The following is a 55,701-nucleotide window of genomic DNA, read 5'->3' as shown; positions in this document are numbered from 1 at the left end:
GTTGCAGTTGGCATGGCGGTTGCCGCCTCGGGCGCGGTATCCGAAATAGAAACCGTAAGAGCCTGGAAAGCGAAGGACTTCGTGGCGGTTCAGAAGAAGGCTGCAAAACTGGTCGGGGCCTACACGCCACCCGGAAACTGACAATTGAATACGCGCGGAGGGCCTGTAAGCCGGATCTTGTTCCGGGGTTGCCCCCTTCGATGACCATTCCTCTAGGCCGTGCATTGCTGCGCGGCTCAAGCTGCCAACCCGGTCCCTCTCGGCCAAGACGCGCTTAGCGGTGGTATCGGCAGACGCCGACCATCCCGCGCGGGGACCCTATTTGGCATTGCTCCCGGTGGGGCTTGCCGTGCCGCCGCTGTTGCCAGCGGCGCGGTGGGCTCTTACCCCACCGTTTCACCCTTACCTTTGACCGAAGCCGCAGGCGGTCTGATTTCTGTGGCGCTTTCCGTCGGGTTGCCCCGCCCGGGCGTTACCCGGCACCGTTGTCTTGTGGAGTCCGGACTTTCCTCTCGGGTCTTGCGACCCCAGCGGCCATCCGGCCCTCCGCGCAGAGGGGTGGGTATGCTGTGTTCCCGGTCGCGTCAAGGGTGGATGGGACGGAGGAAGGGGCCAGCCCCTTCTTGGCCTGCGGCCAATTCATCCCCGGGATATTTTGGCCAGATGAAGAGCGGATCAGGTTGTGTGTGGGGCAGGGCTGAGGGCCTTGAAGTCGGCAGAGGCGAGTAGACCAGTGCCCCAGGGGCGGTATCGAAGGCGGATGGCGGCCAGGAGCGTCTCGTTCGGGACATCTGTAGTGAAACCTGCGGCGCGGGCCAGTGTGCGGAAGCTGTCGTATGATGTGTCTGCCTGGGGAGTTTGGGTTCCGCGTTTGGCGGCCAAGCCCTGACGTTCGAGCCGCTGCCAGTCGAACTTTGCTCCGGGGTCGCTTTTTCGGCCGGGGGCCATGTCGGAATGGCCGATCACGCCCTCGGGTCTGACTGCCCAGCGCGACATGATCTGAGGCAGGAGGGTTTCCAGTACTGCCATTTGAAGATCCGAGAAAGGGTGCGTGCCTCTATTGTCCAGTTCGATCCCGATGGAGCGCGAGTTGATGTCGGTTTGACCATTCCACTCGCCCGCACCGGCGTGCCATGCACGGTCCTCTTCACGCACCATCTGCCAGAGCTTGCCATCAGAGCCGATCAGATAGTGCGCTGAGACCTCGGCCTGTGGGTCGCAAAGACGCCCCAGCGCCGCCTGCGCGCTGTCCATCGCCGTGTAATGCAAGACAATCAGCGTCGGTGTCAGGCCGTCGCGGCGGGGGCCGAAATTCGGCGAAGGGTGCCAGATCGGCGCAGGCTTAGTTGTTGATGGCACTGCGGAACGGGCTCGGGTCCCAGCTGCAGGCATAGCCGTCGCCATCCGGGTCCAGTCCTTTGCGGTCGCGCTGTGGCCCTCCGTTCGATAGGAAAGCGATCTGGGCCTGATCTGGCGAGGGAAATTGCGCGCAGTTGCGCTGTGCTTTGGCCTGCAGATTGAACCCCGCGCGGCTGTAAAGCTGGGTGCCCACCGGGTTGGATGTACTTAGTGCGTATTGCACGATGTTGGGCTGGCCGTCGCTGCCACGTTCAGGCACGGCCGTGGGGGCAACCACTTCGTACGTCTGGCGGTTCTGTTCGATGCGAGCAGCGTCGGATTCGATGCTGCGGCGCTCGGACACGGCTCCGAAATCCTGTTCGTCGGAGATGCCTGTATTGTTGGGCACCGAAGTGACCGTTGGCTGCGCCGATGTGCTCGCCAAAGCCGCCGCAGTCTGATTGGCAATATCGGCATTGGCACCCGTCGCTACCTGCACGTTCGACGCCGAACCCGGGGCGCCCAGAGCCTGTTCCGAAACATCCACCGGGGCAAGCAGCGGGTTTACGACACTCCCCTGCCCGGACAGTTGAGCCTCACGCTGGGCCTGATACTCGGGCGTGTTGAAGTCGGTTCCGCCAATCGGTGTGACCGTATCACAGGCGGCGATCAGCGAGATCGCCGCGATGAGAGGCAAAGAGCGCATGCTGCGCCTCCGTGTCTGGTGTCTTTCAGGCCCGAGGCTTACCACCATTTCGACGGTTTTGCCACAAAACCAGCGGCGTTTTCCAACGCATAGGCGGTATTGAGCAAGTCGCCCTCGTCCCAGGGCCGACCGATCAGTTGCAGACCCAGTGGCAGCCCTTGTTTATCGAGCCCTGCAGGCACCGAGATCCCCGGCAGACCGGCAAGGTTCACCGTCACGGTAAAGACGTCGTTCAAGTACATTTGAACGGGATCGGCCTCGGTCATCTCGCCCAGACCGAAGGATGCGGACGGAGTAGCCGGGGTTAGGATTGCGTCGACACCCGCGGCGAAGACGTCCTCGAAGTCTTTCTTGATCAGGGTGCGGACGCGTCGTGCGCGGTTGTAGTAGGCGTCGTAGAATCCGGCCGACAATACGTAGGTACCAATCATAACGCGGCGCTGGACCTCGTGGCCGAAGCCTTCGGCACGGGTCTTTTCGTACATCTCGGTGATACCATCCCCCTGCGCCAGCTGCGCACGGCGACCGTAGCGGACACCGTCATAGCGGGCGAGGTTCGAGGATGCCTCGGCCGGTGCGATTACGTAGTAGGCAGGCAGAGCGTATTTGGTGTGCGGCAGCGAGATATCGACAATCTCGGCCCCTGCGTCTTTCAGCATGGCGGCGCCGTCGGCCCAGAGCTTTTCGATCTCGGCAGGCATTCCATCCATACGGTATTCTTTCGGGATACCGATCTTTTTGCCTTTGATGTCGCCGGTCAGCATGGCCTCGAAATTCGGGACGGCCAGCTCGGCGCTGGTGGAGTCCTTGGCGTCATGGCCACACATGGTTTCCAGCATGATCGCCGCGTCGCGGACATTCTTGGTCATCGGGCCGGCCTGATCAAGCGAGGAGGCAAAGGCCACGATGCCCCAGCGCGAGCAGCGGCCATAGGTCGGTTTGATGCCAGTGATGCCGACAAACGCGGCAGGCTGACGGATCGAGCCACCTGTGTCGGTGCCGGTTGCCGCCAGACACAGATCGGCGGCCACCGCAGACGCCGATCCACCGGACGAGCCACCCGGTGTCAGCTGCGCATCGTCATTGCCGCGCCGCCACGGGCTGACCGCGTTGCCGTAGACCGAGGTTTCGTTGGACGAACCCATCGCGAATTCGTCCATGTTCAGCTTGCCCAGCATGACAACGCCAGCGTCAGCCAGTTGCTGAGACACAGTGGATTCGTATTCAGGCTTGAAGCCCTCCAGAATTTTTGATGCTGCCTGCGAGGGCACGCCCTTGGTGCAGAACAGGTCCTTGATGCCGATCGGCAGACCGCACATGGACGGAGCATCGCCTGCTTTGATCCGCTCATCCGCCGCCTTAGCGCGCTCCAGCGCGATCTCGGGCGTCTTGTGGACAAACGCGTTCAGCGCGTCGGCGTCATCAATGGCCTTGAGACAGGATTCGGTCAGCTCGACCGAGGTCACGTCACCCTTGCGCAGCGCATCGCGGGCCTCGGCCAGGCCCAGTTTGTTCAGATCGCTCATGTCTTACTCCACCACTTTGGGGACTGCGAAAAAGCCTTCGCGAGCATCGGGGGCATTGGCCAGAACCTTGTCCTGCTGGTTTCCGTCGGTGACCACATCCTCACGACGTTTCAGGCGCATCGGCTCGACCGATACCATCGGCTCGACCCCTTCGACATCCACTTCGTTCAGTTGCTCGATGAACCCAAGGATGGTGTTGAATTCGGATGCCAGCGCGGGCAGCGCGTCATCCTCGACCTTGATCCGGGCCAGTTTGGCCACCTTCGCGGCGGTGCTTTGGTCAATCGACATCGGAAAACCTCATATGCGTTAGGGGGCATTTACCCGTCCAGGGTCCGGGTCGCAAGAGCGCGATAGGGTCTGCCCTGGCATCATCTGACATGGCCCCTTTTTCATTTTGCATACCTCCCATGCAAAAAAGTAAACTGTTTAGTTCATTTTTATCCTTGAAAAACTAAACTGAACTGTTCATTTTATTTTACGGCACAGCCAAAACCCGGAGTAGAGACATGAAAACCTTCCTGATTGCATTTGTAGTGGCCACCACTGTTGTAGCGTCGCAAGCACAGGCTTTTGGCCCGACAATGAATACCCTGACACCTGATCTGACCTTCCCCACACCTGCCCCCGAGGTTGTCAGCCAGGATCAGGTCAAGACGAACAAGTGATAGACCCCCTGCCCCGGGTCGGGTGATAACTGCCCGGCCCGGACGGCAACAATTGACTACTGCTCTTTTCGACGCGACCCGCTACGGTAGGCCGAGTGATGCGCCGAACCGTAAGGTTGGTTCGGCAAGAACCAACGGAGCAGAAGATGAGCGCGCGCAAGCAAGCCGTTCTGGACGCGATTGATGCGGCCAACAGGCAAGACCCCAACATCGAAGACGGCCAACCGGTCGAGCTGATCTATGGTCAGCGCATGAGCGCCGAGATGGACAGGTTGTTCCCTGACGCCTCGGACATGTTGCAGATTGCCGCGCGCGGGCAGCATGTCGAACGCTGGAAGCTGGCGCGCAGTGAATATCCCGAAGGTCGTGCCGGATATCTGGCCTGGCGCAAAGCGCAGGGTGTCCATCACGCTGGGGTTGTCATGGGCCTGATGCAGCAGGCCGGGTACGACGCGGACGACGTCGACGCGACCGGGCGCATGCTACGTAAACAAGGCATCAAGCGCGACGATGAGGTTCAGGCGCTGGAGGATGTCATCTGCTTTGTGTTCCTGAAATGGTATTTCGCGCCCTTCGCCGCAAAACACTCGGCCGAAAAGATCCAGAGCATCGTCGAAAAGACCGCCCGGAAGATGTCAGCCGAAGGCCGCGCGCGGGTTTTGAAGGAGTTCGATCTGCCCGACAACCTCGCTGCTGCGTTTCAGGACTGAGATGCGCGGATCATGTGCCTGCGATAGACCTCGATCATCCAGCCCAGCATGGTCGCGTTCAGGATGTGCCACATGAAATGCGTGCCCAGTGGCAACTGCATGCACAGTGGCTCATCCAAAGCGCGGAAGGTGATCGAGGCGATCAGGATAAATGCGCCAATCGCTAGCCCTCGGGCCGTTTCCGGTGTGCGATTGCGCAGCAGAAACGCATAGATCAGGATCAGCAGCGGCACCGGCGCGTATGCGGCGGACACTCCCAACCCCGGCACAAGTTGAAACAAAGGCAGGGTCGCGGCGGCATAGGGAATGAAAAGCGCGGTCACCATCGCGGCGGGCAGCGGACGCATCTGCCAGACGTCCCGATTGATCGCAAAGATATAGACCAGAATATACAGAAGGATCGGCGCGACATCGGCCAACGCTGCCCAGACCTGCGCGTGGGTGTGAAACAGATAGCTGCCGATCCCTATCGCGGCGAGAATCACAACCAGCAGCATGGCCAGAGGCATCCCCTGCCCGCGCACCCTGCGCCACATGATGAAAGCCGCGATCAGAAACGCAGCGTTGGTCACCGCGTTGATCGGCTCGGCCCAATAGGCGGGGGTAAGGCGTTCACAATACCCATCAATTTCCTGAAACCAATCCATGAACTTTTACATAACGGATGCTAGTGTGATGCCAATAGGCATCGCAGGAGGATTTCTCATGAACATCATTTGGTTGGGCCATGGCAGCTTTCGCATTGAAACCGAAGGTCAGGTGCTGCTGGTCGACCCATGGCTGACCGGCAACCCGTCTCTGCCCGAGGATCAGCATGATGCAGCCGTTGAAGGTGCCACGCATATCCTTCTGACCCACACGCATTTCGACCATGTCGTCGACATCCTGCCTTTGGCCAAACACCTGAAGGTACCGGTGGTCGGTCAGTATGACCTCATGGGCTATTGGGCCGAGGCTGAAGGGATCGAGACCATCGGCTTCAACAAAGGCGGAACGGTCAATCTGAACGGCATCAAGGTAACCATGGTGCCCGCCTCGCACAGCTCGACCTTCTCGACCCCGGACGGGCTGCGCACCGGCGGCAGTGAGGTCGGGTTCATGATCGCAGCCGAGGGGCGCATGCTCTATGTCTCGGGCGATACCGATGTCATGGCGGATATGGATTGGATGGCGGATTACTACAAACCCGATATCGGCATTTTGTCGGCAGGCGGACATTTCACCATGGATATGAAAGCCACCGCCTATGCCGCCAAACGGTATTTCAATTTCAAAACGGTGATTCCCTGCCACTACAAAACCTTCCCCATACTTGAGCAATCCGCGCAGACACTGATCGACGGTCTGCCCGGTGTGGACGTGATCGAGCCTGAAGTCATGAAAGCGATCTCTCTCTAATGCCCGCGTCAGATTTTAGCGCGCAGGAATACGCAGACCGCCTGAGCAAAACCCGCGCGGCGATGAACGCGCGCGGGATTGAGACCCTACTGGTCACCGACCCGTCCAACATGGCCTGGCTTACTGGGTATGACGGCTGGAGCTTCTACGTCCCGCAGATGGTGATCTTGCCTGCACAAGGTGCGCCTCTGTGGTGGGGGCGTACGCAGGACAAGGCCGGTGCCGCGCAGACCACGTGGCTGGACGCGGCGGATTTGTTGGATTGGCCGGAAGAACACGTTCAGCATCCGGACCACCATCCGGTCGACGCTCTGGTTCTTGCGCTGCGCGACCGGGATTGGACCCGAGGGCTGGGCGTCGAGATGGACAATTACTACTACTCCGCCGCCAGCCACCGCATTCTTGAGCGCGCCTTCGGTGAAATGATTGACGCCACGGGTCTTGTGAACTGGCAGCGTGCGGTCAAAAGCGACGCCGAGATCGACATGATGCGCAAGGCGGGCCAGTTGACCGCGCATATGCATGGGGTGCTGCGCGAGGCATTTCGCGAAGGCCTGCCCAAGAACCAACTGGTCGCCCAAGTGCAGGCCGCAGGCATCGCAGGCCTGCCCGGTTTGGCGGGCGACTACCCCGCGATTGTACCGATTGCACCTTCGGGGCGTGAGGCCTCGGCTTCGCATATCACCTGGAATGACAGGCCTTTGGCGCGCGGAGAGGCCACCTATTTCGAGATCTCCGGCTGCTACCGGCGCTATCACTGCCCCGCCAGTCGCAGCCTGTTTCTGGGCGATCCACCGGATGACATCCGCCGGGCCGAAGCGGCGGTTCTGACGGCGATTGAGGCCACTCTGGCAGCCGCCCGCCCCGGCATAACATGCGAGGAAATCGCCACTTGTGTCTACGACAGTTTCGCCCGCGCCGGATATGAAAAGGCCAACCGTACCGGCTATCCTATCGGCCTCAGCTACCCGCCCGATTGGGGTGAGCGCACGATGAGTCTACGCCCCGGCGACACCACGGCATTGCAGGAAAACATGACGTTTCACCTGATGCCGGGACTGTGGACTCCGGACTGGGGGCTGGCGATAACCGAAAGCTTTGTCGTGACGCCGGAGGGCGGCCAACCGCTGGCCGATATCCCGCGTGAGATGGTGGTTAAACCCTAGTAGTCACGTTGGCTCGCGAAAAAGCGCCTGAGCAGGTCGGCCGCCTCGTCGGCTGCGATGCCATCATAGACCTCTGGCTTGTGATGGGCCTGCGGGTGCGCGAAAACCCGTGCGCCATGGGCGACTCCACCTGATTTCGGGTCGGACGCCCCGTAGTAGATGCGGCGGATGCGTGCTGCGGCCAAAGCCGCGGCGCACATCGCGCAAGGCTCCAACGTCACATAGAGGTCATGACCGGGCAGCCTTTCTGAGCCTGCCTCGGCGCAGGCGGCGCGTAGAGCCAGTATCTCGGCATGGGCGGTCGGGTCGTTCAGCTCTCGCGTGCGATTCCCGGCAGAGGCAACAACCCGGCCGTCGGACGCGACGATCACCGCGCCGACGGGAACCTCCCCCCGTTCGGCGGCCGCGCGGGCCTCGGCCAGTGCCTCGTCCATATGCGATTTGAACACCATGCCCCTGACTGCCTCAGAAACCTGCCTTTCGCAAGCGGGCGGGATGGGGTATGGCCCTGCCATGAGCAACACCCCTCCTCCCGGCGACCGGATCGCCAAAGTCCTGGCCCGTGCTGGCGTAGCCTCGCGGCGCGAGGCGGAACGCATGATCGAAGCTGGCCGCGTCAGTGTGAACGGCAAGGCTATCAAAAGCCCTGCCTTGAACGTGACCGGCAAAGACAGGATCACCGTCGACGGCAAACCGGTGTCGGAACCCGAACCCTCACGGCTTTGGCTGTATCACAAGCCGACAGGGCTGGTGACCACGACCAAGGACGAAAAAGGTCGCGCGACGATCTTTGACGAACTGCCCGAAGGCATGCCTCGGGTGATGTCCGTTGGCCGGTTGGACCTGAATTCCGAAGGGCTTTTGCTGCTGACCAATGATGGCGGCATCAAACGCAAGCTGGAGCTTCCCTCAACCGGTTGGCTGCGCAAATACCGCGTGCGGGTCAACGGACGCCCCAAGGACGAAGATTTCGCCCCCCTGCGCAAAGGTCTTGTGATCGAGGGCGAAAGGTTTCAGCCCATGACCGTCTCGCTGGATCGTCAGCAGGGCGCGAATGCCTGGCTGACCATCGGCCTGCGCGAAGGCAAGAACCGTGAGATCCGCCGCGCGATGGAGGATATCGGCTTTGCCGTGAACCGCCTGCTGCGTGTGTCTTACGGGCCGTTCCAACTGGGCGACCTGAAACCGGGTGAGGTTGAAGAGGTCCGCCGCCGCGTAATGCGCGATCAGCTGGGTCTGGATGGGGGTGAAACACCCGAAGGAACGGCAAAACGCGCAACCCGACCGCAGCGAAAACGCCCTCTGATCGGCAAGAAACCCCGCAAGTGATGCGGGTTTGGCAACCTTCCCCCTAGCGCCAAGCCCTCGTATCCCCTAAATTTTCTGTGAGTGCTGCTATTTGGGGGGCTGAATGTCCGGGAGCGGAGTGCAAAAACTGGCCTATGCGGCCCTTCTGGTGCTGCTATTTGGCGTCTGCACCGGCCTGCTTGGGGGTCTGTAGCCATGGCCAAACGGTTTGGCGGCAAATACAGCCCTCAGGGTCAGGAATCGTCGGATAGCCCGCTGCCGCGCGGCCAGTTTGACAATGCCCGAGTCGAACCTGCAGGCGCGCGGGCAAACATCCTTTTCATCCCCGCGATCCCTCTGGTCTTTTTATCGCTGAATGATGGCGCGATTGGCATGACCATGGGCCTTGTTGCCGCCGGCCTGCTGACAGCCGCCGCGTTTTTGCTGCGCGAAGGGTTGCGGGCCGAGGCCGCCTATAACGCCCGCAAAACCGCGCGTCGCCCAGCCTTCCCTCGTAAGATCTTCGCAAGCGTTCTGACCGGGCTTGGGGCAGCGCTCGCGTCCTACCGGACCGAGTTTCTGGACGCTGAGACCGCGGCGCAAGCAAGCCTTGTAGCCCCGACCCTGTTTGGCGCCGCCGCCGCGACCCTGCATTCCGTGTCCTTCGGCTTGGATCCCATGAAAAACAAGGGGATGGAGGGTGTCGACACGTTCCAGCAAGACCGTGTCGCCCGCGTCGTCGATGACGCTGAAAAGCATCTGGCCGAAATGACCGATGCGATCAAACGCGCCGGAGATCGCCGGATTGAGGCGCGTGTCGAGCGGTTTCAGGACACCGCCCGCGATCTGTTCCGCACGGTCGAAGAAGATCCGCGCGATCTGGCGGGCGCACGGAAGTATCTGACCGTCTATCTACAGGGCGCGCGTGATGCGACGGTCAAGTTCGCGGATGTCTACGCCCGCACCCGCGACGGGCAGGCCTTGGCAGACTACTCCGCCCTATTGGATGATCTGGAACAGAATTTCGCCGCGCGTACGCGCAAAATGCTATTGGATGACCGTAGTGATTTGACGGTCGAAATCGACGTGCTGCGTGAAAGACTGCAGCGCGAAGGCGTCCGGCTGGACTGACCGGCCCTTTATATTTGAGCGAGGAACTCCCCTATGTCCGACGAGATCAAGAACAAAGCGGTTGAGGCCGAAACACTGGTACAAGAGGTCACCGCGGTGGCGCTACCCGAACCGCAGGCCGAGGTCGTCTCGCTTGAAGAGGCCGATGAACCCGTCAGCGCCGAGATCCGCAAGCGCATGGATGAGATCGACATGGGCAACACCAATTCGATCGTCGCCTTCGGCTCGTCCGCGCAGGCCGAATTGCAAGAGATCAGCCAAGCCATGCTGGCAGATGTGCGCAACAAAGATGTTGGCCCCGCAGGCGACAGTCTGCGCAACATCGTCACCACGATCCGGGGATTCTCGGTCAGTGAGCTGGACGTGCGGCGCGAACGCAGCTGGTGGGAGAAACTGCTGGGCCGCGCCGCGCCTTTTGCCAAGTTCACGGCCCAGTACGAAGAGGTTCAGGGTCAGATCGACCGCATAACCGACGATTTGCTGTCTCATGAACATACGCTGCTGAAAGACATCAAATCGCTGGACCTGCTCTATGAAAAAACGCTGGGGTTCTATGATGAACTGGCGCTTTATATCGCTGCGGGCGAGGAAAAGCTGACCGAGCTGGATAGCCACGACATCCCCGAGAAAGAATCCGAGGTTCAGGCAGCGCCCGAAGATCAGCAGGTCATGAAAGCGCAGGAGCTTCGCGACATGCGCGCCGCGCGCGACGATCTGGAACGCCGGGTGCATGACCTGAAATTGACCCGGCAGGTGACGATGCAATCGCTGCCCTCGATCCGGTTGGTGCAAGAGAACGACAAATCTCTGGTGACGAAGATCAACTCGACCTTGGTCAACACGGTTCCGCTGTGGGAAACCCAGCTGGCTCAGGCCGTCACCATCCAGCGCAGCGCCGAAGCCGCCGCTGCCGTGCGCGACGCCAATGATCTGACCAACGAACTGCTGACCTCAAACGCGGCCAACCTGCGGCAATCGAACAAGATGATCCGCGAAGAGATGGAGCGTGGCGTGTTCGACATCGAAGCCGTCAAACAGGCCAACGCTGATCTGATCGGCACGATCAATGAAAGCCTGGCGATCGCAGACGAAGGCAAAGCCAAACGTGCAGCCGCTGAGCAGGAACTGCAGAAAATGGAAGCCGAACTGCGTGACACGCTGGCCGCCGCCAAAGCACGGCGTGACGGGACCGGCGACAATGCCGGAACGGCTGTTCCGGGATAAGGTGGGCTGGGCGTGCGGCCTTTGACCTGTCTCAAAACGGGCCTTGGTGTTCTGGGGCTTCTAGCGCTTGGGGGGTGCGAAGAGGCGCTGACCTCTTCGGTCGTTCCTCAGGTGCGGCCTTCGGCCCCACCAACTGCGGCGAACGCCTATGTGCCACCTTCGGCCGCCAGTCAGGACCTCGCGCGGTTCTATCAACGGATCGAACGGGACCTGCTGACCCGCGGCCTGTTGCGCACCGATGGAGGAGGGCCGGACACCCCCTATGACGCCGACGACCTCAGCCGGAACTTTGAGGCCATCGCCTTCTATAGCGAATATCCTGATCACACTGTCTCGCTCGGGTCGCGGCAGACGGATGGGCAACTCAGCCGCTGGTCGGGGCCTGTTCGTATCCAGACCGAGTTCGGACCCTCGGTCCTGCCCGCAACCCGTACCAGTGACGCGGATCAGGTCCAGTCCTATGCCGCGCGGCTGGCCAAACTGACCGGCCATCCGATCTCGACTGTTAGTCGCAAGGCCAATTTCCACGTGTTTTTCGCCGGCAAGGATGACAGCGCTTATGTTGTCACTCGGCTCAAGGAACTGGTACCCAACATCAGTCAGGCCTCACTAGATCTGGTCGCCAACCCGCGCGCGAGTTTCGACTGTTTTGTGTTCGCCTCGGCCACCCGCAACGATCCGAACAAATACGTACGTGCAGTGACGCTGATCCGGTCGGAACTGCCTGACCTGGTGCGGCGCAGCTGTATTCACGAAGAGATTGCGCAAGGGCTGGGCCTGTCCAATGACAGCCCCGCCGCGCGGCCCTCAATCTTCAACGATGATGATGAGTTTGCCCTGCTGACGAGTCATGATGAGAAACTACTGACAATGCTCTATGATCCGCGTCTTTCGCCCGGAGTGACGGTCGATCAGGCCCGACCTGTGGTGCGGATCATTGCGCGCGAATTGATGGGGCAGCCGCTCTGACCCCAAGGACAGGAGAACCCAAATGGGAATTTTCGATTTTCTGACCGGAGAGTTTATCGACGTTATTCACTGGGTCGATGACACCCGAGACACCATGGTCTGGCGGTTCGAACGCGAAGGGCACGAGATCAAGTATGGTGCCAAGCTTACCGTCCGCGAGGGTCAGGCGGCGGTGTTTGTCCATGAAGGGCAGTTGGCGGATGTGTTCACGCCGGGTCTTTATATGCTTGAGACCAACAATATGCCGATCCTGACGACCCTCCAGCATTGGGATCACGGCTTTCAGTCCCCGTTCAAGTCCGAGATCTACTTCGTCAACACAACGCGCTTTAATGACCTGAAGTGGGGTACCAAGAACCCGATCATGCTGCGCGACCCGGAATTCGGACCGACCCGCATTCGGGCCTATGGCACCTACACGGTGCGGGTGAAAGACCCTGCGAAATTCCTGGTCGAGATCGTCGGAACCGATGGTGAATTCACCATGGATGAGATCAGTTTTCAGGTCCGCAACATCATCGTGCAAGAGTTCAGCCGCGTAATCGCTGGATCCGGTATTCCGGTTCTCGACATGGCTGCGAACACCGCCGATCTGGGCAAACTGATCGCAGCCGAAGTCTCGCCCGTGTTGGATGGCTATGGGCTGGAGATGCCCGAGTTCTACATCGAAAACATCTCGCTTCCGCCTGCGGTAGAGGCCGCGTTGGACAAGCGCACCTCGATGGGGCTGGCGGGTGATCTGGGCAAGTTCACCCAGTATTCCGCCGCCGAGGCGATGACCGCTGCGGCCAACAACCCCGGTCAAGGCGGCGGCATGGGTGCCGGTCTTGGCATGGGAATGGGCATGGCGATGGCCAATCAGATGGCGAACATGGCAGCGGGCCAACCGAGCGGCCCGTGGGGATCGCCCGCCCCCGCTGCCCCGCAAACATCCGCGCATGCGGCCCCGCCGCCTCCTCCGCCCGTTGAGCATGTATGGCATATCGCGGTGGACGGACAGACCAGCGGGCCGTTCTCAAAGGCCAAGATGGGGCGTATGGCGTCGGACGGAGAGCTGACGCGAGACACCCATGTCTGGACCGCCGGTCAGGACGGCTGGAAAAAAGCAGGTGAGGTGCAGGAGTTGGCGCAGCTATTCACGATCCTGCCTCCGCCTCCGCCGGGTGCGTAAGCGATAGAAGGCGGGCAGATGACCGAAGAACACCGCTTTCCCTGCGACCAATGTGGCGCGGACTACCGGTTCAATCCCGGCGATGGCACATTGACTTGCGACCATTGCGGCCACTCGGAGCCCATTGGCTCAGGCCCATGGGGCGGTGCAAGCCTGCGCGAGCTGGATTTTGACGCCGCCATCGCCGACCGTCTGCCGGAAAGCGAGATTGAGGAAACGCGGGTTCTGTCCTGTCCGAATTGTGCCGCTCAGGTCGAATTCGACCCGAATACACACGCAGCGGAATGTCCGTTCTGTGCCACTCCGGTGGTGACGGATACAGGCGTCAACCGGCATATCAAACCCAAGGGCGTGTTACCCTTTGCGCTGGATGAACGGTCCGCCCACAAGGCGATGGGGGATTGGCTGGGTCGGCTTTGGTTCGCGCCGAACGGGCTGAAGGACTATGCTCGCAAGGGGCGAAAAATGCAGGGCATTTATGTGCCCTATTGGACCTTCGACGCGGATACCAAATCCAGCTATCGCGGGGAGCGCGGCACCGTTTACTATGAAACGCGTACCGTCATGCGTGACGGGAAGCGTGTGCAACAACAGGTGCCCAAGGTGCGCTGGAGCCCGAAATCCGGTCGCGTCGCGCGGTTCTTTGATGACGTTCTGGTATTGGCCTCACGTTCGCTGCCCAAGCAATACACAGACGCGCTGGAGCCCTGGGATTTGCCGGCGCTTGAACCCTACCAACCGCAGTATCTGGCAGGGTTCCGGGCCGAGGCTTACTCGGTCGAGTTACCCGAGGGGTACTCCGAGGCGCGGGCGCATATGGCGCGGGTGATCGAGCGTGACGTGCGCTTTGACATTGGCGGCGATCGACAGCGTATTCACGCGGTGGACACGGACGTGCGCGATGTGACGTTCAAGCATATCCTGCTGCCCATCTGGATGGCCGCGTATAAGTATCGCGGGCAAACCTATCGGTTTGTGGTCAACGGGCGCACTGGCCGGGTGCAGGGGGAACGACCGTGGTCTGCGATCAAGATAACCATTGCGGTGGTCCTCGGCCTGCTGGTGGCGGCAGGCGTGGGGTACGTGATGGCGACGTCGCAGGGGTGAGCCCAGCAAAATCACACAGGCAGACGTTTTCCCGACTACGCGCAAGACGCTGGATGACAAGTGGGCCTCCGGCGGCTAAACCGGCTGCTGAACGCATGCGATTTGGGGAGAGCGATGCGCGCAGTCTTACAACGGATCTCTAGAGCGTCAGTCTCGGTCGATGGCGCTGTCGTTGGTCAATCGGGACCAGGGCTGATGATTCTCGTTTGCGCAATGCAGGGCGACAGCGAAGAGAACGCCTCAAAACTGGCGGCGAAGATCTCCAAGCTGCGGATCTTCAAGGATGAGGCCGGTAAAATGAACCGGTCTGTTGTGGACATTGGCGGCTCGGCTCTGGTTGTCAGTCAGTTCACTCTCGCTGCCGATACGGCCAGCGGTAACCGCCCCGGATTCTCACAGGCCGCTGCGCCGGATATCGGAAAACACCTTTATGAAACCTTTGCCAAAGACCTCAACGCGTGCGGAATCGCGGTTGAGACAGGGCAATTTGGGGCCGACATGGCCGTTGAGCTGGTCAATGATGGGCCAGTGACAATCTGGATGGAGAATTGATGACCCGCGCTGAACAGGCAATCGCACTCTGGCAAGCAGGGGTCGCTGCGGTAGACGGATACACGGCGACCCGAAAAGCACTATCCGATGTTGCAAAACCGGATCGGATTTTGGCCGTGGGCAAACCTGCGGCGGCGATGGCCCGAGCGGCATTGGATCATTTCGGAGACATCCCAACGCTGGTGGTCACCAAGGACGATCACGGGCGGGACTTACCGGAAGGTGTTGAGGTAATCGAGGCTTCTCATCCCGTCCCGGACAGCCGCAGCTTGGCAGGCGGCAGGGCACTGCGCCTCGCGGTTGAGGCCATGCCACCCGAGGCGCATCTGCTGCTGTTGGTGTCAGGCGGCGCGTCCTCGCTGGCCGAGGATCTGATCGACGGCAAAACGCTTGAGGATCTGGAGGCGCTAAACAAAAAGCTGCTCTCCGAGGGACTTGATATCGGGGCGATGAATGCGGAACGACGCAAGATTTCGCAGGTCAAAGGCGGAGGATTGCTGTCCCGGCTCAAAGGCCGAAAGGTCACTATTCTGGCGATCTCGGACGTGCCGGGGGATGATCTCAACGTTATCGGCTCGGGCATCGGCGCTCTGCCTGAACAGGTCTCCTACGAGGCCGAAGCGCAGATCATTGCCTCGAACGCCCATGCCCGTGCGGCAGCCGCCGAAGCGGCCGCGGATGCGGGTCTGTCGGTCTTGGCCAATGAAGAGGCCTTGCATGATGACTATCAGGCCGTCGCCACCGCAATCGGTGAGAAGCTGCGACAGATGGGATCAGGCGTCATGGTTTTCGGCGGCGAGCCGACTGTTGTGCTGCCCCCAAACCCCGGACAGGGTGGGCGCAATCAGGCTTTGGCACTGGCACTGGCGCGCGAGATTTCCGGCCTTAAAGATATCACGGTTGTGGTCGGAGGAACCGACGGAACAGATGGCCCAACCAACGCAGCGGGCGGGGTCGTTACTGGCGCCACTTGGGCCAAAGGCGCGGACGAGGCGCTGGCTGCCGCCGATAGTGGGGCCTTCCTGGAAAACGCAGGCGCTTTGCTGGTGACCGGGCCGACTGGAACCAATGTCATGGACCTGATTGTCGCAATTCGGGATTAGAATGACGTATTCTCCCGATACCGACCAAGGCAACCAATAGATCATTTTCGTCATAGCGGAGGACGCGAAGACACGGCGCTATGACGGCTTTGATAAACACGGTATTGTCAGGCAAGGCACATTTGCGACACGGAATTCCACTTGCCCGACCCGCTGAAATGCGTCAACGTTGACTCACGCGTCAATAAAAAGCCCGAAAACGGGCGAACACAATCAACTGGGAGCTTCTGAATGAACGAACAACTCACTCACATGTCCAAACAGGTGACGGCAGGCAAACTGACCCGTCGCGAGTTCATGGGCAAAGCCGCCGCTCTTGGCGTTTCGGCAGCCATGGCAAGCACGATGTTCGCCGACGCGGCCAGTGCAGCCGGCCCGAAAAAGGGTGGCGATCTGAAATTCGGCCTGCAGGGCGGCGAATCGACCAACTCGCTGGACCCGGCAACCTATGCAAGCTCGGTCCCGTTCCAGAACGGCAAACAATTTGGCGACCAACTGGTCGAAGTTGCACCCGACGGCACGATCGAACCACGCCTTGCCGAAAGCGTCGAAGGCAGTGCGGATGCCAAGGTCTGGACTTTCAAGCTTCGTCAGGGGGTCGAGTTCCACAACGGCAAGACCATGACCAGCGAAGACGTGCTGAAAACCATGCAGCGCCACTCGAACGAAGACTCCAAGTCCGGTGCTTTGGGCATCATGAAGGGCATCGAGTCGATGAAGGCCGATGGCGACAACTTCCAGGTCACCCTGTCCGAGCCCAACGCCGACCTTCCCTATCTGATGGCCGACTATCACCTTATCATTCAGCCGGATGGTGGTATGGAGAACCCTGCAGCCGGTATCGGTACAGGTCCTTACAAGCTGGAAGTTGATGAACCCGGCGTCCGCCACCTGTTCACCAAGAACGAAAACCACTGGAACAGTGATTTCGGTAACTTCGACAGCGTCGAAGTGGTAGTCATCAACGACGCAACCGCCCGAACAGCCGCGCTGCAATCGGGTCAGGTTCACGCAGTGAACCGCGTCGAGCCCAAAGTTGCGGACCTGCTGGGCCGCGCACCAAACCTGACTGTTCATTCGACCGCCGGTCGTGGCCACTATGTGTTCATCATGCATTGTGACACGGCTCCGTTCGACAACAACGAACTGCGCACGGCTCTGAAATACGCCATCAACCGCGCGGATCTGGTGGACAAAGTTCTGCGTGGCTATGGCTCGATCGGGAACGACATGCCGATCAACGCGGCCTACCCCCTGTTTGATGAGACAATCGAACAGCGTGAGTTCAGCGTTGAAAAAGCAGCCGAGCACTACAAGAAATCTGGCCACGATGGATCGCCGATCATTCTGCGTGTGGCAGATGGCGCCTTCCCAGGCGCTGTGGATGCGGCGGCGCTGTTCCAGCAAACCGCTGCGCAGGCAGGTATCCCGCTGGAAATCAAACGCGAACCCAATGATGGCTACTGGTCGGAAGTGTGGAACGTTCAGCCGTTCTGCGCCTCGTACTGGGGTGGTCGTCCGGTCCAGGACCAGATGTACTCGACCGCGTATCTGTCGAGCGCAGACTGGAACGACACGCGCTTCAAGGTTCAGGCCTTCGACGACTTGCTGTTCGCAGCGCGCGCCGAACTGGACGCCGAGAAACGCAAGGGCATCTACAGCCAGATGGGCCAAATGGTTCGCGACGAAGGCGGCCTGATTTGCCCGATGTTCAACGACTTTGTTGAAGGCATCAGCAACCAGCTGGACGGTTGGGAATCAGATCCGACGCAAGAGATGATGAACGGCAACATGTCGCGCAAGATGTGGTTCGTGTAACTCGGGCAACGGATAATGCATCCTATCATCAAACTGGTTTCCCAGCGCCTTGCGCTGGGACTCCTATTGCTGCTCGGCGCTTCGGCTCTGATTTTTGGCCTGACCGAAGCCCTTCCCGGAGACGCCGCGCAAGCCGTCCTGGGGCAGTCCGCAACCCCTGAGGCCCTTGCCAACCTACGAGAAGAGATGGGCCTTAACCGCCCTGCACTAACCCGCTATTTCGAGTGGTTGGGTGGCATCGCGCAAGGCGACCTGGGGCAATCCCTCACCAATAAACTTGATATCTCCGAGAGCATCGGAAAACGCCTGGGCAATACGCTGTTCCTTGCTTGCGTCGCTGCGATCGTTTCCGTTCCGCTGGCGATTTTCCTGGGCCTTCTGGCCGTTCGGTTCCGCAATCGCTGGCCCGACAAGCTGATTTCGGCGATCACACTGACGACAGTTTCAATCCCCGAGTTTCTGATCGGCTATGTGGTGATCTACTTTATCTCGGTCAAACTGGGTTGGTTCTCATCCTTGGCGATGATCAACGATTCAATGACCTTCGGACAGAAGCTAAATGCAATTGCCCTGCCGGCTTTCGTTCTGACGCTGGTGGTTCTGGCGCAAATGATGCGCATGACCCGCGCGGCTATTCTGAACCTCATGCAATCGGCCTATATCGAAACCGCCGAACTTAAGGGCTTGAGCACGTTTCAGGTCATTGCACGCCATGCCTTCCCCAACGCGATTTCTCCGATCGTGAACGTTGTGATGCTGAACCTGGCCTATCTGGTTGTCGGCGTTGTCGTGGTCGAGGTTGTATTCGTCTATCCCGGCATGGGGCAGTATCTGGTGGATGCGGTGACCAAACGTGACGTGCCCGTCGTGTTGGCCTGTGGCGTCGTATTCGCAGCCGTCTATATCGGTTTGAACATGGTTGCCGATATCGTGTCGATCCTTGCCAACCCAAGACTGAGGCATCCGAAATGATAAAGAACATTCCTCTTTCGGCACTGATTGGCCTCTTGTTCACTGGCGCATATTTCTTTGTGGCCATCGCGGCCCCATTGATTGCGCCTTACGGAATGGCAGAAGTTGTCGGCGATGTGTGGGAGCCTGCCAGCGCCGAGCATCTGCTGGGCACGGACAATATCGGGCGAGATCTTCTGACCCGCATGATCTATGGCGGGCGTACGACGATCTTCATCGCTGCCGCCGCAACCTTGCTCAGCTTTCTGACCGGTACATCTCTGGGTTTGCTGGCCGCCGTTCTGGGCGGATGGGCGGATCAGGCACTCAGCCGGACTGTTGACCTGATCATGTCGATCCCGACCCTCATCCTGGCGCTGGTTATTCTGGCCATCGTTCCGGTGACCGTTCCGATCCTGATCCTTGTGATGGGCCTGCTGGACGCAACCCGCCCCTATCGACTGTCGCGCTCGGTCGCGGTCGACATCAACGTGATGGACTACGTTGAAGCCGCGAAACTGCGCGGTGAAGGGCGCGCATGGGTTATCTTCCGGGAAATCCTGCCCAACGCTCTGTCACCGCTGGTGGCCGAGTTTGGTCTACGGTTCATCTTCATGGTTCTGTTCATCTCTACCCTGTCCTTCCTGGGCCTGGGCGTGCAACCGCCGCTGGCGGACTGGGGCGGCATTGTGAAGGAAAACAAGGACGGTATCGTCTATGGCATCGGTGCTGCGCTGTGGCCCGCCGTCGCCATCGCGACGCTGGCCATCTCGGTCAACCTTGTGGCTGACTGGGTTCTGAACCGCACCACATCGCTGAAAGGAGGCCGGGGATGAGCGACGATATCCTTCTCAAGGTCCGCGACCTCAAGATCGGCGCGACCGTCTATCCGCCGGGCGAAAAGCCCCATGACATCGAAATCGTGCATGGGGTCAGCTTTGACCTTGAACGCGGCAAGGTGCTGGGGCTAATCGGCGAATCCGGTGCCGGTAAATCCACCATCGGCCTGGCCTCAATGGCCTATGGCCGGGGTGGCGTGAAGATCACCGGCGGCGAGGTCTGGGTCAACGGACGCGATATCCTCAAGACATCTCATGGGGATATCCGCAAGCTGCGTGGGGGTGAGGTCACCTATGTGTCCCAATCCGCTGCCGCGTCGTTCAACCCTGCCAAAAGGATCATGGATCAGGTCGTCGAAGCGGCGGTCGAGCAGAAGAAATTCACCCGCAAACAGGCTGAGGCCCGTGCGCGTGAACTCTTCGCCAAGCTGGGCCTGCCCGATCCGGACAATATCGGCAGTCGTTACCCGCACCAGGTTTCCGGTGGTCAGCTGCAACGCTGCATGACCGCGCTGGCCTTGTGCCCTGAGCCTGATCTGGTGGTATTCGACGAACCCACCACGGCCTTGGACGTGACCACCCAAATCGACGTTCTGATGGCGATCAAAGAAGCCATTGCAGATACCGGCGTCGCCGCGCTCTACATCACCCACGACCTTGCGGTTGTGGCGCAGGTCAGCGATGACATCATGGTTCTGCGGATGGGCGACACGGTCGAGTACGGCAATACCGATCAGATCATCAACAACCCTCAGGAAGACTACACCAAAGCCCTGGTCTCGGTCCGGTCTATCGAACACGAAGAGAAAAAGCCGACCGCAGAGCCGGTTCTTCAGGTCGACGGAATTACCGCGCGCTATAAGGGTCTGAACTTTGATGTTCTGCACAACGTCAATGTTGAGCTCTATCCGGGGCAAACATTGGCGGTTGTGGGCGAATCCGGGTCGGGCAAGTCCACGTTGGCGCGTGTGATTACCGGCCTGCTGCCCGCACGTGAGGGTGAGATCACCTTCAACGGGCGCAAGCTGAGCTCGGATCTGAAGGGGCGCACACGCGAAGACCTGCGAGAACTGCAGATGATCTATCAGATGGCGGACACTGCGATGAACCCGCGTCAGACCGTCGGTACGATCATCGGCCGCCCGTTGGAGTTCTACTTCAACATGCGCGGGGCCGAGAAACGCAAACGCGTCGTCGAGCTGCTGGATGAGATCGAACTGGGCGAAAAGTTCATCGATCGCTATCCGGCAGAACTGTCTGGTGGTCAGAAACAACGTGTCTGCATCGCGCGGTCACTGGCGGCCAAGCCAAAGATGATCATCTGTGATGAAGTCACCTCGGCCCTTGATCCCCTTGTGGCTGACGGCATCCTGAAGCTGCTGCTGGATCTGCAGAAGATCGAGGATGTGGCATACCTGTTCATCACCCATGATCTGGCGACGGTCCGCGCAATCAGCGACAGCATCGCGGTTATGTATCAGGGTCGCGTCGCGCGCTATGGCTCGAAGTCTCAGGTGCTTAGTCCGCCATTCGACGACTATACTGACCTGCTGCTCAGCTCGGTCCCCGAGATGGAACTTGGCTGGCTGGAAAAAGTCGTTGCCAACCGCAAGATGGAGGCGGCAGGGAACTGACCCTTGCCCCAACCAACGCTATGAAATCCCGGCACGTGTCACAAACAGGTGTCGGGATTTTGCTATTCGGGGCGGGAATAGGCAGCCCAAGTGCAACGAATCTTTTAGGGTCGTCGGAAACACTCTCGAAAAGGGTCAAAATATGGACCGCAAACTCCTCCTCATCATTTTGGACGGCGTCCCGTGGCGCAACTTCCGCCGGTTGTTCGGCAATCTCGAAGGCTGGGTCGATAGTGGCGAGGCCCGCGTGTGGAAACTCCGCTCGGTACTGCCGTCGACCTCGGCCAGTTGCTATGCTTCGATCCACACGGGCGTAACCCCGCAGGAACATGGCTGCACCGGCAACGGCAATGTCTTCCGCCTAGGCCAAAAGGACGTGTTCAGCCAGGTCCGCGAGGCCGGAGGCGTGACCGGAGCCGTCACCCACAGCTATTGGTCGCAGTTCTTCAACCGCCATCCGTTCGACTATGTGCGCGACGTGGAATACGACGAGCCGGAGAGCCAAACCATCAACCATGGCCGGTTCCACAGCATGACCGGCTATGGCAAGGCCAACCAGATGACGCCCTGCGATGTCGATCTGTTTGCCACGCTGACGAACCTGTGCCTGCGCCATGGGCTGGACTATGGCATCCTGCACACCTGCACCTTGGACAGCATGGGCCATCGCTTCGTCCACGATTGTGAGGAAATGGATCATGCGTGCTTCGTGATGGATGAGATGCTGGCACCCTTCATTCCGAACTGGCGCAAGCTGGGCTATGAGGTCATCGTCACCGCAGATCACGGGCAGGACGAACGCGGCCACCACGGCGGGCGCAGCCCGTTGCAACAGGAAACCGCACTGTATTATTTCGGTGACGCAGAAGGCCCCGAGGCCGATACGGTGATCGATCAGCTGCAGCTTGCCCCTACCATCCTGACCCGTATGGGCGCGCCGTTGGCAGACACGATGAAGGCCAAGCCGTTCTTGAGCTGATCAGAACGCTACGCTGTTTCATCCGGCGACAGGAATGCCCTGAACTTGGGCAGGCATTCCTGTTCTAGTCTGGAACCCAGATCGGTTAGTCGTAGGACCAGATTCCCTGCCCCAGCGCCTCAATGGCGACGGAAATCCGTTCAAAACTATCAGCAGCGCGCTTGACCGAGGTTCGGGCGCGCAGATAGCCGTGGACGAGGCCGGGTTCGTTGATCCATTCTGCCCGTCCTCCGGCGGATCGGATCGCAGCGCAATAATCTGATCCATCATCCCTGAGAGGGTCGCAATCGGCGGTGATGACAACGGTCGGTGGCAAGCTCGAGAAGTCGGTATCCTGAAGCGGGGCAAAGGTTGGATCGCCGCTCGGGACTGGCCTTCCGCTTCTGACAGTTTCGTAGAACTTGATATCCTCAAGCGTCAGCAACGGCGCATGCGCGTGTTCGATATACGAGCCTTTGGACGTATCACCGCCCAGCCCGGGGTAGATCAGGACCTGCCCCAAGATGTTCTCTAGCCGTCCCCGCGCGTAGTGAGCGACCGATGCGGCCAGATTGCCTCCTGCACTGTCACCCGCCAGGATCATCGGGTCGCCAAACTCTTCCGACACCCAGTTTACGGCAGTCCAACAGTCCTGAAACTGGTCCGGATGCACGTGTTCGGGGCACAGCCGGTAGTCGACGGCGACAATCCGATATCCGGTCTGTGCGCAAATCTCGGCGCAGACATCATCGTGGCTATCCAGCCCCCCAACGACGAAACCGCCGCCATGGAAATAGACGACGGTTCGTGTCGGTTGCCCAGCGGTATAAAGGCGGACCGGCACGCCATTGGCAGACAGGTCCTGCACCTTCACACCTTCGGGTCGCGGCTGGCGAAAGTCCTGACACATCGCGTCATAGACCTTGCGCTGGTCTTCGATTGACAGATCCACCGCATCGTCAGGATAGCTTTCCGCCGTGCGTCTTATGAACGCCCAAGTTTCCTCATCAATCAGACGTTCATAATCCATGTTCCCTCCCGGTTAGGCTGCCCACTCCCACGGCCGGGTGTACGCGCCCAGCACTTTGCTGACATCGTCCTCGGATGCGCCGTTCGCGTCAAGCTGTGCGACAAGGCCACGCTTCTTGTCGTCGATGACCGAGACGACACGGGCATCAACGCCAGCTTGCTCAAGGGCGCCATTGTAGATCCGGGTGATCGCGTGCTTGCGCAGATCAGGTTTGAACACCTTACCAACCGCGGTCTTGGGCAATTCGGTCAGGATTGTCATGTGCTTGGGCTGAGCCGCGCGCTCATGAACATGGACCTTACAGAACTCCATCAACGCCTCTTCGGTGACCGAGGCCCCATCGACCAGTTCAACAAAGGCACAGGGCACCTCACCGGAATGGGCGTCGGGCTGACCAATCGCACCTGCGAAGGCCACGGCCTCATGCCCCAGCAGGGCCTCTTCGATCTCGGCAGGGTCAATATTGTGGCCGCCACGAATGATCAGGTCCTTGGCACGGCCAGTGATCCAGAGGTACCCGTCCTCATCAAAGCGCCCCAGATCGCCTGTGCGCAGATACTTGTCGTAGTGGTACAGGTTCTCGTTCTTTTCCGTTTCGGTGTAGGTATTGCCTGCAAAGACACCGGGGTTTGAAACGCAGATTTCGCCGATCTCATCCACCGCGCATTCCTTTGGACCGTCCGGGCCGTCCTGCAGGATTTTGACATCGGTGTAGGGGAAGGGAATCCCGATCGAGCCGATCTTTTTCTCACCATCCACCGGGTTGCACGAGACAAGGCAGGTGGCCTCGGTCAGGCCATAACCTTCGACGATGGTCACGCCCGTTGCCTCTTCGAACCGCCGGAACAATTCCACCGGCAGCGGGGCCGAGCCGGAGAACGCCGTTTTCACCGAGGAAATATCAGCATCCACGGGTCGCTGCATCTTGGCCGAGATCGCGGTGGGCACGGTGATGACGAAACTGACCTTCCAACGTTCGATCAGCTTCCAGAAATTGTCGAACACGCCATCGCCGCGATAACCCTGAGGTGTCGGGAAAATCACATGCGCGCCCGAGGACACGGCCGCCATCCAGATCACATGCACGGCAAAGACGTGGAACATCGGCAGCGGGCACATGATGACGTCGTTTTCGTCGAACAACAGCGTATTGCCCAGCCAGCCATTGTAGATCAGGCCCGAATATTTGTGCTGCGCCACCTTCGGCATGCCGGTCGTGCCGCCGGTGTGGAAGTAGCAGGCCACCCGGTCCTCGGTGCTGTCTGCGAAGGTCAGTGTCGTGGGCTGTTTGGCCAATTCCTGATTGAAGTTCTTATAGTCCGCATGCGCGAGCTTTGCCTTGTCGCCCATTTTTGGGCGCAGGAACGGGACGATCCAGGATTTCGGCGGTGTCAGATAGCGGTTAAGGTCAATCTCGAGAATGGTGTTGACCTTGGGCGCATGGCGCACGGCCTCTTCCACCTTCTGCGCCACATCCGTTTTCGGGAAGGACTTGAGCGTGACGACAACCTTAGCGCCAGTCTCGCGCAGAATGGCGGCGATCTGTTCCGGCTCGAGCAGCGGGTTGATCGGGTTTACGATACCGGCCACGGCACCGCCCATCAGGGTCACCAGCGTCTCGTTACAATTTGGCAGGATATAGGCCACCACGTCGTTTTCGCCGATCCCGAGCGAGCGAAACAGGTTGGCCGCCTGATTGACCTGCCCTAGAAGGTTGGACCATGTCAGCGTCTCGGCCTTGTCATTCGGACCTGAAAACAGCTGAAAACTGACCGCGTTGTGGTTTGGAAATTTCTCTGCGGTGCGCGATAGCAGCTGGTGGAACGTCACCGGCAGGTCGCGGTCCTCCCATGCCATTTCCTGTTCAATACGCGCTTTGTCTTCCTTGCCAACAAAGGCCATGTGGCTCCTCCCCGTGTTTTATTCTCCCGCGCGCCACACGCGGAGTGATCTTACCTCAGATGGGATCACAACCTTGGCGGCGCAAGCAAGGGCTTAGCGAGGGAAAAGTTGAAAATGTAGAATGACGCTACGGCGAAACAGAGATTGCCGGAGCGTCACTTTATTCCGCAGCGACGCCGTCAGTGAACTGAAGACGGGCCAAGCGGGCGTAAAGACCCCCTTGCGCCACCAGATCATCATGCGTGCCTTGGGCGACTATGCGACCGGCCTCCAGCACCACGATGCGATCTGCCTTTTTCACGGTAGCCAGCCGGTGCGCTACGATCAGGGTCGTGCGTCCGGCGCGCATCTGATCCACCGCGCCCTGCACGGCCCGCTCGCTTTCCGCATCCAGCGCCGAGGTCGCCTCGTCCAGCAACAGAACAGGCGCATCCCGCAAAATGGCGCGTGCAATTGCGATCCGCTGTTTCTGCCCGCCGGACAGCATTACACCCCGTTCGCCAACGAAACTGTCATAGCCTTCGGGCAGTGCCGCGATGAAGTCATGCGCGGCAGCAGCACGCGCGGCGGCCTCGACCTCAGCGTCCGAAGCATCCAGGCGGCCAAAGCGGATATTGTCACGGGCCGAGGCGGCAAAGATCACCGGATCCTGCGGGACCAGTGCCATATGCTGCCGGAAATCTGCCCGGTTCAGGTTTTGCAGGTCCATCCCATCCAGCATCACGCGCCCCGAGTTCGGGTCGTAGAACCGCTGGAGCAACTGAACCACAGTTGTTTTGCCCGCGCCCGAGGGACCAACAAAGGCAACCGTCTCGCCGGGATTGACCTGCAGGCTGAGCTTGTCCAGCGCCACCACATCGGGCCGCGCAGGATAACGGAAAGTGACCTCTTCGAACTTGATCTCGCCGCGTACTGGTTGCAGTAGCGGATTTGCCTGAGACGGGTCGATCACTGTGTCTTCAGCATTTAACAGCTCAACCAACCGTTCAGTAGCCCCTGCAGCGCGCTGAAGCTCGCTCCAAATCTCGGACAGGGCAGCGACAGAGCCTGCCATGATGACCGAGTAAATGACGAATTGGATCAGAACCCCTTCGGTCATGACACCATTGCGCACGTCATTGGCCCCCATCCACAGCACTCCAACGATGCCCGAGAAGACCAGAAAGATCACGATGACCGTTAGAATGGCCCGCGTCTGGATGCGGCGTAGCGAAACGACATACGAGGTCTCGGTCATATCGCCGAATTGCTGGCGGCTTGCGCGTTCGTGGGTAAAGGCCTGCACGGTCTGTACCGCCCCCAGCGCCTCGCCCGCGTTGCCCGATGAGGCCGCGATCCAGTCCTGATTCTCGCGACTGATGGCGCGCAGTCTGCGCCCCAGCACCAGAATTGGCACCACAACGACCGGGATCAGCAGCAGAACCAGCGCTGTCAGCTTGGCCGAGGTTAACAGCATCAGCACCAACCCTCCGACAAACATCAGCAGGTTGCGCAGGGCAATCGAGACAGATGACCCGATCACCGATTGAATCAGCGTCGTGTCGGTGGTGATCCGGCTCAGGACCTCTCCGGTCATGATGCGTTCGTAGAACTCGGGGCTCATACCGATGACGCGGTCAAAGACGGCCTTTCGAATATCGGCGACCACGCGTTCCCCCAGACGGGTGACAAGCGCGTAGCGGATGCCGGTGCCCACGGCGAGAATACCGGCGATACCCAGCGCGGCCAGGAAATACCAGTCCAGCAGCTCTCCGTCCTGAATGCGGAAGTTGTCCACCACGCGACGCACGGCCAAGGGCAAGGTCAGCGTCATACCAGCCGTCAGGACCAGCGCCAGTGTCGCTCCTAGCATCAACAGGCGATACGGCTTCATGAACGGCCAAAGCGATGTCAAGACGCCCAGCTTTTTCGAGCCTGCTCTTTCTTCGCTGGCGCCCGGCGCGGATGCGGTGGTCGTGCTGGCTATCTGTCTCGCCATGTGCGGCCCTTGTGTCTTCACTGTGTCTTCGATGCTGAGTTGCTGTTTCTTGGCGGTACTGGCCCGCAGGGTCAAGGCCGCGCGCAAAATGCCCTGAGGACCGGGCCATTTGACGCAGAGATGTAGGGCTGAGTTGGAGCGGGTAGACGGAATCGAACCGACATAGCCTGCTTGGAAGGCAGGGGCTTTACCATTAAGCTATACCCGCTCAATGTTTCGCCTTCCTATGTGATGGCTAAGTGGGCGTCAAGAGCGAACCATCACTTGGGCAAATTGACCCGAAAGAAAGAGTTTTTCGTAGTTTGTGAGGAAGGTGTGAGCAAAGGCGTTCTCTTTGATATCGCAGGTGTTCTGTATCAGGGCGACAAGCCATTGGCGGGTGCTGCGGAGGCGGTTTCAACCATTCGCGACACAGGACTTCCGGTTCGCTTTCTAACGAATTCAACCCGACGACCGAAGCGCGTTATTCTGGAAAAGCTGCAAGGCTTCGGAATAGACGCAGATGCCACCGAAATCCTCACACCAGCTTCGGCCGCTTGTACCTGGCTAGAGGAAAACGGTTTTGCGCCACATCTTCTGATCCATCCGGATCTTGAAGAGGATTTTGCAAAGTGCTCGAAATCCGGCCCCGGAACGGTCGTCCTTGGAGATGCCGGTCGCTTCTTCACCTATGAACGATTGAACGTGGCCTTTCGCCTGATTAAAGACGGGGCTCCCTTTCTTGCATTGGCCTCAAACAGGGTATTTCGCGATACAGACGGCGAATTGAGTCTGGATGCTGGCGCTTTCGTCCGGGCGCTTGAGTATTCGAGTGGAACGAATGCTCTTCTGTTTGGAAAGCCATCGCCAGCGTTTTTCCACTCTGCCGCGCAAAGCATAGGGCTGGAGCCTGCTGACGTAACAATGATTGGCGATGATGCCGAAAGCGATATCGCGGGTGCTTTGAAGGCGGGCTTGCGCGCGGCCATACTGGTCCGAACTGGAAAATACCAAACTGGCGACGAGGCGCGCTATGAACCGCGACCCACTGCAACTGCAGACGGTGTCCGGGCCGCTGTGGAACTTTTCACCGAAGGGCGCGATTGAAAGCGCCCGAAGGAGCATTGCACCGATGGGAACCGGTACACACAAACAGACAAGGTAAGTGCGGCAAACTTCGGCCCGAACAAGCTTTGCTTTCAAACTTGTGTTGGCACACGACCCGAGGCGGGCCAGAACAGTCGAGCACAATGAGGGCTTCTGCAAGTTCCGCCAAGGGTAAAAGAGGACACTGAAGTTTTTCGCGGACGGCACTTGGCAGACCTTCGAAACGAGACTTTGCAAACCCAGAGGTTCGCGGCCCTACTTTCATCAAACTCTAATTTGCAACTCCACTAGATTTCTGTAAGCGCCTCAGCGATTTTGTCTGCGAGTACTTCAGGCTGGTCAACGCTCGGCCAATGTGTGGCGTTTTCTAAGATGATATGGTTCATCTTGTTTTCTTCTAGCCAACGGACGGTGTCGTCGGGACAATTATCGGGATTGTACAAATATGTAACGTTAGCTGCGTGTTGCAAAACCTCACCTGGTACGTGATCTGATGAAAACATCCGGGCGTCAATGCCGAGCTGCCAAAGCGCTAAAGGATCGGCCTTTGAGACTTCGTCGCGATATCTCCTTATGATCGGTTCAGACTTCGCCATTTCATCTAGCCGCCCTAGAAACGCTTTGCGAAACTCTGCCGGACTAGCGTAGTCGGCCGCTGTCCCGGAAAAATAGGCATCCGCGGCTGTAATATTTCCTTCCAAAGAAACGATTTTAGTCAAAGGGCAGTCTGCCCGGCGGGCGGCCAAGGAAGCTATGATCGAAGCAACTGAATGGGCGACGATAGTTTCGGCCTCATACTTTGTCGCTTCATTTGACACGTATTGCGCGAGGGCTTCGAGTGTTGTTCCCTCAGCAAGAGGCGCAGCGCCAAATCCTGGAAGATTGATGGGCAACAAACGATGGCTGAAAGCAAGATGTGTCTCAGTCAATCCGTCAAACATGCTTCCATTGTCGCCGAAGCCGGCAACGAACAAAATGATCGGCCGATTGTCACGCACCCCTTTGAGTTTTCTTGAGTGTTCGGCACACATATCAATCTCCTAAACTCTGCGGGACGCGCAAAACAGCGCTCCAACGTGCAAGCTACTTTGTGCAAAGAAGGCTGTTGCGGTGTATCGGGAGCTTTCTAAAATTCCTATGGGAAGGACCTCAGCCGCAGTATTTTCGGACCTCGGTATCCCGAAGCCCCGTGGCTACAAGCATGCATCTGTTACGGGCTTCGTAGTAGTAGCCGCGGGCATACCACATGACCGCTTCGGGCTCATTTCCATCCGAAACCATCCAGGCACCGCGCAGGTATTTCACGGCGTATGTCAGATTGGTCTGAGCGTCCAAGAGGTCGGAAGGCTGTCCACGAAATCCCATCTGGCGCGCTGTGGCAGGTAGAATCTGCATCAGCCCGTAGTAGGGGCCATTTCGGACACTGGGGCGGTAATCACTTTCTCGTTGGATCACTCGGTGTACAAGGCTCCGCGGCACACCGTTTGCGTCCGCAGTTTCATTGATCATCACTCGCAGCTCAGGGGTTTCACCGGGATAAAGCCGGGTTAGTGGCTCTGCGGGTTGATTGCTACAAGCGGCAAGAAATAACGCAGCAACAATGAACGTGTTTCGCATCAGAATTCTCTTCCCATCAACTGTACGATTCATCAGCGCTCAACTGCGATTGAATTTCAATATCCCAGAAAATTGTTGAGCGACTTTTGGCCCGAATTGATTTGGCATCTAATATCGACGATGCACTCTCTTTTCAGTAACAATGTGCCTCTTTTTCTGACGCTCACGCAAAAATACAAACAGTCCTGACCCCAAGATCAGTGCGATACCAATGGCGACAGGCAGGTTTGGGAGCTCTCCCCAGATGACCCATCCCCAGAAAACGGCGATAGGAAGACCGACGTATTCAAATGGCGCCACCGTCGCCGCGTCTGCCATGCGGTAAGCCTGGCCGAGGCAATACCCGATGATTGCAGAATTGAATCCGAGCCCAATAAACAACCAGCGGTCAGTCCCTTCGGGCCAGACCCAGGCACGCAGCAAGAAGATCAAGCTTTCGTTTTCAAACGCGCTCGCAAAGCGCCCATCCCCTGCCACTGACCAGAACAACAGGCTGACAACGATAAAGCACGCCTGAATGTAAACAGCCATTGCTGAGGCCTTGGACTTTGCGCCCAAGAAACGAGTCATCACGTTGTTGAGGGCATAGGTGAACGCAGCAAGAACCGGAAGGGCATACATTAGCAGACTAACCTCACGCTCGCCGCCGGCCTCCCAGGGGCGGGTCATGATCACCACGCCCAAAAATCCCACAATCACGGCACCAATCCGCATCGGCCCTACTCTTTCGCCAAGCAATGGGATACTCAGCAAGGTGATCATCAAGGGAGCTACGAAGAAAACAGCCGTGGCTTCCGCCAGGGGCATTACCGCGAGGGCTGTAAAGAACGTCAGATTGGCTACCACAATCAACAGACCGCGCAGAAGGTGAAGACCTGGCTGATCGGTTTTCAGGATGCGCCAACCGCCCTCCATCTGGACTAGGGCAAAGCTAAACCCGACTCCGATCAACGATCTAGCAAACACCATCTGGTGCAAGGGGTAACCGCCAGACAGGAATTTAATCAGCATATCATTGATAGAAATCGCCAATATTCCGATCAGTACGAACGCAATACCAACTGTCGGGTTTTGTAATTTTTGTACCGGTGTCATGGTGTGCCCTTTCATTGGGCCACTACCATGGGTCAGGGGGTAGATCACGTCGCTTTGCGACACGGTAAGTCGCGCAGCCTTGTCCAACTTAGGTCTTGTGCGTAGCTTTTGGAGCCATGTGCAACCTCTACTCCAACACCATCCCGGCCACAGCGATGCGCCAGCTGTTTGACGTGGCCGTTGAACGCGACAGGCTGGGGAATGCGGTACCATTGCCAGCCATCTACCCAAAGCACTTAGCCCCTGTGGTCAGGAAAGGCGACGAAGGTAAGCGTGAGTTGGTCCCGCTGAGCTGGGGCTTTCGTACGACAAAGAAGTCAAAGAAAACCGGCGCAATTATTCAACCGGGTGCCTGGAACAACGCACGTGATGACAAGGTGCGATCAAACGGTTTGTGGAAACAGAGCTTTGAAGAGAGGCGTTGCCTTGTTCCGGCTAGTTCGTTCTGTGAGGCTCAAGGAAGAAACCCTGCCACCTACCACTGGTTCGCCCTGAAGGGCGATGAAGACCGCCCGCCATTCGCATTTGCGGGTTTGTGGCAAAACTCGCGGTACCAGGGCGAGGAAGGGCCCGAGGAGGTTGTAACCTACACCGTCATCACCACGACGGCCAATGAACTGGTAAAGCCCATACACCCGCAGAGAATGCCGGTCATCCTCAAGCCGCAGGACTATGAGCAATGGATGGATGGCAACGCGGATGACGCATTCGAACTGCTGGAGCCCTTCAATTCGAACGAAATGCAAATTGTTCGGTCTGGCGAAGGTGAGAAGTCGGACCCAGCAGGAAGATTGCCGTGAAAATCGTATCGGGCGGGCAAACTGGCGTAGACTTGGCTGCCCTTGAGTTCGCTATCCAACGCGGTTTGAGCTACGGCGGCTGGGTTCCCAAAGGTCGCATCAACGAAGCTGGCCGCATTCCAGAGCGATACTTAGGTCTAACGGAAGCACCTTCGCCAGAACCAGACGTCAGAACCCGGCTCAACGTCGGTTCAAGCGACGCGACGCTTATTCTGACTGATGGATCAGAAAGCCCCGGCACGAACTATACTCATCAAGTTGCAATTGAGGTAGGAAAGCCGGTTTTGCGTATCGCGCTTGCAGATAAAAACCGTCTAGAAACTGAGCGGGTTCGGCAATGGGTCTCATCGATCAAGCCTTCGGTTCTCAACGTTGCCGGACCACGTGAATCTGAAGCACCTGGGGTATATTCAAAGGCGTTTGCTTTCCTGAGCGATGCTTTTTCGACCACCTAGGCCAGTTTCTCACACGCCCGAAGTTCTTAAAGGGCTGATCGGTAAACCCGACGGTATTAACAACTCCTGCGGTCCATTGATCGAAAATTCCATACTGCGACCATTGAGGTAGCGAAGAATGTCTTGTCACGCGATATGGCAAGATAGATGTCTGCTAAACCATTTCATTTTCACTATTCCCATACTCAGTGTATTTCGGAGTTCACGTGAATATTCCCTAATGTCCGACACCAACACTTGCCGAGGGTATTTTTCTTGACCGCCGACCGGCCCACATGGCTTATTTTTGCACCCAGTATATTTGTGACGGTGTGGTCAACCGGCTATGTCGGTGCCAAGTTCGGCCTCGGCTACATAGAGCCGATGACTTTCCTTGCACTGCGCTTTGCCTGTGTAGTGGTGATTATGGCCGGGTTGTTTGCCATCATGCGCCCACCGCTACCAAAATCACCTAAAGAGTGGATACACTTGGCCATCGTTGGTTTTCTGCTGCAGGCAATGTATTTTGGCATGTGTTACATGTCCTTTGACGCAGGTTTGTCGGTTGGAACACTGGCCCTTATCCTCGCTATGCAGCCCATTTTGACCAGCCTGATCGCGCCGCGTTGGGCAGGTGAAAGTGTGAGCTGGCGGCAATGGGCCGGATTGGCCCTTGGCCTGACGGGGGCGGTTCTTGTCATTACTGCAACGTCCGAGGTTGCTTCACCAACACTGTTTGGTTTTCTTTTTGCCGCACTCGCCCTGATCGGGATTACCGGCGGCACCTTGTGGGAGAAACGCTTCGGAGTTTCGCACCATCCTGTCACTGCAAATTTGGTCGGGTTTACAGCGGGCTTGTTGGGGGTTTCGCCATTCATGGTCGCCTTTGAAACCATGCAAATCAGTTGGACTTGGCAGCTTATTGCGTCGCTGGTCTATCTCATCACTGCAAGTTCACTCATCGCCGTTGGCCTGTTGCTTGCCATGATCCGCGCCGGGGAGGTGTCAAAAGTTTCCGCGCTCTTTTTTCTAGTCCCACCGGGAGCGGCGGCTGTTGCTTGGCTGGTCCTCGGAGAAGTCATGCCGCCGATTGCTTGGGTTGGGATGGTTGTCGCTGGATTTGGCGTCTTCTTGGCGACTAATAAATCAAAGAAAACGTCCTGAGAGACATCGAATTTTCTGGACGCAAAACAACACCTATCATCAAATAAACAATCGACCGCTTGGACAAGATAAGTACTCAAAGTTGAACTTGGTGCGATTCTCACGAATTGGCGCTTTGTCCGCAAAGCCGTCACTCGCCTTCTGTCTCACAAACGAAACCTGCTGTTACGCCGACGCGGCTAGTATCAAGCAAAGCCCAATAACCGCTTTCGACTAAGACTCCGTTTGGAAGCATCACGAAAGTTATCACGCTAGCGCCGCGCTCGCCGAAGCTCTCTGACCTGTGGCACGCAGACAAACCGTTTCGTTGGTCATTGCACTTGAGCAACCATGTGCGCTTGATGTCGTGGTCATCCCAGGTAAATACACCCTGATCACCGGTAATGCTGTAAGTGTGATTTGGGCTGTCAGGGAGAGTGCAGGACACTTCCAAAGATATTGCCGCCGTACTAGCAAGCGTCAAAGCGGTCGCAGATAGAATGATCCTTTGCAAGGTTGACATGCGTCCATTGTGCATCGCTGCTGTTCCACCTTGCAAGCTCTGCAAACCCTATGGGTCGTTGGTGGCATCGGCCTTTGCATCTGATGTCTGCTCCGTCCGCATAGCCGTCATCGCCGCCGCCAACGCGCAAAGGCTGCAATGCGGGACGAAGCTGCCATTTGGAATATGCTTCGGAATGACCGTTGTCAGCCCAATCCGGACATTCAACTGAGAGCTTTGCCGTCCCCAAGCAGTGCAAGAATTCAACAGCTCAGTTTTGAAGCACCTGTTTACCCTTTGTCTACCTTCAGCAGCGAACCTGGTGTCCTAATCCCGGAATGTCATAGTTGTCCGATTCACCTCGGTTCTTTCTGATACAGACGTTGAGTCTCTATCAATAAAGCGATCCATTTGATCGACTTTCTTCACCGAAGAATAGACGGGCACCAGTATGAACATGCGAGATCACCAACTGCTGGCGAGCGATTTGGAGCTGCCTTGTGGCGTGGTGCTGAAGAACCGAATTGCCAAGTCCGCGATGTCGGACTCCCTCGGAGATGGGCGAGGTAATCCAACAGATCCACAGATCAGCCTGTACAGGCAATGGGCCGATGGTGGACTGGCATTGGCCATCATTGGTGAGGTTCAAGGCAATCCCAGCAAAGCTGAGAAGCCGGGCAACTTGGTGTTGAGGGACGATGCAGACCTGCCTCAGTTTCGACGCCTTGCCGAGGCGGGATCAAACAAAAGTGCACAACTTTGGCTTCAGCTTGGTGACGCTGGCGCAATGGCGCATTCCCCAATCAGTACGCCAAAAGGCCCGAGCGCGCTTGAAGTGGGCGCAATGAAATGTGGTGCGCTTTCTCTGGAAGAGATCAAACGATACCCTTCAGACTTTGCCCGCACAGCTCTTTTGGCTAAGCAGACTGGGTTTGGCGGGGTTCAAATACACGCCGCGCACGGGTTCCTGCTCAGCCAATTCCTGTCCCCGCTTTTCAACAAAAGAGAGGATGAGTATGGCGGTCCCATCGAAAACCGAATGCGTCTGATTATCGAGGTTATCTCCGAAGTCCGCCAGCAAGTTGGCCCAGGTTTTCCTATCGGGATCAAGCTCAACGCCTCAGACCAGTTACAAGGTGGGCTCAGCGAAGAGGACGCTCTAAAGGTCGTCGCTGCGCTGAACGAAACAAGCCTTGATCTCGTCGACATCAGTGGCGGTACTTACTTTCCCGGTGCGCGGGCCGCTTCTGATGCCGCCGGAAAAGGCCCTTACTTTGTCGACTTCGCACGCCGCGCTCGCTGTTTGACATCAAAGCCCCTGATGCTCACAGGTGGGTTCAAGACCTACGAGCAGGCTTTGGATGCCCTTTCTGTTGGTGTCGATTTAATCGGGCTGGCGCGCGCGCTTGTTCTTGATCCATCACTCCCAACCCGTTGGCTCGAAGGCGACAAACAAGCCCCCGCTTTCCCAAGGTTCCAAGATCCACCGGAAGGCGGTGTGACGGCCTGGTACACCATGCGGTTGACCGAACTTGCCGAAGCTCGGAATTTGTCTGGCCCTGAATGCCTGCCTGAGGCGATGCGCGCCTACGAGGAGCGAGATGCCGCGCGCGTGAAAACCTGGAACACCCGCTTCAAAGTTTGACTGACACACATCAGCCGTGTTGGGTCTCGAGCTTACGAACAACGATGGCTGGTGCCTTTGACTGAATGAATGAACTTATCGAAGTGATCGCTATGATTGAAACTGAACGCCTGTTCCTTCGCAAACCGCAATCCGATGACCTAGCTGGCTGGACCACCTTCTTTACCTCAGAACGCGCTCGGTTCGTCGGTGGAGGCAAAGGCAAGACCGAACTTGCCTGGCGTGTCTTTGCAATATTTCTTGGGCATTGGGCGCTTCATCAAACGGGGCCCTTTGTGATCTGCCGCAAAGACTCTCAAAAAGCGATTGGTATGGCTGGTCCATGGTATCCAAGCGGGTGGCCCGAGAAAGAGCTCACCTGGTCTATTTGGTCGACTGAAGACGAGGGTCAGGGTTTTGCTGCTGAGGCTGTGACCGCGCTTGGAACACATGCTCATAAAGACCTGAAATGGTCGCGGGCTGTAAGCTACATTGACCCGGACAATGCGGCATCAATTCGATTGGCTGAGCGGATCGGATGCGTGTTGGATGCGCGTGCCCCAACGCCCGATGACGATCCAACGCTGGTCTATGTTCACCCAAAGGAATAGCTAGCGCGTCGCGCCAAACCCACCCATGTCCTCGAAAAGCCAGACCATTCGGTCCAAGAACCAGAGCTTACCGCCCATCACCGCAATGAGGCCAGCAACAACTGGCCATGGCTCCAAGACCCAGAGCCCCCATGTGAGTGGGATCAGACCAAGACCACTAGCAGCTGCAAGAATATGGGGCATCCGCCTGTGACGTTTTGGGATAGGGTCGGTTTTGCGGGCGATCCATTTGCGTTCGCCCAAGACACCCTTGGACATCCAATTGTCGAGACTTTTCGGTTTTGGGAATGCGCGCGGATTCCACCATGTCCAAAAACAAACCAGCGCTAGCGGCAAAAGGGACCACCATTCAAGCCAAGCGCGGCTCCAGATGGCAACAACAAAGAGCGGAGGTATTGTGATGCGGCTCCATCCGCTCCAGGGGTTTGCATGACGCTCCCAAACCTCATCCGACATGGACATAAGGCGCTCAGAAAAAGTGGTCCGGGTCATACTGATACCTCGAAAAGCGAATGAACGATGGCGGCGATAAATTTGCTTTCATTGCCAACGCGTCCGTCGCTGGCGACTATGCAACAAGCTTGGCCCGAGGCGAAGACTGATCGCGTGTCGGCGCCCGAGCCTCGGATAGAATACCGTTTCCGATCCGTTGGGCGCCTTTTGCGGCTGAATAGAAGTAACCCTGGAACTCGGGCCTAAAGCCGTTGAACCAAAGCCCCGGCAAGCCCGAAACATGTTCACCCGTCGGATACTTGGGAATGCCGACCTCGTTCAGAACGCCCAGATGACCAAGCAATGGTTCCAATGCAGTCTTGTAGCCCGTGGCGCAAATCACAACATCCGGTTCAAATGTGCGGTAGCAATCAAAAGAGACACGGTTATCCCAAAACTCTGTGACTTCGCCGACAACCTTGAACCGACCACTTTTGATCGCCGCCACGAAGCCATCGTCAATTGCGAAGGCGGTGCCGTCGGTGGCCAAACGTGTTCCCCCGCCCATTGAATGCGACGTCAGGCCATACTTCCTCAGATCGCCAAAGAACAAACGCTGGGTCAATGCAAAAGCCGGATCAACCATCCAAAGCGGCATGGCCGCAAAAAGATGGGCCGCGCGGTGCAGCGGGAAGCCAAAGACACGTTGCGGCGCAATGCAAGGGCCATGGCGAACAGAGATACGAACATCTTTGGGCTTGTGCCGCGCGAGATGGTTCAGCACGTCGCCGCCAGAGTTGCCCGCACCAACAACAAGGACTTTCTTTCCATCATATTGGGAGACGTCGCCAAGGTTGGCGGCATGGATGACTTTACCTTTGAAACGCTGCAAACCACGCCAGTTGGGAATACTCGGACTTCGGTCACGTCCAGTGGCAATCACCACGTTTGGGGCATCAAAGATGCGGCTGCCAGCCCTCACGCGCCACCCATTGGATGTCTGATCAATGCCCGACACAAGAACTCCGGTCTCTATGCAATCCCGAAGATCAAACGCAAAATCTTCGAGGTGCCGAACGAGCGTGTCACGCTTCAAATAAGCCCCATCAGTACGTGGTGCCGGTTTGCCGGGCAGTGCAGCGAATTTGCGATGAACATTCAACCGAAGCGCCGGGTGACGCTGCTGCCAATTCCAGGCAACGCGGTCAGATGCATCCAAGACGGTTACGGGGATACCCCGGTTCCGCAAGACATGCGTCGTGGCGAGGCCGGTCAAACCGGCCCCTATTATGAGTGTGTGTTTGTCCCAATGTTTCATTGCCCATGTCCTATCGAGATCGGTGCAACACCGCATCGGGCAGACCATCAATCAAGCCGATGTCCCGTTGGATGCTTCTTGGAAGATTTGTGATGATGGGTTTCTTGCTCACGTCGAAGAGACGCTGAATAATGCGCATAATCATAAGATGTTCCTTAGATGAATCGATCAATCCTAGCGTCGCGCGACGAAGTAAGCGTTGACTTGATCATGAGGAAGCCGGTGCATCTGCACATCCGCAAACCCAGCTTCTGCGAGAAACTCCTGAGCGGTTTCAACACCCCACATCGTCCCAAGGCCCGGACCACCCTGGCCTATGGAAATCGGCGTGCAGTGCATCAGCGAGATGGTGAACAGTAACGGCGCGAGTGGGTTTTCCATGTTAGTGACAAGGTCGCGGGAACCGCCAATGTCCTGCATCAGAAATACGCCGCCTTCGTTCAACGAATTGTAGATGGTCTTCACGAGTCCAAGCGGATCTTTTTGATCGTGAACGGCATCAAAGCCGGTTACGAGATCAAACGCGCCAAGCGTTGCAACCGTACTCAGGTCCAGCGTTTTGAAGGACAGGTTGTCCATCCCATCCTTGATTGCCTGAACCCGCGCCTCGGCAAAGGCATCCTCACAAAGGTCGATCCCAGTGAATGTGCTGTTCGGAAACGCTTCGGCCATTTTGAGAAGGGCACGACCACCGCCACATGCGACATCAACAACATCGATGCCGTCTTTCAAGCGCTCGATCAGCCCTGGAACAATGGGCAGGATGTTGTCGGTCAGAGACATGACGGTGGTTTGGTAGCTGTCTTCCGCCATAACTTCGTGGAAGCGTAGAAAGTGGTCGTAATGAAGTCCATCTCCGCTCACAAAACGCTCGATCATCTGCTCTTCAACCGAAGCCGCAACACCGACGAACTGGCTGGTTACCGCTATGTTGTTTGGAGCGGCAGCGCGCGTCAGGAATGCGGCGTGCTCAGAAGGGAGGGAGTAGGTTTGCGCCTCTGGCTGGTAGTCAACGATGCGCGAGGTTACCATGACAGCCAGCCACTCCCGCACGTAGCGCTCGGAAAGACCTGCGGACGCAGCCAGGGCCTCCGAACGGCTCGGGGGTAGAGCCGCCATAGCATCGAATAGGCCGACGCGGTGGCCGAGTGAAATCATGATCGAGGTCGCAGCGTTGGTGATTGTACCGACAAGTTGACCTGCGAAGGCTTCAGCACGCTCAGCGTCAAAGTCGGCGGGCAAGGAAAGATCGTTCATTTGTGTCTCCGTATTTGAATGCGCAAAAGCGCTCAGCTAGAGACCAGTTGCATGATACCGACGAGTCGGTTTAGCCTTCACTTCGACAAATACGGTTTAAATCGGACATCATAAATGTCAAAATCATTCGAAACAGTTGTTGTAGGTCTTCCTTGGGCCGGAACTTCGACCGTTTACGCCATCCTGGATGTGCTTGCCTCCGTGGGCCGGGATTGGGCCATGTTACATGGTGAGCAGATGCATCCATCCCCATTCCGGGCGCGTCTTTGCACCCCGGATGGCACTGCTTACCGCGATTTGAATGGCCGCTTGATCACCCCGGAGTCCGTGCTGCCCAATCCCTCACAAACTGATCTTGTCATCGTGCCCGACCTGCATCTCGACCCATGGAAGCCTCTTCCAGTGGAGTTGAAGCCAATAGCGGATTGGGCCGCTCAAGTACATGAAGCGGGTGGTATTGTGACTTCAGTTTGCTCCGGTGCATTGCTGCTCGGATTGAGTGGGCTACTCAATGGCGTTGATGCGACAACCCACTGGGCTTACTCGGAACGGCTTGCCAAAGAATTTGAGGGAGTGCGTGTTCGCCGTGAGCGGGTTTTGATACCGGCTGGCGACGGGCATCGGATTGTGACTGCTGGCGGAGCCTCTGCCTGGGCCGACCTTGTCCTTTACCTCATCGCGCATCTTGTTGGGTGCGAAGAAGCCCGTCGCATTGCCAAGCTCTATCTCATCGAACCACATTCCCAGGGTCAGATGGGCTTTGCATCCTTGTCTGCCAGTCGACAACACTCGGACGCCGTGGTCGGTGATCTGCAAAGCTGGATCGCAGTCAACTATGAGCACTCCAACCCGGTACAGGAAATGGCACGCAGGGCCGGTATGACCGAGCGCACATTGCTGCGTCGCTTTCGGGCCGCAACAGGTCAGACGCCGAGTGATTACGTGCAAACCGTGCGCGTCGAAGAGGCAAAGCAGGCTCTCGAGACCTCTGATACGACGATTGACGAGATCGCGGGCGAGGTCGGTTACGCCGAGCCGTCGGCGTTTCGGACAGCGTTCAAGAAACGTGTTGGGTTGAGCGCCAGTGAATACCGCCGAAAGTGGCAGGCAAAACTGAACCATGCTCTTGGGGACGCAATCTGACCTCTGTTCCAGCTTTGTGTAAGGCCGTCCACGGAATTATGCAAAGTTCGCTTTCTACGCATCGCAGACATTTGTTGAAAAATCAGCCTCGCGAAAGGCGATCACACTTATTAAACGTCTTTTTTTGACATTCCATTATGGAACCGTTGCAGATGCATAGAACGACCGGTTTCCGCTCCAATTCGGTTTGCACCCCCCCTCTAAAATTTCACGCGGAAAAATTTGACTACCCCCGCCGGTCCCGTGGATTGGACCTCCCAACTTTTGATCCCCCCCTTCCCAAACTTGGCTGGAATTTAGGACTGTGTGACACCAATGCTCTGTCCCTTACTCAACACGACATCACTAAAGAACCTAACGTAGCGATCAATTTCTTCTTGTTTGGGAAAACGGGTCGGCAATGCGATGCTGTCGTTCTTTCTCAGCATCTGCAAAAGCGACCAAAACTCGAAGACCGTGTTGGCAGTGATAAACGCTTCCCACTCATGAAGGATCTGATTGTCATCTTCGGAGAACCAAAGATATCCGCCAAGCCCGGTCGCAACGGTCACGTTTTCTTTGTTCCTTCCTATGTTCTTATAAGGCGCGACAAGTTTGTCGTCTTCGCACGACACGGTTGTCGCCTTACGACGCGCGTTGGTGTCGCGATGAGTGTCGTGTTCAAGACTGTTTTTGGGGACCGTGATTTGGAACATGCGCCTAACACCACGCCTGCCTACACGCCGGATCCAGCCGAACATCTCGAGCTCCTGAAGGTAACGTTGGATACTGCGATTGTGGACACCAAACCGGTTTGCCAAGGTAGCATTGCTCGCCCAAAAGCAGCCGCTTTCTTTGGACACAAACTCGTCGCAGACAAAAGATGCGAAGTGTTTGGTACGCCGTGCCAACTGATCAGTAGCGTGAACGCGTTTCTTCCATTCAAAACGATGTTTGGAGAATGGGGCTATCCGAGACATCAATTCGTTCCGCCCAAGCCCTCGCTCCGCGATGTCATCCATGCATCGAGGTCAGAGCGCTTGTACCGGATCGAACGAAGACCGATCCGAATGAACCTTGGCCCGGCGACAGCGCCAATTCCCATACGAAGTTTTGCGAGATAGCTTTCACTGATACCAGTGTAATGAGCGGCCTCCCGGGCCGTCAGATAGTGTACCTGCATGGCGTTGCTCCTTTAAACACGTCTGGGAACAACAATGAAACAATTGGTGTTGGTGTCATGGGTCGTGCAAAAGAATTAGTTTTCTTTACGCCCCACATACTTTCTCCAACTTCGAAAAGCTGAAGTCGGCAGTTCTTCTATTCCAAAGAGATCAAACATATCGCTCAGAAAGCGGTAGAACGGACCGCTTTCGTTCATCGCTTTGGGAACTCTTATTGTCCCCGGATGGCGCTCACAGAGCCCGACACAAGCTGCCACCAAGCGCCAGGCCTCAATTGCCTTCTTGCCAAACGGTGCACCGTGCGCGGCGGTCGCTTCAGCGTCTTCAATCAAATCCAAAAAGTGGCGAAGCCTCTTGAAAAACTCTCCTTTTGCCAACATCGCCTTCCAGTGTGGAGTTTCTTTCAGTATGTCGGTGAACGTATCCTCGTGATCGCCGGTGCTTCGATCCTCATTCATCAATCCGCTTCTTTGGAGAGCTCCAACACGAAACGCATCGAGTACGGGTGTCGGAAGGCGGTCCAAGATTTTGTCTGCTTCATTCAAACGTGTTCTCAGTTTAGCGAGGTCTTCCATTACAAGTTTGGGTGACCAAAACTCATCGAGTTCATGGGCTTGGTCGAATACCAAGTAGTGCGCTATCCACCCAAAGCTCTCATCGTCAAAACATTCTTATTTATCAAAGTGTTTTCTAAGGAGTCGAATTAACTCGATACGGAACTCGTTGGGGCCAGGCTCGAATTCGTCTTGGTCTGGTATATCAAGTTCGAGTAATTCTGGATCGATCGGCCAGTTCCAATCTCGCTCACTCATTGCAACCCACCGTTTTTGCCCATAGCCCTGTGTTCCAATTCCCGACACACAGTATCCATTGCCGGCCTGAGTGCGTCGAGCGACGGTCTTACGTAGCGCTGACCGGTGATCGACAGTGGCGTGTGGTTGAGCAGGCGGCCAACGATTTCCTCCAATATCCCGGCCTCCATGGCGACTGTGGCAAATGTTCGACGATGGGCATGACACGACCATTGCATGCGCTCAGGCCCCTTTAGATGACCACTGGGCGATCTCGGCGACGGAAACACCCATTTCCGATGCAGGCCGCGCACGGGTGCGAGTATCTCGTGATGCGCCTCCAGGATTGGGAGGTCGAAACTCCGGCCGTTCTTGGTCATCGGCAAGTGGATATGATCCTCGTGGATATGTTTCCACTCCAGCGTCAAAGCCTCGGTCTTGCGAAAGCCGGTAAACAGGATCAACTCGTAAAACACCTTGTGGATGGGATTGTGGAGCGCTGCCACTGTCTGGCACCAAGCTCTCAGATCCTCGATTACAGACCCGTTCGGCTTCTCCTCATACCACTCGATGGCCATTGTCGGACTTTCCGGGAGCTCATGGACCCGCCGGGCGTGGTTCCAGACGGTCCGAAAATACTTCAAAGTGTGATTTGCCGAGGATGGTGTTGCCGCCATGGATCTGTGACGCTCAACCACCATCGACTTGGTTATCTCATCCAGCGGCAGGCGCAGCCAATCTTTCAAATGTAGCTCAAACTGCTGACGCACCTCAGATCGGTGAGCCTCAGACCGAAGCTTGGGACGTGCCAAATAGGTTTCCATGGCCGTCTCAACCGTGGGCGCTCCGATCTGAAAAACAGCTTGCCCACTCCCCTGCCCCAGTCAAGCGCATATCCCAGTGCAGTTTCTCGAGCAGTATCTGCGGAAATCATCGGGTAGCGCTCGATCAAAACACGCCGCGTTTGGCCCCCAACGTCTTTCAGGAAGTACCAGGTCTTTGACTGTTTCCCGACGAAGAGCACAAGCCCCTTGATCTCGCCATCCCAGTGCTTGGCGGTGCCCTGTTTTGTCTGCGGAACCTTGCGTGCGAATGTCTCTGTGAGCTTTGGCATCTTATCGGCTTTTTGTCGGAAACAGCATGATAGTAACTGCTACCACATGGTACGAGCTGCAACATATTATTGAACTAGATGAAAGATATAGAAACTTCACGATACTCAGTGAAACTGATCATTATTGCTTGGAAGGCAGAGGCTATAACACTAAGTTACACCTGTTCAGCGTTTGGGTTGAGCAATCCAAGCATCTGGAGGCGTCAAGAACCGAAATCACGCCGGGCGTGCATTTCCTTGGGGCGGCGGGTCTGTCAGATATCCTCGCCCGGCGGCTCCAGCGCGCCGCCCGGTTCCAGCAAGGCCCGCTCGGACAGCCATGGGTTCAGCTCAAGGGCCGCAGTCAGTGCAGAACGGGCCTCATCCAACCGCCGCAGACCCAGCAACGTCAGGGCGCGACCGCTCATGGCCGCGATGTGATTAGGGGAAAGCTCCAGTGCCCGATCCAGATCAACCAAGGCCGAAGGAAAGTCTTGCCGCAGGAAATTGACGAAAGCACGTTGGTTGTACCCTTCGGCATAGTCCGGGCAGTAGACCACCAGCGCGTCCAGCTCCTGCAAAGCGCCCAGAAGATCCGATGCCTCGCGCCGCGCCATGCCACGATCCAACAGTGTCTGAGCGCGAAGATCGGGGGCGTCGGTCCACAACTCCCACATCTGGTTGGAGATCCCGCGCGCCTCCGACTGCGACTCGGCCTGCTGAATTTGTGCAATCAGCGCGCCCATCCCTGCCGAATGGTCCGGCGCGGACGGGCAGGATTGCGCAAAAGCGGGAGTTGTGAGCCAAAGGGCAAAGACAGGGGCTATAAACATGCGGGTCATAGACCAAGTGTGACGCACAATCCGCTTTGGTCAAGTTTCGCGGTCGATGCCGCCCAGCAAACCGGTTTCCTTTACGGCCTCCATCGCAACGAAGGTCGAGGTATTAGCGACATGCGGCAGAGATGAGATCTTCTCAGCCAGCACCGCGCGATATTCCGACATCGACCCGGTACGGACCTTAAGTAGATAGTCGAAATTCGATGCGATCATATGGGCTTGCTCGATCTCCGCGATCTTGCGGACGGCGGCGTTGAATTCGGCGAGCGCTTTTTCCCGCGTGTCGGACATGCGCACCTCGACAAAGGCGACGTGGTCCAGCCCCAACCGGATCGGATCCAACATTGCCCGGTATCCTGTAATCACGCCGTCGGCCTCAAGCCGCTTCAACCGCGCCTGAGTCGGCGATTTCGACAACCCGATCCGTCGCGCCAGATCCGCGACCGAGATGCGCCCGTCTTCGGCCAGAGCCTGCAGAATCGCGCGATCAAAGCGGTCTAGGTTCGGAAAGTCCATTTGCATCGATATACCGTCATAAATCAGTTCATTTGACCGTTGTATGACAAAACTCGGTCCGTTGTCCCGAGAAAATGCGCGTATACTGATAAAAACGCCCGGAGGAACCATGTCCCACAGCCTGCGCACATCCATCGACACCCACACCTATGCCGATCAAACGACCGTTCTGCAGGCATTGACCGATCAGGCCGCCCTCTCCGAGGCGGACCGTCACGCCATCTGCGACGCCGCCGCTCAGTTGGTTCGCGATATCCGCTCCAGCACTTCGCCCGGCATGATGGAAGTGTTTCTGGCCGAATACGGCCTGTCCACCGACGAAGGCGTGGCGCTGATGTGCCTGGCCGAGGCGCTGCTGCGAGTACCCGATGCGGATACGATTGATGCGCTGATCGAAGACAAGATCGCGCCCTCGGACTGGGGCAAACATTTGGGACAGTCCTCATCCTCGCTGGTCAACGCCTCGACCTGGGCCTTGATGCTGACCGGCAAGGTATTGGATGAGGGCAAAGCCTCACCCGTCAGCGCCATCCGCGGGGCGATCAAGCGGCTGGGTGAGCCGGTCATCCGCACCGCCGTTGGACGCGCGATGAAGGAAATGGGGCGTCAGTTCGTTCTGGGCGAGACCATTCAATCGGCCATGGATCGCGCCAGCGGGATGGAGGCCAAGGGCTACACCTACTCCTACGACATGCTGGGCGAAGCGGCCCGGACCGAGGCCGACGCCGCCCGCTATCACCTGTCCTATTCGCGCGCCATCGCCGCCATTGCCGAGGCGTGTACCCATGACGACATCCGCGCCAATCCCGGCATCTCGGTCAAGCTGTCCGCCCTGCATCCGCGCTATGAACTGGCGCAAGAGGCGCGGGTCATGGATGAGCTTGTCCCCCGCCTGCGCGCGCTGGCCCTGCTGGCCAAGGCCGCCGGCATGGGCCTGAATGTGGACGCCGAGGAGGCCGACCGGCTGTCCCTGTCCCTGCAAGTCATCGAGGAAGTCATGGCCGAGCCCGCCTTGGCCGGTTGGGATGGGTTCGGCATCGTCGTGCAAGCTTACGGCCCGCGCGCCGGGCTCGTTCTGGATACGCTCTACGAAATGGCCGGGCGCCATGATCGCAAGCTGATGGTGCGGCTGGTCAAAGGCGCCTATTGGGATACGGAGATCAAGCGCGCGCAGGTCGAAGGGGTCGATGGCTTTCCGGTCTTTACTCAAAAGGCCGCGACCGATGTCTCGTATATCGCCAATGCCCGCAAGCTGCTGGGCATGACTGACCGGATCTATCCGCAATTTGCCACGCATAACGCTCACACTGTCAGCGCCATCCTGCATATGGCCGAGGGGCAGCCGTTCGAGTTCCAGCGCCTGCACGGGATGGGCGAAACGCTGCACGGGCTGGTTCTGGACAAGCACAAAACCCGTTGCCGCATCTACGCGCCGGTCGGCGCGCATCGCGATTTGCTGGCCTATCTGGTCCGGCGTCTGCTGGAGAACGGCGCGAACTCATCCTTCGTGAACCAGATTGTGGATGAGGCCGTGCCACCTGAAGAGGTCGCGGCGGATCCGTTCACCGCAGTTGAGACACCGCCCTCGCCTCTACCAACCGGGCCAGAGCTATTTTTGCCTGAGCGTTCGAACTCCAAGGGCTTTGATCTTCACCACACACCAACGCTGGACCAGATCGACGCAGCGCGGGATCGGTTTCGAGAAACCGAGTGGCGTGCCGGGCCACTCTTGTCCGAGGGCGCGAAACCCATGGCTGAGGAGCCGGTGACTAACCCGGCCAAACCACAGGACAAGCCCGGCACAGTTGCGTCGACCAGTACTGCGTATGTGGAGCTTGCCCTGGCCTCGGCCAGCCCATGGCAAGCCCCGGCAGAGCAACGCGCCAAAGCTCTGAACGCAGCCGCCGACCTGTATGAGGCCCATTTCGGAGAACTCTTCGCCCTTCTCGCACGCGAGGCGGGGAAATCCCTGCCCGATGCCGTTGCCGAGCTGCGCGAAGCGGTGGATTTCCTGCGCTACTACGCGGCGAACATCCCCGATGCCAAACCGGCTGGGGTCTTCACCTGTATCAGCCCGTGGAACTTCCCCCTGGCGATTTTCACCGGACAGATTTCGGCGGCTTTGGCAACCGGCAACGCCGTCCTCGCCAAACCCGCACCGCAGACGCCTCTGATCGCGCATCGCGCGGTGCAGCTGTTGCACGAGGCCGGAGTTCCCCGGGATGTACTACAATTGCTGCCCGGCGGACCGGAGGTCGGGGCCGCGCTGACCTCGGACGCGCGCGTCTCGGGTGTGGCGTTCACCGGTTCGACGGCGACAGCGTTGAAGATCCGCTCGGCCATGGCACAGAACATGCGGCCCGGTACGCCGCTCATCGCCGAGACTGGTGGATTGAACGCGATGATCGTAGACAGCACGGCGCTGCCGGAACAGGCGGTGCAATCCATCATCGAAAGCGCGTTTCAATCAGCCGGGCAGCGCTGCTCGGCCCTGCGCTGCCTCTATCTGCAAGAGGATATCGCCGAGGATGTTTTGACCATGCTCAAAGGCGCGATGGAGGCGCTGCAGGTGGGCGATCCATGGCTAATCTCAACCGATTGCGGGCCGGTCATTGATGAGGCTGCGCGTCAGGGGATCGCAGATCACGTCGCGAAAGCCCGCAGCGAAGGGCGCGTCCTGAAAGAACTCAACACGCCGCCCGAGGGGACATTCATTGCCCCCACCCTGATCGAAGTCGGCAGCATCGCCGATCTGGAACGCGAGATATTCGGCCCGGTTCTGCATGTCGCCCGGTTCAAAGCGCAAGAGATCGACGCGGTGATCGCCGACATCAACGCCACTGGCTATGGGCTGACCTTCGGCTTGCACACCCGCATTGACGACCGCGTGCAGCATGTGACCGAGGCGATCCACGCGGGCAATGTTTATGTGAACCGCAACCAGATCGGCGCCATCGTGGGATCTCAGCCTTTCGGAGGCGAGGGGCTTTCGGGAACTGGCCCCAAAGCGGGTGGGCCGAACTACATGGCCCGGTTCTGCGCTCCGGATCGTCAGAGCACCTCTGAGACATGGCAGACGACTGCGGAGCTGCCCGCGCCGAAAGGGGAACCGGCTCCGGTTCGCACCCAAACCCTGCCCGGACCAACAGGGGAATCAAACCGGTTGTCTGAATTTGCCCGGCCTCCGCTGTTGTGCCTTGGCCCCGGCGAGACTACTGCGCGCGTTCAGGCAGATGCGGTTCTGGCTTTGGGCGGAACGGCGATTGAGGCGACGGGCATGCTCGACCTGCATCGTCTGGAAAACCTGACCGGCTTCGCGGGCGTTGTCTGGTGGGGCGACGAGGAAACTGCCCGTCAGATCGAACATCATCTGGCGCGGCGCGACGGGCCGATCCTGCCCATGATCCCCGGCCTGCCGGATTGTACGCGGGTGCTGGCGGAACGCCATGTCTGCGTCGACACAACGGCGGCGGGCGGCAATGCGGCGCTGTTGGGTGGTGCGGCATAACCTGACCTTGACGCTGGGCGCGGAAAAGCCCAGCGTCGCGCCATGTTTCCGATCCGAGATCACAACCCCTCGGGGCGCACGCCCTATGTTGTCTACGCCCTGATGGCGGCGAATATCCTGATCTTCGTCAGCTATTTCGGGATCATGGATAACGCACGGGTGCTGCAGCAGTTCTATTTCGACTACGCGATCATCCCCGCCCGCAGCGCCGAGGGGCTGGCGCCCGAGACCTATGTCACTTCGATGTTCCTGCATGGCGGCTGGATGCATCTGGCGGGCAACATGCTGTTTCTGTGGATTTTCGGCGACAATCTGGAAGACGAAATGGGCCACTTGCCCTTTCTGCTTTTCTACCTTGTCGCTGGGATCGGAGCCGGGCTGATCCACGTGATCACTGCGCCAGACTCGGTGGTGCCCACAATCGGAGCCTCCGGGGCGATTGCTGGCGTAATGGGCGGGTACCTGCTGCTTTTTCCCAAAGCCCGAGTGGATATTCTGCTGATACTGATCGTCTATTTCCGGGTCTTTAGCATCCCGGCTTTCGTGATGCTCGGGGTTTGGCTGGCACTGCAGTTTTTTGGCAGTCTCTCAAGCAACCCCGATGAGGGCGGCGTTGCCTATTGGGCCCATACCGGTGGGTTCTTCGTGGGGCTGATCCTGTGTATCCCGCTCTGGCTGAAACGCGGAGGGCCAGCGTATTGGAACCGTACGCACGGTCACCCGCCTCACCCCGAAACGAAATACAAGCTGTCGCAATCCCGCATCCCGCGCGTGCCGCGCAGGTAAAGGCGTTTAGCCCCGGACTACCTTGGCAAAACTGTCAAAGATTGGCTCGTTGGCGCAGATCACCTCGCCATCTTCCAGAATGCTGCCTTCGGGGTTCAAGGGCTGAACCAGACCACCGGCCTCTTTCACGATGATGATCCCGGCGGCCAGATCCCAAGCGTTCAGGCGACGTTCCCAGAAACCCTCATAGCGACCGGCTGCGACATAGGCCATGTCCAGCGCAGCAGCGCCCCAGCGGCGCACGCCGGCACATGCCGGCATCAGGCGCGCCAGATCCTGCAGCGTGGCAGGCAGATCCGAGCGACCACCGAAGGGCAAACCAGTCGAGAAAACAGACTCGATCATGCGGTGACGGCCCGAGACACGGATGCGCATATCGTTCATCCAGGCACCCTCGCCTTTTTCGGCGAAGAACATCTCGTCCTTGGCGGCGTCGTAGATCACACCGGCGACGATTTTACCTTTGTGCTCCAGCGCGATCGAAATCGCCCAGTGCGGCAACCCGTGCAGGAAGTTGGTGGTGCCGTCCAGCGGATCAACGATCCAACGGCGGGTTGGATCCTCACCGTCAATCGCACCACCCTCTTCGGCCAGCCAGCCATAGGTCGGACGCGCGCCCAACAGTTCTTCTTTCAGGATGGCTTCAGCGGCGATATCGGCCTTGGACACAAAATCGCCCGCACCTTTCATCGACACCTGCAGGTTCTCGACTTCACGGAAATCCTTGACCAGAGACCGCCCCGCCTTGCGCGCGGCTTTGATCATGATGTTGAGATTTGCACTGCCAACCATTGTGAAAAGGCTCCTGTCCGGTCAAACCGCGCGTATACTGATGCAATGCGCCCTTGCCAAGAGGAATGATGCGCATAGCAGACCTTAGCGAAACGCCGTTACTGCGCCTGCAACTTCCGCGCCTCGTCCCGCGCCAGTTTGACGAGCTCTTGCACGAAGGGTTTTTCCAGATCTTCAGAGCGGACAGCGGCATAGAGACGACGAGTGATCCCTTCTTTTGTAAGCGGGCGGGTGACGTAGTCCGAGTTGTATTTGACCTCGCGCACGACCCAATCCGGCAGGACAGAAATCCCCCGATTTGACGCAACAAGCAGCAGGATCACGGCTGTCAGTTCAACCTGTCGGATGCTGGCTGGTTCAACCCGCGCCGGGATCAACAACTGGCTGAACACGTCCAATCGCGTGCGCTCGACCGGATAGGTGATCAGTGTCTGACCGCGAAAATCCTCGGCCTCGATGAAGTCTTTATCGGCCAACGGATGGGAAGATGCAGCGACGAACACCGGGTTATAGTCGAACAACTCCACGAACTCGACACCCGGCAGGTCTTCGGGGTCGGAGGATACGACCAGATCAACCTCTTCCTTTTGCAAGGCAGGCAGCGCGTCAAAGGCCAAACCGGGGCGGATATCCACGTCGACATCGCCCCAGGACTTGCGGAAGGACTCCAGCACCGGAAATAGCCATTCGAAACAGGCGTGGCATTCAATCGCAATATGCATCCGACCCGTGCGGCCATCGCGCAGGGAAGAGAACTCATGCTGCGCGGCCTCGACCTGAGGCAGAATCTGCTCGGCCAGCCGCAACAGACGCAGCCCCGCCGCAGACAGCTTCATCGGCTTGGACCGACGCAGGAACAATTCGACCCCGGCTTGATCCTCCAGCCCCTTGATCTGGTGGCTAAGCGCCGATTGGGTGATGTTCAGTTGATCGGCCGCACGCGCAAGGCCTCCACAGTCATGGATCGCCTTGATGGTGCGCAGGTGCCGGAATTCGATATGCATCTGAAGTGGAACTCATGTTGTTCTTGAGGAATATGAGTTTGTCTCACAATGCGTGTCATGCGACAAGACCCTCAGTTGATCCTGAGAGGCTGCAATGACCAAACCTGAAATCTCATTCGAGTTTTTTCCACCCAAAACGCTGGAGGCCTCATTCCGGCTGTGGGATACGGTGCAGACGCTGGCCCCTTTGGAGCCCCGGTTCGTTTCTGTCACCTATGGCGCTGGCGGCACGACGCGCGAGCTGACGCGCGATGCAGTCGCAACTTTGCACAAGTCATCGGGACTGCCAGTTGCGGCGCATTTGACCTGCGTTGATGCCTCGCGTCAGGAAACGCTGGATATTGCAGACACCTTCGCTCGTGCCGGAGTAGAGAACATCGTCGCATTGCGGGGCGATCCGCCAAAGGGTCAGGACAGGTTTGTCCCTCACCCCGAAGGTTTTGCCAACTCTGTTGAATTGATCGAGGCCCTCGCGGAAACCGAGATGTTCAGCATTCGGGTTGGTGCCTATCCCGACATTCATCCCGAAGCACGGGATACGCGGGCCGATATCGACTGGCTCAAAGCCAAGCTGGACGCGGGCGCCGATGAAGCACTGACGCAGTTCTTCTTCGAGGCCGAGACCTTCTTCCGGTTCCGCGACGCCTGCGAAAAAGCCGGGATCGACAAGCCGATCGTGCCAGGCATCCTGCCGATTGAAAACTGGAAAGGCGCGCGCGCCTTTGCACAGCGCTGCGGAACACGAATACCCGACTGGGTCGATCATGCCTTTGAAAAAGCCCTGCGCGATGATCGCGATGATCTGCTGGCCACGGCCCTTTGCACCGAGCTTTGTTCGGACCTGCTGGAGGGCGGTGTGGACAAGCTGCACTTCTATACCCTGAACCGGCCCGAGTTGACGCGCGACGTCTGTTTCGCCCTTGGAATCACACCGAAGGCTGAACTGCAGAACGTCGCCTGATCCCTGTCGGGAAAGACGAAATGCCCTCGTCCTCCGAAAGCGCGGGCATTTTGCTTTGCCGCCGGAACAATGTCTGCACGGCCAGATCATTGTCCCCCGCAACTCGTTCAATCTTGAGAAGAATTTGACAAAATCGTGACCGTCCTCAAACTGGTCTCGTGTACGTTAATGAGTGTTTTTGAGTATGAAACCTGTCGATAAGATCGCAGCGCGAAACAGCGCGCTGGCGGACCTAGGGCTGTCCCCCTCTGCCAGTTCCGACGAAATCCGCGAAGCTTGGCGCAATATTGCCTTCCGGGCGCATCCGGACCACATGCCGGGGGATTGCGGAGACTTCTCGCGCGCCAAGACTGCCTATGATTTTCTACGCAAACAGGGGTTGGGCGCAAAAGGCGCATCGGGTCCGCAGATGCCTAAGCGACCGCGCCTCAAAAAGCGTGTGATCGAGTTGCCGCCCGAGGACATCTCCGCCTGCAAATCCATGTTGAACCCGACGCAAGCACTGTCGCATATGGCGGGTTCGCCATCGCCTCGGGATGCAGACGTCGAACCGGCCGCATCAGACCATGTGCCCGATGCCGTCGGATGCTATGGCCGCCACCTGACCTTTTTCGTGGCAACGTCAGTCACCGAAGGAGCGAACCGTATCGCCCTTCCGACCTCGGTGCTGAGCAACAGACGGCATGTCGAGAAAGAGATTCTGAGCTTCAAGTCCAACAACGCCGGCTCGGGCGAGGTGGTGATTCCTGATACCATTTGCGAACGCAAATTTCCGGGGGCAAAGAGTGTCCGTATCCGGTTCGAAGCCAATCAGGACATGATCGACGAATTCTGGCTGGCTGGATAGTCAACCAGAAAAAAGCCCGGCTCAGTGGGGGGAGCCGGGCTTGTTTTTCTTCACAACATTGTCTGCGCGATCAGTTGCTGACCGGACCTTCCGAGGTGAATTTCGGGATCACGCTGGTCGATGCGTCCGCGCTTTCGATACCGGGCCAGTTACCTTCGGCCAGGTTGATGTTGCCGGGGATGTCCTCTTCGAAGAAGCCCACAACAACGTCGGTGATATTCAGGTACAGCTTGTCATCAACGATGCGCCACAGGTTCGGGTTTGCCGGAACCTTGCCGCCTTTTGAGACGCCATAGGCGCAATGCCCGTCATACTGAGGCGCGTAGTAGGCCGGGTTCTCAAGAAACTTATCGCGGTTCTCCTCCGATGCAAAAGCCCAAGTTGCGCCGTTGTATTCCGCCGTGATGTCGGCATTGCCGCGTACACCTTCTGGCTGCGACGTCCCCACCGGTGCCTGATCAAGGCCGCGATAGGCGACAACATCATAGCCAGAGACCGCAAATCCGGTTCCGTCGACATATTGGGGGCCTGCAAAAGCAGGAATTGCCAGAGCCATGGCCGCAGCAAAAGACAGGGCAAAACGTTTCATGTGGTTATTCCTTTTTCGTGTATCGGGGGCGCCGTTTGGCTGACACCACAGACAATAAGCGATTCTGAGGCGCTTCGTAGGCCTGCTCGCGCCGGTGTGACCATCAACGAGGTTTCGTGAGAGAATTATTACAGTTTCCCGCGTCAAGCGGGGTTGGACTCGGGGATTTGCAACATTAGCTGTTAGCGCATCGGCTTTGCAGCCCTGCGATTGGCAAGAAAGGCATCAGATGAGCGATCAATCCACTTACACTCCCCCCAAAGTCTGGACCTGGGATAGCGAAAGCGGCGGACGCTTCGCCAATATCAACCGACCCATCGCCGGAGCAACCCATGACAAGGACCTGCCCATCGGCCGCCACCCCATGCAGCTCTATTCGCTGGCAACACCCAATGGCGTCAAAGTGACAGTCATGCTCGAAGAGCTTTTGGCGCTGGGTCACGAAGAAGCCGAATACAATGCGTGGCTGATCAATATCGGCGAAGGGGACCAGTTCAGCTCGGGCTTTGTCGAGGCGAACCCGAACTCGAAAATCCCTGCGCTGTGGGATCGGTCGGGCGATGCGCCAGTGCGCGTCTTCGAAAGCGCCTCGATCTTGCTCCATCTGGCCGAAAAATTCGGAGCGTTCCTGCCCGAGACAGGCCCGGAACGGACCGAAGTTATGAATTGGGTGTTCTGGCAGATGGGCAGCGCGCCTTATCTGGGCGGCGGGTTTGGACATTTCTACGCTTACGCGCCCGAGAAATGGGAGTACCCGATCAACCGCTTCGCCATGGAGGCCAAGCGCCAGCTGGATGTGCTGGACCGTCAACTGGCCGAAAACACCTATATCGCGGGCGAGGATTACTCGATCGCGGATATGGCGATCTGGCCGTGGTACGGGCAGCTTGTGCTTGGACGTCTTTATGATGCTGCCGAGTTCCTCGATGTGGAATCCTATGAAAACGTCATGCGTTGGGCCAAGGCGATTGACGCGCGTCTGGCCGTACAGCGGGGCCGCATGGTCAACCGCCCGTTTGGCGAGCTGCACACGCAGTTGCATGAACGTCACGAGGCCAGCGACTTCGAAACCCGCACGCAGGACAAGCTGGAAGCGGCAGCGGATTAATTTCTTCGAGGTTCGTTCGGGACATTTGGCGCGGTGTAAAAGAGTGCACCGCGCTTTTTTATTTCAGGATCGGCGGGTTTTCTGGATCGCTGCCGGGCACAGGTCGCGTCAGGTCACGAGCTTCGGGTTGCGGCAGGTCGAACCGCAAACCAACCTTCGCCAAAGACGCGGCAGCGGGGGCTTCGGGCGCAAAAAACCCGACATCCATCGCTCCGGCTTCGATCCCGGAAAAGGTCAGCGCCTCGGATGCAGCCTTGGCCAACGCCGATTGCGCCCCGTCAACAGCCCCTACAAAGCCCAGCAAGTGACCAGAAGCCCCGGTTTCGGATTTGGTGCCAACCAGATAGGCCGCCTGAGCCAGACCTACAGCAGTCGACAGTTTTGTATCCAACGCACGCAACAGGGTTTCCGGCAAACCGGCCGGGGGCAAAAGCTCGGCCAGTTTCTCTTCGACCTCGGCGGGCACATGTTCCAGCGTTGTCGCCAACCACCCGAGCGCCTCGGACGGGATCAGCATCGAGGATGGCGCGACCTCGAGGTTCAGGCCCAGACCAATCCCCTGCCCCGCCAGCATCGAAGACAGGATACGCCCCGAAAGCGCCGCGTATGGAACCGGACGTCCGGCAAACTGCGCCAACCGATCCTCGCGATCAAAGGCCAGTACGAAGCGGCCATCGGCCACGTCGAACAGTTCGGGTGAGATATTCTCGCCCTGCGCCTCTTCGGTCAGCATCAGGAACAGTTCACTATCGGCCAGCCGCTCAAAAAAGCGGAGCCGGGCGGCATCGTCCTGCGGGGCGGCTTCCATCGCGGTATGCGCTGTGTCCAGCGCCGTTGCTTCAGTCATTCAGAACCTCTTGCACCCGTGCCCGCAAGACCGGCAGCAGGTCGGTCTCGAACCACGGGTTTTTCTTGATCCATGCCGTATTGCGCCAGGACGGATGAGGCAAGGCAAAGATGTGCGGCGCGTGGTCCCGCCAATTGCGGACCGTCTCAGTGACCGAACTGCGCACTCCAAGATGGTACTTATGTGCGTGCCCCCCGACCAACACTGTCAGAGGAACCGGCCCCAGCGCCTGAACGACCCGGTCGTGCCATGTTTTGCGGCACAAGGCAGGAGGTGGCAGATCCGCTTTTCGCTCGTCATATCCAGGAAAGCAAAACGCCATGGGCACAATGGAAAGACGATCCCGATTGTAAAACATCCCCTCGTCGATCCCCAACCAATCCCGCAAGCGATCCCCCGACGGGTCTGTAAACGGCCGCCCCGACTCATGTACCCGCGCGCCCGGAGCCTGCCCCGCAACCAGAATCGGAGTACCGGCGCGGAACCAGACGACAGGGCGCGGCGAGTGCTGCGTAGCTGTTTGCGCGAACGCATCCGCACACAGCCTACAGGCCGAGATTTCCTTTTGCAGATCGCTCATAGCAGCTGTCTTGCCTCGAAATCGTGAGTATCAAGGGAAGATAGCCACC

At 58.2% G+C, this 55,701-nt stretch carries 55 protein-coding genes, 1 tRNA gene, 1 other RNA gene and 1 pseudogene (1 of these 58 cut by a window edge); 30 read left to right on the top strand and 28 right to left on the bottom strand.

The window, feature by feature from the left end:
• Positions 1-141, top strand: the 3' portion of a protein-coding gene (locus tag ACR3FB_RS04390) for a GYD domain-containing protein (RefSeq protein WP_480564484.1). The gene continues 192 nt to the left of window position 1, outside the view; the window shows 141 of its 333 coding nt (coding positions 193-333); its start codon lies beyond the left edge, outside the window; the stop codon is at positions 139-141.
• 9 nt (positions 142-150) lie between these two features.
• Here ACR3FB_RS04390 and rnpB read toward each other — a convergent pair.
• The 5 genes from rnpB to gatC all read right to left on the bottom strand — a co-directional run bounded on the left by rnpB (position 151) and on the right by gatC (position 3,861).
• An RNA gene (gene rnpB, locus ACR3FB_RS04385) (RNase P RNA component class A) lies at positions 151-550 on the bottom strand.
• 125 nt (positions 551-675) lie between these two features.
• Complete coding sequence (locus ACR3FB_RS04380; protein WP_480564481.1) at positions 676-1,392, bottom strand: N-acetylmuramoyl-L-alanine amidase; 717 nt, start codon at positions 1,390-1,392, stop codon at positions 676-678.
• On the bottom strand, positions 1,343-2,044 hold the full coding sequence (locus ACR3FB_RS04375) for a hypothetical protein (protein ID WP_480564478.1): 702 nt from the start codon (positions 2,042-2,044) through the stop codon (positions 1,343-1,345). The genes ACR3FB_RS04380 and ACR3FB_RS04375 overlap by 50 nt, the downstream gene beginning before the upstream one ends.
• A 38-nt stretch (positions 2,045-2,082) precedes the next feature.
• A complete protein-coding gene (gene gatA, locus ACR3FB_RS04370; RefSeq protein ID WP_480564475.1) occupies positions 2,083-3,570 on the bottom strand; it encodes an Asp-tRNA(Asn)/Glu-tRNA(Gln) amidotransferase subunit GatA in 1,488 nt (495 codons plus the stop codon).
• Between the two features lie 3 nt (positions 3,571-3,573).
• On the bottom strand, positions 3,574-3,861 hold the full coding sequence (gatC, locus tag ACR3FB_RS04365; RefSeq protein WP_170325838.1) for an Asp-tRNA(Asn)/Glu-tRNA(Gln) amidotransferase subunit GatC: 288 nt from the start codon (positions 3,859-3,861) through the stop codon (positions 3,574-3,576).
• A 218-nt stretch (positions 3,862-4,079) separates the two neighbouring features.
• Between gatC and ACR3FB_RS04360 the strand changes: the two genes are divergently transcribed.
• Both ACR3FB_RS04360 and ACR3FB_RS04355 read left to right on the top strand, forming a co-directional pair.
• Positions 4,080-4,238 (top strand): hypothetical protein, encoded by a 159-nt coding sequence (locus ACR3FB_RS04360; protein WP_170664811.1) that lies wholly within the window; start codon positions 4,080-4,082, stop codon positions 4,236-4,238.
• A gap of 146 nt (positions 4,239-4,384) precedes the next feature.
• Positions 4,385-4,948 carry a DUF4202 domain-containing protein gene (locus ACR3FB_RS04355; RefSeq protein ID WP_480564472.1) on the top strand — a complete coding sequence of 188 codons (564 nt, stop codon included), beginning with the start codon at positions 4,385-4,387 and terminating at the stop codon, positions 4,946-4,948.
• On the opposite strand, the gene ACR3FB_RS04350 is transcribed toward ACR3FB_RS04355, so the two are convergent.
• Positions 4,939-5,595: a ceramidase domain-containing protein gene (locus ACR3FB_RS04350; protein ID WP_480564469.1), complete on the bottom strand. Its 657-nt coding sequence runs from the start codon at positions 5,593-5,595 to the stop codon at positions 4,939-4,941. The genes ACR3FB_RS04355 and ACR3FB_RS04350 overlap by 10 nt on opposite strands.
• Before the next feature lie 58 nt (positions 5,596-5,653).
• On the opposite strand from ACR3FB_RS04350, the gene ACR3FB_RS04345 reads away from it, so the two are divergent.
• Both ACR3FB_RS04345 and ACR3FB_RS04340 read left to right on the top strand, forming a co-directional pair.
• Positions 5,654-6,346: a metal-dependent hydrolase gene (locus ACR3FB_RS04345; protein ID WP_170468148.1), complete on the top strand. Its 693-nt coding sequence runs from the start codon at positions 5,654-5,656 to the stop codon at positions 6,344-6,346.
• Positions 6,346-7,512: a M24 family metallopeptidase gene (locus ACR3FB_RS04340; RefSeq protein WP_425085578.1), complete on the top strand. Its 1,167-nt coding sequence runs from the start codon at positions 6,346-6,348 to the stop codon at positions 7,510-7,512. Before ACR3FB_RS04345 ends, ACR3FB_RS04340 begins: the two co-directional genes overlap by 1 nt.
• Here ACR3FB_RS04340 and ACR3FB_RS04335 read toward each other — a convergent pair.
• Entirely contained in the window at positions 7,509-7,964 is a 456-nt protein-coding gene (locus tag ACR3FB_RS04335) for a nucleoside deaminase (RefSeq protein ID WP_480564466.1), read from the bottom strand. The genes ACR3FB_RS04340 and ACR3FB_RS04335 overlap by 4 nt on opposite strands.
• On the opposite strand from ACR3FB_RS04335, the gene ACR3FB_RS04330 reads away from it, so the two are divergent.
• The 13 genes from ACR3FB_RS04330 (at position 7,963) to ACR3FB_RS04270 (ending at position 22,277) form a co-directional block, all read left to right on the top strand.
• Positions 7,963-8,841: a pseudouridine synthase gene (locus ACR3FB_RS04330; protein ID WP_480564463.1), complete on the top strand. Its 879-nt coding sequence runs from the start codon at positions 7,963-7,965 to the stop codon at positions 8,839-8,841. The two genes, ACR3FB_RS04335 and ACR3FB_RS04330, sit on opposite strands and share 2 nt — an antisense overlap.
• A 174-nt stretch (positions 8,842-9,015) precedes the next feature.
• Positions 9,016-9,930, top strand: coding sequence for a 5-bromo-4-chloroindolyl phosphate hydrolysis family protein (locus ACR3FB_RS04325; protein ID WP_480564460.1), 915 nt, complete (start codon positions 9,016-9,018; stop codon positions 9,928-9,930).
• A 33-nt stretch (positions 9,931-9,963) separates the two neighbouring features.
• Positions 9,964-11,154 carry a toxic anion resistance protein gene (locus tag ACR3FB_RS04320; protein WP_480564457.1) on the top strand — a complete coding sequence of 397 codons (1,191 nt, stop codon included), beginning with the start codon at positions 9,964-9,966 and terminating at the stop codon, positions 11,152-11,154.
• Positions 11,155-11,166: 12 nt separating this feature from the next.
• Positions 11,167-12,123 (top strand): DUF2927 domain-containing protein, encoded by a 957-nt coding sequence (locus ACR3FB_RS04315; RefSeq protein WP_480564454.1) that lies wholly within the window; start codon positions 11,167-11,169, stop codon positions 12,121-12,123.
• 22 nt (positions 12,124-12,145) lie between these two features.
• A complete protein-coding gene (locus tag ACR3FB_RS04310; RefSeq protein ID WP_480564451.1) occupies positions 12,146-13,294 on the top strand; it encodes an SPFH domain-containing protein in 1,149 nt (382 codons plus the stop codon).
• A gap of 18 nt (positions 13,295-13,312) precedes the next feature.
• Entirely contained in the window at positions 13,313-14,401 is a 1,089-nt protein-coding gene (locus ACR3FB_RS04305) for a TFIIB-type zinc finger domain-containing protein (protein WP_480564448.1), read from the top strand.
• Between the two features lie 114 nt (positions 14,402-14,515).
• Entirely contained in the window at positions 14,516-14,953 is a 438-nt protein-coding gene (dtd, locus tag ACR3FB_RS04300; protein ID WP_480564445.1) for a D-aminoacyl-tRNA deacylase, read from the top strand.
• Positions 14,953-16,056 carry a DUF4147 domain-containing protein gene (locus tag ACR3FB_RS04295; RefSeq protein ID WP_480564443.1) on the top strand — a complete coding sequence of 368 codons (1,104 nt, stop codon included), beginning with the start codon at positions 14,953-14,955 and terminating at the stop codon, positions 16,054-16,056. Before dtd ends, ACR3FB_RS04295 begins: the two co-directional genes overlap by 1 nt.
• Before the next feature lie 231 nt (positions 16,057-16,287).
• Positions 16,288-17,874, top strand: coding sequence for an ABC transporter substrate-binding protein (locus tag ACR3FB_RS04290; protein WP_480564439.1), 1,587 nt, complete (start codon positions 16,288-16,290; stop codon positions 17,872-17,874).
• A 15-nt stretch (positions 17,875-17,889) separates the two neighbouring features.
• The gene (locus ACR3FB_RS04285) at positions 17,890-18,846 is read left to right on the top strand and encodes an ABC transporter permease (RefSeq protein WP_170374804.1); all 957 of its coding nucleotides are present in this window, start codon (positions 17,890-17,892) and stop codon (positions 18,844-18,846) included.
• Positions 18,846-19,661 (top strand): ABC transporter permease, encoded by an 816-nt coding sequence (locus tag ACR3FB_RS04280; RefSeq protein WP_170375341.1) that lies wholly within the window; start codon positions 18,846-18,848, stop codon positions 19,659-19,661. The genes ACR3FB_RS04285 and ACR3FB_RS04280 overlap by 1 nt, the downstream gene beginning before the upstream one ends.
• The gene (locus tag ACR3FB_RS04275; protein WP_170374802.1) at positions 19,658-21,298 is read left to right on the top strand and encodes an ABC transporter ATP-binding protein; all 1,641 of its coding nucleotides are present in this window, start codon (positions 19,658-19,660) and stop codon (positions 21,296-21,298) included. The genes ACR3FB_RS04280 and ACR3FB_RS04275 overlap by 4 nt, the downstream gene beginning before the upstream one ends.
• 142 nt (positions 21,299-21,440) lie before the next feature.
• Complete coding sequence (locus ACR3FB_RS04270; RefSeq protein WP_480564436.1) at positions 21,441-22,277, top strand: alkaline phosphatase family protein; 837 nt, start codon at positions 21,441-21,443, stop codon at positions 22,275-22,277.
• An 85-nt stretch (positions 22,278-22,362) separates the two neighbouring features.
• Here the strand turns inward: ACR3FB_RS04270 and ACR3FB_RS04265 are convergent, their stop codons facing one another.
• The 4 genes from ACR3FB_RS04265 to ACR3FB_RS04250 all read right to left on the bottom strand — a co-directional run bounded on the left by ACR3FB_RS04265 (position 22,363) and on the right by ACR3FB_RS04250 (position 27,374).
• Positions 22,363-23,286 (bottom strand): alpha/beta hydrolase, encoded by a 924-nt coding sequence (locus ACR3FB_RS04265; RefSeq protein ID WP_480564433.1) that lies wholly within the window; start codon positions 23,284-23,286, stop codon positions 22,363-22,365.
• Positions 23,287-23,298: 12 nt separating this feature from the next.
• On the bottom strand, positions 23,299-25,188 hold the full coding sequence (locus tag ACR3FB_RS04260) for an acyl-CoA synthetase (RefSeq protein WP_480564429.1): 1,890 nt from the start codon (positions 25,186-25,188) through the stop codon (positions 23,299-23,301).
• Positions 25,189-25,348: 160 nt separating this feature from the next.
• Positions 25,349-27,166: an ABC transporter transmembrane domain-containing protein gene (locus tag ACR3FB_RS04255; protein ID WP_480564426.1), complete on the bottom strand. Its 1,818-nt coding sequence runs from the start codon at positions 27,164-27,166 to the stop codon at positions 25,349-25,351.
• Between the two features lie 134 nt (positions 27,167-27,300).
• Positions 27,301-27,374 (bottom strand) — tRNA-Gly (locus ACR3FB_RS04250).
• A 107-nt stretch (positions 27,375-27,481) separates the two neighbouring features.
• On the opposite strand from ACR3FB_RS04250, the gene ACR3FB_RS04245 reads away from it, so the two are divergent.
• The gene (locus ACR3FB_RS04245) at positions 27,482-28,252 is read left to right on the top strand and encodes a TIGR01458 family HAD-type hydrolase (RefSeq protein WP_480564423.1); all 771 of its coding nucleotides are present in this window, start codon (positions 27,482-27,484) and stop codon (positions 28,250-28,252) included.
• Positions 28,253-28,539: 287 nt separating this feature from the next.
• On the opposite strand, the gene ACR3FB_RS04240 is transcribed toward ACR3FB_RS04245, so the two are convergent.
• From ACR3FB_RS04240 to ACR3FB_RS04230, 3 genes are all read right to left on the bottom strand, one after another.
• The gene (locus tag ACR3FB_RS04240) at positions 28,540-29,283 is read right to left on the bottom strand and encodes an alpha/beta fold hydrolase (protein ID WP_480564420.1); all 744 of its coding nucleotides are present in this window, start codon (positions 29,281-29,283) and stop codon (positions 28,540-28,542) included.
• Positions 29,284-29,401: 118 nt separating this feature from the next.
• The gene (locus ACR3FB_RS04235; protein ID WP_425085592.1) at positions 29,402-29,869 is read right to left on the bottom strand and encodes a transglycosylase SLT domain-containing protein; all 468 of its coding nucleotides are present in this window, start codon (positions 29,867-29,869) and stop codon (positions 29,402-29,404) included.
• Positions 29,870-29,977: 108 nt separating this feature from the next.
• Entirely contained in the window at positions 29,978-30,964 is a 987-nt protein-coding gene (locus tag ACR3FB_RS04230; RefSeq protein ID WP_480565854.1) for a DMT family transporter, read from the bottom strand.
• A 116-nt stretch (positions 30,965-31,080) separates the two neighbouring features.
• Between ACR3FB_RS04230 and ACR3FB_RS04225 the strand changes: the two genes are divergently transcribed.
• From ACR3FB_RS04225 to ACR3FB_RS04205, 5 genes are all read left to right on the top strand, one after another.
• Positions 31,081-31,764, top strand: coding sequence for an SOS response-associated peptidase (locus ACR3FB_RS04225; protein WP_425085594.1), 684 nt, complete (start codon positions 31,081-31,083; stop codon positions 31,762-31,764).
• Positions 31,761-32,219, top strand: a complete 459-nt coding sequence (locus tag ACR3FB_RS04220) for a putative molybdenum carrier protein (RefSeq protein WP_425085595.1) — start codon at positions 31,761-31,763, stop codon at positions 32,217-32,219. The genes ACR3FB_RS04225 and ACR3FB_RS04220 overlap by 4 nt, the downstream gene beginning before the upstream one ends.
• Before the next feature lie 255 nt (positions 32,220-32,474).
• A complete protein-coding gene (locus ACR3FB_RS04215; protein ID WP_480564417.1) occupies positions 32,475-33,362 on the top strand; it encodes a DMT family transporter in 888 nt (295 codons plus the stop codon).
• Positions 33,363-34,294: 932 nt separating this feature from the next.
• Entirely contained in the window at positions 34,295-35,488 is a 1,194-nt protein-coding gene (locus ACR3FB_RS04210; RefSeq protein WP_480564415.1) for an oxidoreductase, read from the top strand.
• A gap of 65 nt (positions 35,489-35,553) precedes the next feature.
• Positions 35,554-36,078, top strand: a complete 525-nt coding sequence (locus ACR3FB_RS04205; protein ID WP_480564413.1) for a GNAT family N-acetyltransferase — start codon at positions 35,554-35,556, stop codon at positions 36,076-36,078.
• On the opposite strand, the gene ACR3FB_RS04200 is transcribed toward ACR3FB_RS04205, so the two are convergent.
• The 3 genes from ACR3FB_RS04200 to ACR3FB_RS04190 all read right to left on the bottom strand — a co-directional run bounded on the left by ACR3FB_RS04200 (position 36,079) and on the right by ACR3FB_RS04190 (position 39,085).
• A complete protein-coding gene (locus tag ACR3FB_RS04200; protein ID WP_480564411.1) occupies positions 36,079-36,570 on the bottom strand; it encodes a DUF6653 family protein in 492 nt (163 codons plus the stop codon).
• A 76-nt stretch (positions 36,571-36,646) separates the two neighbouring features.
• On the bottom strand, positions 36,647-37,828 hold the full coding sequence (locus tag ACR3FB_RS04195) for a flavin-containing monooxygenase (RefSeq protein WP_480564408.1): 1,182 nt from the start codon (positions 37,826-37,828) through the stop codon (positions 36,647-36,649).
• A 174-nt stretch (positions 37,829-38,002) separates the two neighbouring features.
• Positions 38,003-39,085, bottom strand: a complete 1,083-nt coding sequence (locus tag ACR3FB_RS04190) for a class I SAM-dependent methyltransferase (RefSeq protein ID WP_480564405.1) — start codon at positions 39,083-39,085, stop codon at positions 38,003-38,005.
• A 114-nt stretch (positions 39,086-39,199) separates the two neighbouring features.
• Between ACR3FB_RS04190 and ACR3FB_RS04185 the strand changes: the two genes are divergently transcribed.
• Complete coding sequence (locus ACR3FB_RS04185; protein ID WP_480564402.1) at positions 39,200-40,228, top strand: GlxA family transcriptional regulator; 1,029 nt, start codon at positions 39,200-39,202, stop codon at positions 40,226-40,228.
• Positions 40,229-40,524: 296 nt separating this feature from the next.
• On the opposite strand, the gene ACR3FB_RS04180 is transcribed toward ACR3FB_RS04185, so the two are convergent.
• The 6 genes and pseudogenes from ACR3FB_RS04180 to ACR3FB_RS04155 all read right to left on the bottom strand — a co-directional run bounded on the left by ACR3FB_RS04180 (position 40,525) and on the right by ACR3FB_RS04155 (position 44,636).
• A complete protein-coding gene (locus tag ACR3FB_RS04180) occupies positions 40,525-41,229 on the bottom strand; it encodes a helix-turn-helix domain-containing protein (RefSeq protein ID WP_480564399.1) in 705 nt (234 codons plus the stop codon).
• Positions 41,187-41,390, bottom strand: coding sequence for a helix-turn-helix transcriptional regulator (locus ACR3FB_RS04175; RefSeq protein ID WP_480564396.1), 204 nt, complete (start codon positions 41,388-41,390; stop codon positions 41,187-41,189). The genes ACR3FB_RS04180 and ACR3FB_RS04175 overlap by 43 nt, the downstream gene beginning before the upstream one ends.
• A gap of 75 nt (positions 41,391-41,465) precedes the next feature.
• Entirely contained in the window at positions 41,466-42,020 is a 555-nt protein-coding gene (locus tag ACR3FB_RS04170; RefSeq protein WP_480564393.1) for a hypothetical protein, read from the bottom strand.
• 179 nt (positions 42,021-42,199) lie between these two features.
• Positions 42,200-43,296 (bottom strand): annotated as a pseudogene (locus ACR3FB_RS04165) (tyrosine-type recombinase/integrase).
• A gap of 254 nt (positions 43,297-43,550) precedes the next feature.
• Positions 43,551-44,117 (bottom strand): tetratricopeptide repeat protein, encoded by a 567-nt coding sequence (locus tag ACR3FB_RS04160; protein ID WP_425085179.1) that lies wholly within the window; start codon positions 44,115-44,117, stop codon positions 43,551-43,553.
• Between the two features lie 30 nt (positions 44,118-44,147).
• Entirely contained in the window at positions 44,148-44,636 is a 489-nt protein-coding gene (locus ACR3FB_RS04155) for an Lrp/AsnC family transcriptional regulator (protein ID WP_480564390.1), read from the bottom strand.
• A gap of 103 nt (positions 44,637-44,739) precedes the next feature.
• On the opposite strand from ACR3FB_RS04155, the gene putA reads away from it, so the two are divergent.
• Positions 44,740-48,138 (top strand): bifunctional proline dehydrogenase/L-glutamate gamma-semialdehyde dehydrogenase PutA, encoded by a 3,399-nt coding sequence (gene putA, locus ACR3FB_RS04150; RefSeq protein WP_480564387.1) that lies wholly within the window; start codon positions 44,740-44,742, stop codon positions 48,136-48,138.
• A gap of 42 nt (positions 48,139-48,180) precedes the next feature.
• Complete coding sequence (locus tag ACR3FB_RS04145) at positions 48,181-48,924, top strand: rhomboid family intramembrane serine protease (RefSeq protein ID WP_480564384.1); 744 nt, start codon at positions 48,181-48,183, stop codon at positions 48,922-48,924.
• 6 nt (positions 48,925-48,930) lie between these two features.
• Here the strand turns inward: ACR3FB_RS04145 and ACR3FB_RS04140 are convergent, their stop codons facing one another.
• Together ACR3FB_RS04140 and ACR3FB_RS04135 are read right to left on the bottom strand one after the other, a co-directional pair.
• Positions 48,931-49,716, bottom strand: coding sequence for an inositol monophosphatase family protein (locus ACR3FB_RS04140; RefSeq protein WP_480564381.1), 786 nt, complete (start codon positions 49,714-49,716; stop codon positions 48,931-48,933).
• A 98-nt stretch (positions 49,717-49,814) separates the two neighbouring features.
• Positions 49,815-50,720 (bottom strand): LysR family transcriptional regulator, encoded by a 906-nt coding sequence (locus tag ACR3FB_RS04135; protein ID WP_480564378.1) that lies wholly within the window; start codon positions 50,718-50,720, stop codon positions 49,815-49,817.
• 94 nt (positions 50,721-50,814) lie between these two features.
• Here ACR3FB_RS04135 and metF point away from each other — a divergent pair, with 94 nt between their 5' ends.
• Both metF and ACR3FB_RS04125 read left to right on the top strand, forming a co-directional pair.
• Positions 50,815-51,681, top strand: a complete 867-nt coding sequence (gene metF, locus ACR3FB_RS04130) for a methylenetetrahydrofolate reductase [NAD(P)H] (protein WP_480564375.1) — start codon at positions 50,815-50,817, stop codon at positions 51,679-51,681.
• Between the two features lie 184 nt (positions 51,682-51,865).
• The gene (locus ACR3FB_RS04125; protein WP_480564372.1) at positions 51,866-52,528 is read left to right on the top strand and encodes a J domain-containing protein; all 663 of its coding nucleotides are present in this window, start codon (positions 51,866-51,868) and stop codon (positions 52,526-52,528) included.
• Positions 52,529-52,598: 70 nt separating this feature from the next.
• Here ACR3FB_RS04125 and ACR3FB_RS04120 read toward each other — a convergent pair whose 3' ends face one another.
• The gene (locus tag ACR3FB_RS04120; protein WP_170643114.1) at positions 52,599-53,117 is read right to left on the bottom strand and encodes a YHS domain-containing (seleno)protein; all 519 of its coding nucleotides are present in this window, start codon (positions 53,115-53,117) and stop codon (positions 52,599-52,601) included.
• A 229-nt stretch (positions 53,118-53,346) separates the two neighbouring features.
• Here ACR3FB_RS04120 and yghU point away from each other — a divergent pair, with 229 nt between their 5' ends.
• The gene (yghU, locus tag ACR3FB_RS04115) at positions 53,347-54,225 is read left to right on the top strand and encodes a glutathione-dependent disulfide-bond oxidoreductase (protein WP_480564370.1); all 879 of its coding nucleotides are present in this window, start codon (positions 53,347-53,349) and stop codon (positions 54,223-54,225) included.
• 58 nt (positions 54,226-54,283) lie between these two features.
• Here the strand turns inward: yghU and ACR3FB_RS04110 are convergent, their stop codons facing one another.
• Together ACR3FB_RS04110 and ACR3FB_RS04105 are read right to left on the bottom strand one after the other, a co-directional pair.
• Positions 54,284-55,072: an SseB family protein gene (locus ACR3FB_RS04110; protein WP_480564367.1), complete on the bottom strand. Its 789-nt coding sequence runs from the start codon at positions 55,070-55,072 to the stop codon at positions 54,284-54,286.
• A complete protein-coding gene (locus tag ACR3FB_RS04105) occupies positions 55,065-55,652 on the bottom strand; it encodes a uracil-DNA glycosylase family protein (protein ID WP_480564365.1) in 588 nt (195 codons plus the stop codon). The genes ACR3FB_RS04110 and ACR3FB_RS04105 overlap by 8 nt, the downstream gene beginning before the upstream one ends.
• Positions 55,653-55,701 lie beyond the last annotated feature (49 nt).

The organism is Ruegeria sp. AO1 (genome assembly GCF_056535985.1).
This window is presented reverse-complemented; position numbering and strand designations above follow the sequence as displayed.

What these genes read in the sequence shown, in the direction of transcription:
- ACR3FB_RS04380 (WP_480564481.1), bottom strand. Translation starts at nt 1,392, where the DNA reads ATGCCTGCAGCTGGGACCCGAGCCCGTTCCGCAGTGCCATCAACAACT.
- ACR3FB_RS04375 (WP_480564478.1), bottom strand. Translation starts at nt 2,044, where the DNA reads ATGCGCTCTTTGCCTCTCATCGCGGCGATCTCGCTGATCGCCGCCTGT.
- gatA (WP_480564475.1), bottom strand. Translation starts at nt 3,570, where the DNA reads ATGAGCGATCTGAACAAACTGGGCCTGGCCGAGGCCCGCGATGCGCTG.
- gatC (WP_170325838.1), bottom strand. Translation starts at nt 3,861, where the DNA reads ATGTCGATTGACCAAAGCACCGCCGCGAAGGTGGCCAAACTGGCCCGG.
- ACR3FB_RS04360 (WP_170664811.1), top strand. Translation starts at nt 4,080, where the DNA reads ATGAAAACCTTCCTGATTGCATTTGTAGTGGCCACCACTGTTGTAGCG.
- ACR3FB_RS04355 (WP_480564472.1), top strand. Translation starts at nt 4,385, where the DNA reads ATGAGCGCGCGCAAGCAAGCCGTTCTGGACGCGATTGATGCGGCCAAC.
- ACR3FB_RS04350 (WP_480564469.1), bottom strand. Translation starts at nt 5,595, where the DNA reads ATGGATTGGTTTCAGGAAATTGATGGGTATTGTGAACGCCTTACCCCC.
- ACR3FB_RS04345 (WP_170468148.1), top strand. Translation starts at nt 5,654, where the DNA reads ATGAACATCATTTGGTTGGGCCATGGCAGCTTTCGCATTGAAACCGAA.
- ACR3FB_RS04340 (WP_425085578.1), top strand. Translation starts at nt 6,346, where the DNA reads ATGCCCGCGTCAGATTTTAGCGCGCAGGAATACGCAGACCGCCTGAGC.
- ACR3FB_RS04330 (WP_480564463.1), top strand. Translation starts at nt 7,963, where the DNA reads ATGCCCCTGACTGCCTCAGAAACCTGCCTTTCGCAAGCGGGCGGGATG.
- ACR3FB_RS04335 (WP_480564466.1), bottom strand. Translation starts at nt 7,964, where the DNA reads ATGGTGTTCAAATCGCATATGGACGAGGCACTGGCCGAGGCCCGCGCG.
- ACR3FB_RS04325 (WP_480564460.1), top strand. Translation starts at nt 9,016, where the DNA reads ATGGCCAAACGGTTTGGCGGCAAATACAGCCCTCAGGGTCAGGAATCG.
- ACR3FB_RS04320 (WP_480564457.1), top strand. Translation starts at nt 9,964, where the DNA reads ATGTCCGACGAGATCAAGAACAAAGCGGTTGAGGCCGAAACACTGGTA.
- ACR3FB_RS04310 (WP_480564451.1), top strand. Translation starts at nt 12,146, where the DNA reads ATGGGAATTTTCGATTTTCTGACCGGAGAGTTTATCGACGTTATTCAC.
- ACR3FB_RS04305 (WP_480564448.1), top strand. Translation starts at nt 13,313, where the DNA reads ATGACCGAAGAACACCGCTTTCCCTGCGACCAATGTGGCGCGGACTAC.
- dtd (WP_480564445.1), top strand. Translation starts at nt 14,516, where the DNA reads ATGCGCGCAGTCTTACAACGGATCTCTAGAGCGTCAGTCTCGGTCGAT.
- ACR3FB_RS04295 (WP_480564443.1), top strand. Translation starts at nt 14,953, where the DNA reads ATGACCCGCGCTGAACAGGCAATCGCACTCTGGCAAGCAGGGGTCGCT.
- ACR3FB_RS04290 (WP_480564439.1), top strand. Translation starts at nt 16,288, where the DNA reads ATGAACGAACAACTCACTCACATGTCCAAACAGGTGACGGCAGGCAAA.
- ACR3FB_RS04285 (WP_170374804.1), top strand. Translation starts at nt 17,890, where the DNA reads ATGCATCCTATCATCAAACTGGTTTCCCAGCGCCTTGCGCTGGGACTC.
- ACR3FB_RS04275 (WP_170374802.1), top strand. Translation starts at nt 19,658, where the DNA reads ATGAGCGACGATATCCTTCTCAAGGTCCGCGACCTCAAGATCGGCGCG.
- ACR3FB_RS04270 (WP_480564436.1), top strand. Translation starts at nt 21,441, where the DNA reads ATGGACCGCAAACTCCTCCTCATCATTTTGGACGGCGTCCCGTGGCGC.
- ACR3FB_RS04265 (WP_480564433.1), bottom strand. Translation starts at nt 23,286, where the DNA reads ATGGATTATGAACGTCTGATTGATGAGGAAACTTGGGCGTTCATAAGA.
- ACR3FB_RS04260 (WP_480564429.1), bottom strand. Translation starts at nt 25,188, where the DNA reads ATGGCCTTTGTTGGCAAGGAAGACAAAGCGCGTATTGAACAGGAAATG.
- ACR3FB_RS04255 (WP_480564426.1), bottom strand. Translation starts at nt 27,166, where the DNA reads ATGGCGAGACAGATAGCCAGCACGACCACCGCATCCGCGCCGGGCGCC.
- ACR3FB_RS04240 (WP_480564420.1), bottom strand. Translation starts at nt 29,283, where the DNA reads ATGTGTGCCGAACACTCAAGAAAACTCAAAGGGGTGCGTGACAATCGG.
- ACR3FB_RS04235 (WP_425085592.1), bottom strand. Translation starts at nt 29,869, where the DNA reads ATGCGAAACACGTTCATTGTTGCTGCGTTATTTCTTGCCGCTTGTAGC.
- ACR3FB_RS04230 (WP_480565854.1), bottom strand. Translation starts at nt 30,964, where the DNA reads ATGACACCGGTACAAAAATTACAAAACCCGACAGTTGGTATTGCGTTC.
- ACR3FB_RS04225 (WP_425085594.1), top strand. Translation starts at nt 31,081, where the DNA reads ATGTGCAACCTCTACTCCAACACCATCCCGGCCACAGCGATGCGCCAG.
- ACR3FB_RS04210 (WP_480564415.1), top strand. Translation starts at nt 34,295, where the DNA reads ATGAACATGCGAGATCACCAACTGCTGGCGAGCGATTTGGAGCTGCCT.
- ACR3FB_RS04205 (WP_480564413.1), top strand. Translation starts at nt 35,554, where the DNA reads ATGAATGAACTTATCGAAGTGATCGCTATGATTGAAACTGAACGCCTG.
- ACR3FB_RS04200 (WP_480564411.1), bottom strand. Translation starts at nt 36,570, where the DNA reads ATGACCCGGACCACTTTTTCTGAGCGCCTTATGTCCATGTCGGATGAG.
- ACR3FB_RS04195 (WP_480564408.1), bottom strand. Translation starts at nt 37,828, where the DNA reads ATGAAACATTGGGACAAACACACACTCATAATAGGGGCCGGTTTGACC.
- ACR3FB_RS04190 (WP_480564405.1), bottom strand. Translation starts at nt 39,085, where the DNA reads ATGAACGATCTTTCCTTGCCCGCCGACTTTGACGCTGAGCGTGCTGAA.
- ACR3FB_RS04185 (WP_480564402.1), top strand. Translation starts at nt 39,200, where the DNA reads ATGTCAAAATCATTCGAAACAGTTGTTGTAGGTCTTCCTTGGGCCGGA.
- ACR3FB_RS04180 (WP_480564399.1), bottom strand. Translation starts at nt 41,229, where the DNA reads ATGGATGACATCGCGGAGCGAGGGCTTGGGCGGAACGAATTGATGTCT.
- ACR3FB_RS04175 (WP_480564396.1), bottom strand. Translation starts at nt 41,390, where the DNA reads ATGCAGGTACACTATCTGACGGCCCGGGAGGCCGCTCATTACACTGGT.
- ACR3FB_RS04160 (WP_425085179.1), bottom strand. Translation starts at nt 44,117, where the DNA reads ATGACCCGCATGTTTATAGCCCCTGTCTTTGCCCTTTGGCTCACAACT.
- ACR3FB_RS04155 (WP_480564390.1), bottom strand. Translation starts at nt 44,636, where the DNA reads ATGCAAATGGACTTTCCGAACCTAGACCGCTTTGATCGCGCGATTCTG.
- putA (WP_480564387.1), top strand. Translation starts at nt 44,740, where the DNA reads ATGTCCCACAGCCTGCGCACATCCATCGACACCCACACCTATGCCGAT.
- ACR3FB_RS04145 (WP_480564384.1), top strand. Translation starts at nt 48,181, where the DNA reads ATGTTTCCGATCCGAGATCACAACCCCTCGGGGCGCACGCCCTATGTT.
- ACR3FB_RS04140 (WP_480564381.1), bottom strand. Translation starts at nt 49,716, where the DNA reads ATGGTTGGCAGTGCAAATCTCAACATCATGATCAAAGCCGCGCGCAAG.
- ACR3FB_RS04135 (WP_480564378.1), bottom strand. Translation starts at nt 50,720, where the DNA reads ATGCATATCGAATTCCGGCACCTGCGCACCATCAAGGCGATCCATGAC.
- metF (WP_480564375.1), top strand. Translation starts at nt 50,815, where the DNA reads ATGACCAAACCTGAAATCTCATTCGAGTTTTTTCCACCCAAAACGCTG.
- ACR3FB_RS04125 (WP_480564372.1), top strand. Translation starts at nt 51,866, where the DNA reads ATGAAACCTGTCGATAAGATCGCAGCGCGAAACAGCGCGCTGGCGGAC.
- ACR3FB_RS04120 (WP_170643114.1), bottom strand. Translation starts at nt 53,117, where the DNA reads ATGAAACGTTTTGCCCTGTCTTTTGCTGCGGCCATGGCTCTGGCAATT.
- yghU (WP_480564370.1), top strand. Translation starts at nt 53,347, where the DNA reads ATGAGCGATCAATCCACTTACACTCCCCCCAAAGTCTGGACCTGGGAT.
- ACR3FB_RS04110 (WP_480564367.1), bottom strand. Translation starts at nt 55,072, where the DNA reads ATGACTGAAGCAACGGCGCTGGACACAGCGCATACCGCGATGGAAGCC.
- ACR3FB_RS04105 (WP_480564365.1), bottom strand. Translation starts at nt 55,652, where the DNA reads ATGAGCGATCTGCAAAAGGAAATCTCGGCCTGTAGGCTGTGTGCGGAT.